The 55,957-nt window shown below is 60.4% G+C and carries 53 protein-coding genes and 1 pseudogene (1 of these 54 cut by a window edge); 27 read left to right on the top strand and 27 right to left on the bottom strand.

The features are described from left to right. Nucleotides 1-34: 34 nt before the first annotated feature. Nucleotides 35-307: a DUF3493 domain-containing protein gene (locus SYNCC9605_RS14060; RefSeq protein WP_071813048.1), complete on the top strand. Its 273-nt coding sequence runs from the start codon at nt 35-37 to the stop codon at nt 305-307. Nucleotides 308-1,015: 708 nt separating this feature from the next. On the opposite strand, the pseudogene SYNCC9605_RS15605 reads toward SYNCC9605_RS14060, so the two are convergent. The 10 genes and pseudogenes from SYNCC9605_RS15605 to grrP all read right to left on the bottom strand — a co-directional run. Next, nucleotides 1,016-1,576, bottom strand: a pseudogene (locus SYNCC9605_RS15605) (low-complexity tail membrane protein); the annotation flags it as partial. A 14-nt stretch (nt 1,577-1,590) separates the two neighbouring features. After that, nucleotides 1,591-4,905 (bottom strand): translation initiation factor IF-2, encoded by a 3,315-nt coding sequence (gene infB, locus SYNCC9605_RS10390; protein WP_011365030.1) that lies wholly within the window; start codon nt 4,903-4,905, stop codon nt 1,591-1,593. 69 nt (nt 4,906-4,974) lie between these two features. Further along, complete coding sequence (locus SYNCC9605_RS10385) at nt 4,975-5,253, bottom strand: YlxR family protein (RefSeq protein WP_011365029.1); 279 nt, start codon at nt 5,251-5,253, stop codon at nt 4,975-4,977. Beyond that, nucleotides 5,250-6,695: a transcription termination factor NusA gene (gene nusA, locus SYNCC9605_RS10380; protein WP_011365028.1), complete on the bottom strand. Its 1,446-nt coding sequence runs from the start codon at nt 6,693-6,695 to the stop codon at nt 5,250-5,252. The genes SYNCC9605_RS10385 and nusA overlap by 4 nt, the downstream gene beginning before the upstream one ends. Before the next feature lie 55 nt (nt 6,696-6,750). After that, the gene (rimP, locus tag SYNCC9605_RS10375; RefSeq protein WP_011365027.1) at nt 6,751-7,218 is read right to left on the bottom strand and encodes a ribosome maturation factor RimP; all 468 of its coding nucleotides are present in this window, start codon (nt 7,216-7,218) and stop codon (nt 6,751-6,753) included. A 110-nt stretch (nt 7,219-7,328) separates the two neighbouring features. Continuing rightward, entirely contained in the window at nt 7,329-7,586 is a 258-nt protein-coding gene (locus SYNCC9605_RS10370) for a hypothetical protein (protein ID WP_257929148.1), read from the bottom strand. 57 nt (nt 7,587-7,643) lie between these two features. After that, nucleotides 7,644-8,063, bottom strand: coding sequence for a hypothetical protein (locus SYNCC9605_RS10365; protein WP_011365025.1), 420 nt, complete (start codon nt 8,061-8,063; stop codon nt 7,644-7,646). 41 nt (nt 8,064-8,104) lie between these two features. Further along, nucleotides 8,105-9,304: a cyclophane-forming radical SAM/SPASM peptide maturase GrrM/OscB gene (gene grrM, locus SYNCC9605_RS10360; RefSeq protein ID WP_011365024.1), complete on the bottom strand. Its 1,200-nt coding sequence runs from the start codon at nt 9,302-9,304 to the stop codon at nt 8,105-8,107. Further along, nucleotides 9,301-9,702: a GrrA/OscA1 family cyclophane-containing rSAM-modified RiPP gene (grrA, locus tag SYNCC9605_RS10355; protein WP_011365023.1), complete on the bottom strand. Its 402-nt coding sequence runs from the start codon at nt 9,700-9,702 to the stop codon at nt 9,301-9,303. The genes grrM and grrA overlap by 4 nt, the downstream gene beginning before the upstream one ends. A 40-nt stretch (nt 9,703-9,742) precedes the next feature. Then, nucleotides 9,743-10,603 (bottom strand): extracellular substrate binding-like orphan protein GrrP, encoded by an 861-nt coding sequence (gene grrP / locus SYNCC9605_RS10350; RefSeq protein WP_011365022.1) that lies wholly within the window; start codon nt 10,601-10,603, stop codon nt 9,743-9,745. A 184-nt stretch (nt 10,604-10,787) separates the two neighbouring features. Between grrP and SYNCC9605_RS10345 the strand changes: the two genes are divergently transcribed. After that, nucleotides 10,788-11,852, top strand: a complete 1,065-nt coding sequence (locus tag SYNCC9605_RS10345; RefSeq protein WP_049749530.1) for a trypsin-like peptidase domain-containing protein — start codon at nt 10,788-10,790, stop codon at nt 11,850-11,852. Nucleotides 11,853-11,890: 38 nt separating this feature from the next. Next, nucleotides 11,891-12,610 carry a ribose-5-phosphate isomerase RpiA gene (rpiA, locus tag SYNCC9605_RS10340; protein ID WP_011365020.1) on the top strand — a complete coding sequence of 240 codons (720 nt, stop codon included), beginning with the start codon at nt 11,891-11,893 and terminating at the stop codon, nt 12,608-12,610. Here rpiA and hisD read toward each other — a convergent pair. After that, a complete protein-coding gene (hisD, locus tag SYNCC9605_RS10335; protein ID WP_011365019.1) occupies nt 12,603-13,910 on the bottom strand; it encodes a histidinol dehydrogenase in 1,308 nt (435 codons plus the stop codon). The two genes, rpiA and hisD, sit on opposite strands and share 8 nt — an antisense overlap. Nucleotides 13,911-14,018: 108 nt before the next feature. Here hisD and rpsT point away from each other — a divergent pair, with 108 nt between their 5' ends. The 14 genes from rpsT to SYNCC9605_RS10270 all read left to right on the top strand — a co-directional run bounded on the left by rpsT (nt 14,019) and on the right by SYNCC9605_RS10270 (nt 31,086). After that, nucleotides 14,019-14,315: a 30S ribosomal protein S20 gene (rpsT, locus tag SYNCC9605_RS10330; RefSeq protein WP_011365018.1), complete on the top strand. Its 297-nt coding sequence runs from the start codon at nt 14,019-14,021 to the stop codon at nt 14,313-14,315. A 48-nt stretch (nt 14,316-14,363) separates the two neighbouring features. Next, complete coding sequence (locus tag SYNCC9605_RS10325; protein ID WP_011365017.1) at nt 14,364-15,152, top strand: TatD family hydrolase; 789 nt, start codon at nt 14,364-14,366, stop codon at nt 15,150-15,152. A 281-nt stretch (nt 15,153-15,433) separates the two neighbouring features. Beyond that, complete coding sequence (rpoB, locus tag SYNCC9605_RS10320) at nt 15,434-18,727, top strand: DNA-directed RNA polymerase subunit beta (RefSeq protein WP_011365016.1); 3,294 nt, start codon at nt 15,434-15,436, stop codon at nt 18,725-18,727. 48 nt (nt 18,728-18,775) lie between these two features. Continuing rightward, nucleotides 18,776-20,680: a DNA-directed RNA polymerase subunit gamma gene (locus SYNCC9605_RS10315; protein ID WP_011365015.1), complete on the top strand. Its 1,905-nt coding sequence runs from the start codon at nt 18,776-18,778 to the stop codon at nt 20,678-20,680. Between the two features lie 47 nt (nt 20,681-20,727). After that, the gene (locus tag SYNCC9605_RS10310; RefSeq protein ID WP_011365014.1) at nt 20,728-24,816 is read left to right on the top strand and encodes a DNA-directed RNA polymerase subunit beta'; all 4,089 of its coding nucleotides are present in this window, start codon (nt 20,728-20,730) and stop codon (nt 24,814-24,816) included. Between the two features lie 35 nt (nt 24,817-24,851). Next, the gene (locus SYNCC9605_RS10305; RefSeq protein WP_006850847.1) at nt 24,852-25,004 is read left to right on the top strand and encodes a hypothetical protein; all 153 of its coding nucleotides are present in this window, start codon (nt 24,852-24,854) and stop codon (nt 25,002-25,004) included. After that, a complete protein-coding gene (gene rlmN, locus SYNCC9605_RS10300; protein ID WP_011365012.1) occupies nt 25,001-26,056 on the top strand; it encodes a 23S rRNA (adenine(2503)-C(2))-methyltransferase RlmN in 1,056 nt (351 codons plus the stop codon). The genes SYNCC9605_RS10305 and rlmN overlap by 4 nt, the downstream gene beginning before the upstream one ends. A gap of 54 nt (nt 26,057-26,110) precedes the next feature. Then, on the top strand, nt 26,111-27,865 hold the full coding sequence (locus SYNCC9605_RS10295) for a sodium:solute symporter family protein (RefSeq protein ID WP_011365011.1): 1,755 nt from the start codon (nt 26,111-26,113) through the stop codon (nt 27,863-27,865). A 30-nt stretch (nt 27,866-27,895) separates the two neighbouring features. Next, the gene (locus SYNCC9605_RS15600; RefSeq protein ID WP_011365010.1) at nt 27,896-28,021 is read left to right on the top strand and encodes a hypothetical protein; all 126 of its coding nucleotides are present in this window, start codon (nt 27,896-27,898) and stop codon (nt 28,019-28,021) included. A gap of 30 nt (nt 28,022-28,051) precedes the next feature. Next, the gene (locus SYNCC9605_RS10290) at nt 28,052-28,864 is read left to right on the top strand and encodes a HEAT repeat domain-containing protein (protein WP_011365009.1); all 813 of its coding nucleotides are present in this window, start codon (nt 28,052-28,054) and stop codon (nt 28,862-28,864) included. 73 nt (nt 28,865-28,937) lie between these two features. Then, on the top strand, nt 28,938-29,141 hold the full coding sequence (locus tag SYNCC9605_RS10285) for a DUF2997 domain-containing protein (protein WP_025362472.1): 204 nt from the start codon (nt 28,938-28,940) through the stop codon (nt 29,139-29,141). Next, complete coding sequence (locus SYNCC9605_RS10280) at nt 29,141-29,533, top strand: DUF1257 domain-containing protein (protein ID WP_011365007.1); 393 nt, start codon at nt 29,141-29,143, stop codon at nt 29,531-29,533. Before SYNCC9605_RS10285 ends, SYNCC9605_RS10280 begins: the two co-directional genes overlap by 1 nt. A gap of 3 nt (nt 29,534-29,536) precedes the next feature. Beyond that, nucleotides 29,537-29,887 (top strand): ferredoxin, encoded by a 351-nt coding sequence (locus tag SYNCC9605_RS10275; protein WP_257930025.1) that lies wholly within the window; start codon nt 29,537-29,539, stop codon nt 29,885-29,887. Then, the gene (locus SYNCC9605_RS10270; RefSeq protein ID WP_011365005.1) at nt 29,887-31,086 is read left to right on the top strand and encodes an aldo/keto reductase; all 1,200 of its coding nucleotides are present in this window, start codon (nt 29,887-29,889) and stop codon (nt 31,084-31,086) included. The genes SYNCC9605_RS10275 and SYNCC9605_RS10270 overlap by 1 nt, the downstream gene beginning before the upstream one ends. A gap of 9 nt (nt 31,087-31,095) precedes the next feature. On the opposite strand, the gene rsmG is transcribed toward SYNCC9605_RS10270, so the two are convergent. Further along, nucleotides 31,096-31,827, bottom strand: a complete 732-nt coding sequence (gene rsmG, locus SYNCC9605_RS10265; RefSeq protein ID WP_011365004.1) for a 16S rRNA (guanine(527)-N(7))-methyltransferase RsmG — start codon at nt 31,825-31,827, stop codon at nt 31,096-31,098. A 25-nt stretch (nt 31,828-31,852) separates the two neighbouring features. On the opposite strand from rsmG, the gene SYNCC9605_RS10260 reads away from it, so the two are divergent. Together SYNCC9605_RS10260 and SYNCC9605_RS10255 are read left to right on the top strand one after the other, a co-directional pair. Continuing rightward, nucleotides 31,853-32,392 carry a J domain-containing protein gene (locus SYNCC9605_RS10260; RefSeq protein ID WP_011365003.1) on the top strand — a complete coding sequence of 180 codons (540 nt, stop codon included), beginning with the start codon at nt 31,853-31,855 and terminating at the stop codon, nt 32,390-32,392. Continuing rightward, nucleotides 32,334-32,606 (top strand): DUF3143 domain-containing protein, encoded by a 273-nt coding sequence (locus SYNCC9605_RS10255; RefSeq protein WP_255441765.1) that lies wholly within the window; start codon nt 32,334-32,336, stop codon nt 32,604-32,606. The genes SYNCC9605_RS10260 and SYNCC9605_RS10255 overlap by 59 nt, the downstream gene beginning before the upstream one ends. Nucleotides 32,607-32,617: 11 nt before the next feature. Here the strand turns inward: SYNCC9605_RS10255 and bioA are convergent, their stop codons facing one another. Beyond that, nucleotides 32,618-33,916 carry an adenosylmethionine--8-amino-7-oxononanoate transaminase gene (gene bioA, locus SYNCC9605_RS10250; RefSeq protein ID WP_011365001.1) on the bottom strand — a complete coding sequence of 433 codons (1,299 nt, stop codon included), beginning with the start codon at nt 33,914-33,916 and terminating at the stop codon, nt 32,618-32,620. A gap of 31 nt (nt 33,917-33,947) precedes the next feature. On the opposite strand from bioA, the gene SYNCC9605_RS10245 reads away from it, so the two are divergent. Further along, entirely contained in the window at nt 33,948-34,208 is a 261-nt protein-coding gene (locus SYNCC9605_RS10245; protein WP_257929146.1) for a hypothetical protein, read from the top strand. 4 nt (nt 34,209-34,212) lie between these two features. On the opposite strand, the gene SYNCC9605_RS15245 is transcribed toward SYNCC9605_RS10245, so the two are convergent. Genes SYNCC9605_RS15245 through SYNCC9605_RS10225 form a run of 5 tightly spaced genes read right to left on the bottom strand, consistent with a single transcriptional unit; the run spans nt 34,213 to nt 37,592 of the window. Beyond that, nucleotides 34,213-34,368 (bottom strand): hypothetical protein, encoded by a 156-nt coding sequence (locus SYNCC9605_RS15245; RefSeq protein WP_198002447.1) that lies wholly within the window; start codon nt 34,366-34,368, stop codon nt 34,213-34,215. Then, on the bottom strand, nt 34,365-35,024 hold the full coding sequence (bioD, locus tag SYNCC9605_RS10240; RefSeq protein WP_011365000.1) for a dethiobiotin synthase: 660 nt from the start codon (nt 35,022-35,024) through the stop codon (nt 34,365-34,367). The genes SYNCC9605_RS15245 and bioD overlap by 4 nt, the downstream gene beginning before the upstream one ends. After that, nucleotides 35,021-35,833, bottom strand: a complete 813-nt coding sequence (locus tag SYNCC9605_RS10235) for a methyltransferase (RefSeq protein ID WP_257929145.1) — start codon at nt 35,831-35,833, stop codon at nt 35,021-35,023. Before SYNCC9605_RS10235 ends, bioD begins: the two co-directional genes overlap by 4 nt. Continuing rightward, the gene (locus SYNCC9605_RS10230) at nt 35,767-36,456 is read right to left on the bottom strand and encodes a serine aminopeptidase domain-containing protein (RefSeq protein WP_041435106.1); all 690 of its coding nucleotides are present in this window, start codon (nt 36,454-36,456) and stop codon (nt 35,767-35,769) included. The genes SYNCC9605_RS10235 and SYNCC9605_RS10230 overlap by 67 nt, the downstream gene beginning before the upstream one ends. Continuing rightward, nucleotides 36,453-37,592 (bottom strand): aminotransferase class I/II-fold pyridoxal phosphate-dependent enzyme, encoded by a 1,140-nt coding sequence (locus tag SYNCC9605_RS10225; RefSeq protein ID WP_011364997.1) that lies wholly within the window; start codon nt 37,590-37,592, stop codon nt 36,453-36,455. The genes SYNCC9605_RS10230 and SYNCC9605_RS10225 overlap by 4 nt, the downstream gene beginning before the upstream one ends. 54 nt (nt 37,593-37,646) lie before the next feature. On the opposite strand from SYNCC9605_RS10225, the gene SYNCC9605_RS10220 reads away from it, so the two are divergent. Together SYNCC9605_RS10220 and SYNCC9605_RS15235 are read left to right on the top strand one after the other, a co-directional pair. Continuing rightward, nucleotides 37,647-38,579, top strand: a complete 933-nt coding sequence (locus SYNCC9605_RS10220; RefSeq protein ID WP_011364996.1) for a bile acid:sodium symporter family protein — start codon at nt 37,647-37,649, stop codon at nt 38,577-38,579. Between the two features lie 618 nt (nt 38,580-39,197). Next, nucleotides 39,198-39,362 (top strand): hypothetical protein, encoded by a 165-nt coding sequence (locus tag SYNCC9605_RS15235; RefSeq protein WP_011364994.1) that lies wholly within the window; start codon nt 39,198-39,200, stop codon nt 39,360-39,362. Between the two features lie 49 nt (nt 39,363-39,411). On the opposite strand, the gene SYNCC9605_RS14875 is transcribed toward SYNCC9605_RS15235, so the two are convergent. The 3 genes from SYNCC9605_RS14875 to SYNCC9605_RS10205 form a co-directional block, all read right to left on the bottom strand. Beyond that, nucleotides 39,412-39,609: a hypothetical protein gene (locus tag SYNCC9605_RS14875; protein WP_041435104.1), complete on the bottom strand. Its 198-nt coding sequence runs from the start codon at nt 39,607-39,609 to the stop codon at nt 39,412-39,414. 961 nt (nt 39,610-40,570) lie between these two features. Further along, nucleotides 40,571-40,768 carry a hypothetical protein gene (locus tag SYNCC9605_RS14870; RefSeq protein ID WP_257929144.1) on the bottom strand — a complete coding sequence of 66 codons (198 nt, stop codon included), beginning with the start codon at nt 40,766-40,768 and terminating at the stop codon, nt 40,571-40,573. A 201-nt stretch (nt 40,769-40,969) separates the two neighbouring features. Continuing rightward, nucleotides 40,970-41,212, bottom strand: coding sequence for a hypothetical protein (locus SYNCC9605_RS10205; RefSeq protein ID WP_011364992.1), 243 nt, complete (start codon nt 41,210-41,212; stop codon nt 40,970-40,972). 244 nt (nt 41,213-41,456) lie between these two features. On the opposite strand from SYNCC9605_RS10205, the gene SYNCC9605_RS10200 reads away from it, so the two are divergent. After that, entirely contained in the window at nt 41,457-44,231 is a 2,775-nt protein-coding gene (locus SYNCC9605_RS10200) for a DEAD/DEAH box helicase (protein WP_011364991.1), read from the top strand. A 2-nt stretch (nt 44,232-44,233) separates the two neighbouring features. On the opposite strand, the gene SYNCC9605_RS10195 is transcribed toward SYNCC9605_RS10200, so the two are convergent. Continuing rightward, nucleotides 44,234-45,667 (bottom strand): class II fumarate hydratase, encoded by a 1,434-nt coding sequence (locus SYNCC9605_RS10195; RefSeq protein ID WP_011364990.1) that lies wholly within the window; start codon nt 45,665-45,667, stop codon nt 44,234-44,236. A 27-nt stretch (nt 45,668-45,694) separates the two neighbouring features. Between SYNCC9605_RS10195 and SYNCC9605_RS10190 the strand changes: the two genes are divergently transcribed. The 4 genes from SYNCC9605_RS10190 to SYNCC9605_RS14050 all read left to right on the top strand — a co-directional run bounded on the left by SYNCC9605_RS10190 (nt 45,695) and on the right by SYNCC9605_RS14050 (nt 49,186). Then, nucleotides 45,695-46,243, top strand: a complete 549-nt coding sequence (locus tag SYNCC9605_RS10190; RefSeq protein WP_011364989.1) for a DUF1997 domain-containing protein — start codon at nt 45,695-45,697, stop codon at nt 46,241-46,243. A gap of 237 nt (nt 46,244-46,480) precedes the next feature. Then, on the top strand, nt 46,481-47,086 hold the full coding sequence (locus tag SYNCC9605_RS10185; RefSeq protein ID WP_156783107.1) for a hypothetical protein: 606 nt from the start codon (nt 46,481-46,483) through the stop codon (nt 47,084-47,086). A 155-nt stretch (nt 47,087-47,241) separates the two neighbouring features. Next, complete coding sequence (locus SYNCC9605_RS10180) at nt 47,242-47,931, top strand: sugar ABC transporter (protein WP_257930024.1); 690 nt, start codon at nt 47,242-47,244, stop codon at nt 47,929-47,931. Nucleotides 47,932-47,977: 46 nt separating this feature from the next. Further along, the gene (locus SYNCC9605_RS14050; RefSeq protein ID WP_011364986.1) at nt 47,978-49,186 is read left to right on the top strand and encodes a sugar ABC transporter; all 1,209 of its coding nucleotides are present in this window, start codon (nt 47,978-47,980) and stop codon (nt 49,184-49,186) included. A gap of 236 nt (nt 49,187-49,422) precedes the next feature. Here SYNCC9605_RS14050 and SYNCC9605_RS10175 read toward each other — a convergent pair whose 3' ends face one another. The 5 genes in view from SYNCC9605_RS10175 to rfbA are tightly spaced (at most 58 nt apart) and all read right to left on the bottom strand, a layout consistent with a single transcriptional unit that may run on beyond the window. After that, nucleotides 49,423-52,911 (bottom strand): rhamnan synthesis F family protein, encoded by a 3,489-nt coding sequence (locus SYNCC9605_RS10175; protein WP_011364985.1) that lies wholly within the window; start codon nt 52,909-52,911, stop codon nt 49,423-49,425. 32 nt (nt 52,912-52,943) lie between these two features. After that, entirely contained in the window at nt 52,944-54,080 is a 1,137-nt protein-coding gene (rfbB, locus tag SYNCC9605_RS10170; RefSeq protein ID WP_011364984.1) for a dTDP-glucose 4,6-dehydratase, read from the bottom strand. 58 nt (nt 54,081-54,138) lie between these two features. Further along, nucleotides 54,139-55,023 (bottom strand): dTDP-4-dehydrorhamnose reductase, encoded by an 885-nt coding sequence (rfbD, locus tag SYNCC9605_RS10165; protein ID WP_011364983.1) that lies wholly within the window; start codon nt 55,021-55,023, stop codon nt 54,139-54,141. After that, nucleotides 55,020-55,601, bottom strand: a complete 582-nt coding sequence (gene rfbC, locus SYNCC9605_RS10160) for a dTDP-4-dehydrorhamnose 3,5-epimerase (RefSeq protein WP_011364982.1) — start codon at nt 55,599-55,601, stop codon at nt 55,020-55,022. The genes rfbD and rfbC overlap by 4 nt, the downstream gene beginning before the upstream one ends. After that, nucleotides 55,591-55,957, bottom strand: partial view of a glucose-1-phosphate thymidylyltransferase RfbA gene (gene rfbA, locus SYNCC9605_RS10155; RefSeq protein ID WP_011364981.1) — the final stretch only. The gene runs 572 nt beyond the window's last position; 367 of the gene's 939 nt are visible here — the last part of the coding sequence; its start codon lies beyond the right edge, outside the window; its stop codon occupies nt 55,591-55,593. The genes rfbC and rfbA overlap by 11 nt, the downstream gene beginning before the upstream one ends.

Below are 55,957 nucleotides of genomic sequence, written 5' to 3'. Positions count from 1 at the left end.
AATTTAACATTTGCTCTGAATCCGTCTTGGATGTTTGTCCGATAATCAGCGCTCCAAATCCAGCCTGGATCCTGCTTTGAGGGAGCGGTTGCTCAAAGAGTCACAGACCCCCTGGCGTGGGCTCAGACGGCTCGTCTGGTTCGCTCTCTTCGCTTCCGCTGGCCTTGGCCTGTTCACGATGGCCTTCCGTGCTTCCGCCGGCGACACTGTCGATCTGGCTGATTTCGGTATCCAGGGCGGTGCTCTCCTGCTCTTCTCCGCTCTGCTCTGGTTCGACCGGAACAGAGGTGGCAGCGGCGACGGTTGATTCATCGGCGACATTGGCACTGATGTCTTTTGCCCTCTCGACTTGAGCCTGAGGCTCGTCGGGTTCAAGAGAGGCTTCGGGCTCAGTCTTGTCAGACTCCTCAGCCGTCGTCAGGTTGAGGGCTGAAGTTTCGTCGTCTGGTTCTTCGTTGTCAGAGCTGATATCGGCGGCGCTGACGTCTTCAGTGCTTTCTTTCTCAGTGTTGTCGTCAGTCTCCGGCTCACTGTCTTCCACGCCAATGGCTTCATCGGCATCTTGATCACTTGTTGGAGCCTTCTCTTCAGTGTCCTCAGACTCCTCAGCCTTCGTCAGGTTGAGGGCTGAAGTTTCGTCGTCTGGCTCCTCCTTCTCAGAGCTGATGTCCGTGGCGTTGACGTCTCCAGTGCTGTCTTCCTCAGTGCTCTCGTCTGTCACTGGCTCGCTGTCTTCCATGCCGATGGCTTCATCGGCTTTCTGCTCGCTTGTTGGGACCCTCTCTTCAGCGTCATCAGACTCCTTATCCGTCTCTGGGTTGAGGCCTGAAGTTTCGTCGTCTGGTTCTTCGTTGTCAGAGCTGATATTCGTGGCGTTGTCGTCTTCAGTGCTGTCTTTCTCAGTGCTGTCGTCTGTCTCTGGCTCGCTGTCTTCCACAGACATGGCCCCATCGGCCCCCTGACTGCTTGGCTTCACAGCAGGCTCCGGCCACTCCAGGCTCGGGAGGTTGAGCAGTTGCAGGCCAAGGCTCGTGCGTTGCGTTGCCACAGCGTCAGCACGAAAGCTTGCATCGGTGCTGGCAACCGGTGCTGTTGATCCCAGCAGCAGTGCTGCTGCTTGAACCATCTGTTGCACATGCCAGACCATCAAAGCCAGCAATGGGCTGACCAGCAGCAGGGTGGCCAGTCGAGACTGACCCGATACCGGGGAAAACTCACTCGCGAGCACCGCTGTATCGTCCAGCCACCAGAGGACGGGCAGTAGGATGACAGCGGCCATCACCACGGCGACGCGGCTGCTCAGGGCGCCATGCGATGCACTGATGCGGAGTTGATCACTGCTGCGGCTGCCCAGCGGTTGACGCACCAGCAGCAGTGACCCCCAGTCGGCGGGCCGTCGCCACAAGGCGACGGCTGGCGCCAAGACCCCGACGCCCCAGATCAGAACTCGCTCCACACCGGGCACAGGGCCTGGATCCGCACCAGCCAGAACCAGGCGGATCAGCAGCAGCTCCAGGGGGATGGCTCCAAGAGCCAGGCACTGAAGCCAGAGCAGGGGCTCGCTGCGGGGCTGCACGGTCGCTTGCGGGGTCAGGTGGTGAGTTTGCGGCGTTGGGTGACCATCTTGAAGGCCTCAATGCGATCCCCCTCTTCCCAGTTGGCGAACCGATCGGTGCCGACACCACATTCGAAGCCAGTGGCCACTTCCTTGACGTCATCCTTGTTGCGACGCAGGGAGTCGAGGTCGCCCTCGTAAACCACCTGTTTGCCGCGGTGCACCCGCACCCGGCAGTTGCGATGCAGCTTGCCGGTGGTGACATAACAGCCGGCCACGGCGCTCTTGCCGATGGTGAAAACGGCGCGCACCTCGGCTTCGCCCAGGGCTTCCTCCACCAGTTCCGGCTCCAGCAGACCTTCCATCGCCATCTGGATGTCTTCCAGAAGCTTGTAGATCACGTCGTAGTCGCGAACGTCAACGCCGGTGGCATCCGCAGCTTTCTTGGCGCCGGAGGCCATGGAGGTGTTGAAGCCCACGATCACCGCGCCCGAGGCAGCTGCCAGGTCGACGTCGGTTTCGGTGATCTCGCCAGGGGCCGAGAGCAGCACCCTCACCTGCACCTCATCCTTGGGCAGCTGCTCGAGCGATCCGAGGATGGCTTCCACAGAGCCCTGAACGTCGGCTTTGAGAATCAGGTTGAGTTCCTTGAGTTCGCCGTCATTGGCCTGGCCGGACATGGCTGTGAGCGAGACGCGTCGTGACGCCATCTGCTGAGCCAGTCGGGTGGCACGGGCATCGGAGGCGCGATCGCCCACAACCGCACGGGCCGATTTCTCGTCGGGGTACACCTCGAACTCATCACCGGCGGTGGGCACCTCGCTGAAGCCCAGGGCCTCCACCGCAAAGGAAGGACCAGCTTGCTTGAGCCGTTGGCGGTTGTCGTCCACCATGGCGCGCACCTTGCCCAGCACCGGACCAGCGGCCAGAACGTCGCCGGTCTTGAGGGTGCCGTTTTGCACCAGCAGTGTGGCGACAGGGCCTTTGGCCTTGTCGAGGTGAGCTTCGATCACAGTGCCGCGGGCCAGACGATCCGGGTTGGCCTGCAGGTCTTCCACTTCGGTGACCAGCAGCAGCATCTCCAGCAGCTTGTCGATGTTTTCGCCCTTGATGGCGCTCACCGGCACCATCACCACATCGCCGCCCCAGTCTTCCGCCAGCAGGTTTTGCTCTGACAGCTCCTGTTTCACCCGTTCGGGCGATGAACCTTCCTTATCGATCTTGTTGATCGCCACCACGATCGGCACTTCGGCGGCCCGGGCGTGGCTGATGGCCTCCAGGGTCTGCGGCCTGACGCCGTCATCGGCGGCCACCACCAGCACAGCCACGTCGGTCACCTTGGTGCCGCGGGCTCGCATGGCCGTGAACGCTTCGTGGCCCGGAGTGTCCAGGAAGGTGAGCTTGCGCTGTTCGTTGTTGTGCTCGATCTCAACCTGATACGCACCGATGTGCTGCGTGATGCCTCCGGCCTCACCCGCAGCGACGCGGGCCTGACGGATGGCATCCAGAAGGCTGGTTTTGCCGTGGTCGACGTGGCCCATGACGGTGACCACGGGCGGACGCCGGATCAGGTGAGCCTTGTCGGCCTCTTCGATCATTTCGACGGTCTTCTTGGCCGCCTCCTCCACGTCGTCCTGCAGCACCGGCACACCAAATTCGTCGGCGACGGCTTCGATTGTTGGCATGTCTAGGGTCTGGGTGACCGTGGCGATGATCCCTTTGAAGAAAAGGGATTTGATGATTTCCGAGCTTTCGACGCTCAGCATGTCTGCCAGTTCCTGCACCGTGAGGTTGTCCTCCGGCACCACGATCATTTCGGGCCGCACCTGCTTGGCTTCCCGAGCTGCTCGCAACTCCATGGCACGCCGGCGCTGACGCTGACGGGCGGTTTCCTTCTTGCGCTTCCGCATTGCCGCCACCGGCTTGGGTGCCGTGCGCTGTTGCGACTTGGGCTTGGCGGGACGCGCAAGGCTCGCCGAGAGAACCATGTTCTCCTGCTCGCCGGCGAAACCGCCGGTCTGTGCCGCCAGGGAGTCGTCGTTCTCACCGATGATGTGCACCTTCTGGCGCTGTTTCTGCGGCGAGCGGCTGCGCAGAGCATCGAGCCGGGCGCTGTCATCCCAGTCGGGCCGACCAGGCCGCCGTTGGCCACCTGGGCCACCCGGACGGAAGCTGGGTCGACGCGGTGCCGAGGGGGAGTTCGGACGCGCCACGGGCGGGGTGGCCGTTCCTGCACCTGCACCGGCTTTGGTGGGTGCATCGGGACGACGGGGTGCCGGTGCTGCTGGCCTGCCAACAGGCTTCTGCAGCTGCATGAGCTCACCGGGAGCCACCGGTTTGCGCATTCCAGCGGGCATTCCGGGGCGTCCAGGTGCTCCTGGACGGGTGGGTGCTCCCGGACGACCGCTACCGGTGGTGCTGCCGTCGCGACGAATCGGCTTGCCGACCAGTTCCAGGGTGTTGCCGCTGCGGGGAGGCATCCCAGGGCGACCCTGTCGGGTGGGTGCTCCCGGACGGCTTGGCCCCCCCTGGCGTTGAGGCACGCCGGTGCCCGCAGGACGGCGGGGGACGGGTTTACCGACCAGTTCAGGCCGGGGAGTGGGGCGTGAGGGTGCGCCGGGTTTCGCGGGAGCGCCGGCACGGGTTGGAGCACCGGGCCGAGACGGGGCCCCAGAACGGATGATCTGTGGCTTGGGCTGACCCTGGCCGGGGGTGGGCCGTGCTGGACTTCCAGCCCCTGCAGGGCGAGGCGTCGGGCGAGCCGGTGTGGGCCGTGGCGTGGGTGCCGTGGGTTTGGCAGTAGCTTTGGGCTTGCTTACGAGTTTCGGTTTGCCTGCAGCAGGCTTGCTGACGACCTGAGGCTTGGCCGCGGCAGGCCGAGGCACGGGCTTTGCCGCCGTTGGTCGCGCCGGTGCTGCCGCCGCTTTCACTAGGGCCGGTGCGGGCTTGCTGATCACCGGTTTGGGCGTGGCTGCTGCGGGAGGCTTTGGGGCCGCCTGTGGTTTGACCGCCGCCGCGGGTTTGGTGACCACGGGCTTAGCGGCCACAGGCTTGGCAACCGGCTTGCTCACCGCCGGGGTGGGCTTGCTCGGGGTGGCGGGGGCCGCTTTCTTCACCGAGAGGATGGCCTTGCCCGGTGCGGGCTTGGCGGGGGCCGCGGCAGCGGGTTTCGCACCATTCCCGCCCTTGCCAAGCAGCGAACGGATCTTTCCGGCTTCAGCGTCACTGATCGAGCTGCTGTGGCTCTTCGCAGCGATCGACAGCTTTTCAGCCGCATCCAGCACGTCCTTGTTCTCAAGGCCGAGGTCCTTGGACAGCTCGTAAATTCTGACTTTGCCGCTGCTGGTCATTCAGTTCGGGTCTCCGATCGGTCCGGGCATGGAATGCCGCGGTGGCCACGCACAACGTGGGGCCAATGTTCAGTCTGCCTCAGCGGATTCACCAACGCTTTGGTTAAGCCGCTGTTTCAACACCGCAAGCACTGTTTCGGGCACCTGACAACGCAGGGCTTTCTGCAGGCGTTTGCGACGGGTCGCCTCCTGAAGGCAGTTCTCCTCGCGGCAGAGATAGGCCGAACGGCCCATCCCCTCATCGAGGCGAACTCCGTCCTGATGGTCGCGGATCACCCTCCAGAGTTGGCGGCGATCCAAGAGCTGGCGGCAGGCCACGCAGCGACGCAGGACGGGGCGGTCACTCACCGGACCTGCTCCTGATCGGGATCGGCATCCGCATCGGCTTCAACCGCTGCATCCGTGGCTTCGGTCTCGGACTCGGTGCCGGCTTCCACCTCAGCGGGCTCCTCCTCAGAGAACTCCTGCTCGGGCTGCTCCTCGCCGTACTCCTCTTCGTCTTCGGGCAGCGGATACAGCTCCCGCAGGCGTGCATCCTCTTCCGCCCGAGCGGCCTGTTCGGCGGCCAGCCGTTCCTCGGCTTGCTGCTGGAGCGCTTCCTCTTCCTCCCGCTGGGAGATCAGCTCCGCCACCACGGCATCCTCGGCCTCTTGGTCGTATTCGGTGGAGTTCTTGATGTCGATCTTCCAGCCGGTGAGTCGGGCGGCCAAACGCACGTTCTGGCCCTCGCGGCCGATGGCCAGGCTCAGCTGATCGGGGGGCACCAGCACATGGGCGTGCTGGCCCACGGGATCCACCAGACGCACCATTTCCACCCGAGCGGGGCTGAGGGAATTGGCGATGTATTGGCCCGGATCCTGGGACCAGCGGATCACGTCGATTTTTTCTCCACGCAGTTCGTTCACCACCTGTTGGATGCGGGAGCCGCGGGCGCCGATGCAGGCGCCGACCGGGTCCACCTCGCGTTCAATGCTGTCGACGGCCACCTTGGTGCGGGGGCCCACGGAACGGGAGGGGGGATTGGCTTCACGGGCCACGGCCACGATCCGAACGGATCCTTCCTGGATTTCGGGAACTTCGTTCTCGAACAGATACACCACCAGCCCAGCATTGGAGCGGCTGACGAACAGCTGCGGTCCCCGGCGGGGCACTTCGCTCACCTCTTTCAGGAAGACCTTGAAGGTGGCATTGGCGCGGTAGTTGTCGTTGGGCAGCTGATCGCGCCGGGGCAGCTCCGCCTCCACTTCCGGACGGCCCAGGCCTGAGCTGACCGCCATGATCACCGACTGCCGTTCGAAGCGGATCACCCGGGCCGTCAGCACCGGATCCTCCAGATCAGCGAACTCCTCCTGGATCATGCGGCGCTGCTGATCCCGCAGCTTCTGGGCCAGCACCTGCTTGGTGGTGGCGGCGGCCATGCGGCCGAAATCCTCTTTCTCAGGGGTGACATCCAGCACCACCGTGTCGCCCACCTGGGCGTCATCGGCCACCTGCATCACCTCGGCGATCGCGATCTGGTGGTCTTCGCTCTCCACCTCATCAACAATGATCTTGCTGGCGAGAACCCTGTAGCCCTCCTCCTCCAGGTCGAGGCCAACGTCAAAGTTGCTGAAGTACTCCTCATCAAAGGGGTCTTCGCTGATGCCGAGATACAGGGTGCGCCTGTAGCGCTCATAGCCCTTCAGCAGGGCCTCCCGCAGGGCCGCTTCCACCACCTGAGGCGGCAGCTTCTTCTCTTCACTGATGTCGTCGATCAGGTTGCTGAGACCGGGAAGCAGGACGAGAGCCATCGCGTTGGGTTAGGGGAAATGAAGGGAGCGGTTGCAGGGGCTGTGAACGCTTGGTTCAGCTGCCTGGACTCGTGAGGCGGACACCAATCACGCAATCCCGGGCAATTCGTTTGATTCGCCCGCGAATGTTGATCTGCAGCGTGTCGGCGTCGCGTTCGAGCAAGAGGCCCTCCAGACGTTGCTCGCTGTCGTCCTTGTCGCGGTGATGAACCTCCACGGGGAACCCGCGGAAGGTCTCAAAGTCGCGATCGCTGGACAGCTGGTCGCCGATACCGGGACTGCTGATCTCCAGAACATACGCGTCAGTGAGCAGGGTGGAGGCCTCAAGGGCATCCCCCAGCACGCCGCTGAAACCCGCGCAGTCGTCGAGGCTCACATCCGCTCCACTGCTGTGGCGGATCTGCACTTCCAGGGTCATCGGGCTCATGTGGGTGAGCAGTTGAATGCCGCAAAGGGCAAAACCTTTGCTGGCGGCCACCTTGGTGGCCAGCGTTTCGAGATCCGGAAGCAGAGGATGAGGCAATGCGAACTGAGGGCGGACGTCGGCCCGACGTGCATTTCAGTTGTGACCGATCTCCCGCAGGGAGATGCCCGTCGGACACATCTTCAATGTACGGGACCGTCCGACCGGCGTCAGGTGTTGCCCAGATCGATGGCTGGTGCATCGGGAAAGGCGTCGCCCGGCTGCTCGGCGCCGCGCCCATCGGAATCCTGATTGATGCAGAGGCGCCGACGCTCCGGATCGGTCACGTACTGACAGACGCGACTCCAGAGTTTGCTGCGGCTCCCCTGGGGGCCATTGCTGAACGTCACCACATCGACGAGGCCAGGTCGGTCTTCGACCACGACCTGGCAGAGCTCACAGCGTTGTGAAGCGGAGGATGCGCTCAAGGTGAAGCTCACAAGACCCAACGACCCTAAGCAGTGGATTCGAGAGCCGCTGTGCGATCAGTGGCAGCCCTGAACGGAGATCTGGTAACTGAATCCAGTGGCTTGTGGATCCTTGTTGGCGCCGATCCTGAAATTCACCTGGCTGATGCTCTTGCCAGGCACCTGCTGGAAGGGGCCGAACATCCGGCCCGTGCCCACGGGGGGCTGCAGTTGTTCATCAGCCACCTTGCTGTTGCCGCCATCGCTGAATTTGAGGAAGGCCTGGACCGGATAGCTGCTGGGGTCGCTGGAATCGGCGGTGAAAAACAGCTTGAAACTGCGGTAGGGCTGATCCACCACGAAATCGGTGTCCCAGTTGGTGCGGCCGATAGCTTTGCCGATCAGCCCCTTGGGACGCTCCACCTTCTTTTTCACAATCGGGTCACCGCCGCCCACCGGGGGCAGAAAGCTGCAGGCGGCATTGGCCTGCATCGGCATGAGCAGCAGGCCCAGGACGGGCAGAGCAGCGATGGATCGAATTAAGAATCTGATGGATTGGGTGTGAGGGGAGTCAGCGGCGGACCTTCTTCAAAGCGCTCCAACAGCACTTGCGTCGGGATCTGGGTCCCGAAGCGGCAGGCGTTGGTTTCGCTGGAGGCGAGGGTGCCGTGTTCCCAGAACTTGTTGCTGCCGTTGCCCCCGCCACAGAGGCCGAAGTACTCGCAGCCCTTGTGGCAGGTCTCCACGCCGCTGCTCATGTCGGCCATCAGCCAACGGAACTGCTCGGTGTGGGTGGACTCCACCAGCGACAGATCCTTGAGATTGCCGAGGTTGAAGCTGCCGTAGCGGTCACTGGCTACCGAAAGCAGCTCGGGGTCGAAGGTGGAGAAATTGCCCTCCCAATCGACGCTGAGGATCGAGAACGGGCGATTCAGCTCGTTCTGGGTCATCCGCGCATTGCCTTGGATCAGGCTGATCACCTGCTCGAATTCGCGCAGCACCACGGGATAGCCGTCTTGCTCGCTCAGCCGCCAGAAGGCCCGCAGGAAGTTGCGGTATTTCTCCTCCATTGCGGACCCCTGCATTGAGGAGCTCGTGTTGATCCCCTCCTGCTCCTCAACGTTGAAGCCCACATCGGTGATGCCGTTGTCGCGGAAGAAGCTATACATCCGCTCCGGTTGCTCCATGGCATCGGCGGTCACCACCGAGATGCAGTGGAAGGGCACATCGTTGCGATGCAGGGCTTCAATTCCCTTCATCGCCATGGCATGGGAACCGCGCCCGTTGCGGAAGCGCCGGTGGGCGTCGTGGATGTCCTCAGGGCCATCCACACTGATGCCCACCACGATGCGGTTGCGCCGGAAGCAGTCGCACCACGCGTCGTTGATCAACGTGGCGTTGGTTTGCACGTGCTGGGTGAAATCCAGCCCCTGCGCATTGAACTGATCAAGGCTGCGATACAGGATCGACGTCGCCTCGTCGTACCAACTGGTGGGCAGGGTGAGTGGTTCACCGGCATGCCAAACCAGGGAAAATTCAGGGCCGGCATAGGGGCTTTCCAGAATCCGCTGCATCAGCAGGGGCAGCAGATCCAGGTCAAAGACCCGCTTCTTCTGCCGGTCCGGCAGATAGCAATACGAACAATCGAGGTTGCACAGCGAAGTGGACTGCACCACCACGAGGCCGATGGGCCCGAACCGGTTGAGGTCGGGCCCGACGTTGGGAGAGGAAACGATCACCAGTTAACGAAGCCGCCGCCGCCGTTGCCCCAGCCACCACCACCGTTGCGCCAACCGCCGTAGTAGTTGCCGTTGCCCCAGGTGCGGCGGCTATTGCCCCACTTGTTGCCGCTCTTGCCGTTGCCCCACTTGCCTTTGCCGCGGCTGTTGCCGAATTTCTTGCCCTTGCCGTTCTTCCACTTGCTCTTGGCGACAAGCTCGTCTTCAATTTCGGGACCGTTAAGCAGGCTGCCCCAGTCGGTGTTCCGCACCGCTTCAATTCGGGCTTCAATGCTGTTGGCTTTGGCTGCTCCGTTCAGATACTCCGGAGCGGTGTAGGTGGAGCTAGCTTCAGCTGTCTGGCTGAGCACGGCGCTGGAGGCCAGCAGTGCATGAAAAGCAATCAGAGAACGCTTCATGGCTATTGATCAATAGAGGAAAAATGAAATTGATGAGGTGTCAGATTCCTGGTGTCGCAGGGGTATTGATCTCTGCTGTGATGCTGAGGATCAGGCCGTATAGGGAGCGGATCACGTCCTGGCTCAGGCCCACATCGCTGCCGGGGCCGATCCAACGGTTGATCATGCGGCGCGTTCCCGCATCACCATCCATGTAGGCCTGCATCATCTGGCCCAACGCGATGTTGGTGGAGGAGAGCAGCTTGCCGTTGTTTTGGTTGACGATGCAGCTGATGCCGGATCGGCCGTAGGGACGGAAGGGCAGCAGCGCCGTCTTGTCGATGCGGCTGTTGGCGGCCAGCCACAGCGTTCCGCCCCCAAGAATCGAAATTTCGCCCGCGTAGAAGGCGTCCAACGCTTCCTTGGGGGTGGTGAAATTCTTCAGCGTGGCGCCAGGGACCACGTTCCTCAGCACCTGGGCTGAGGCGGTGTCCTTCACCACACCAATCGTTTGGCCCTCCAGTGAGGCCGGGGTTCCATCGACGGTGGTGTCGCTGGCCATTAGCAGACGGGTGCCACCAACGCCGAAGGGAAGGCTGTAGGAGACTTTCGTGGAGCGGCCCCAGGTAAAGGCCACGCCGCAGGCGATGTCGGCCTTGCCGGTGATTACGGCGCCGATGCCTTCGTTCACCGACTTGGCCACCCGGTAGTCCACTTTGCGGCGCTTGGCCTGGATCCGGATCTGTTCAAGAACGTCAACCCCGAGGCCTTCGTAGGCGGAGTCTGTTTTTTGATATAGCGGCTTGACCTCCTCAAAGATCACCGCCTTGAGCGTTGTGCTCTCCGCGGAGGCTTGAGGGGTGAGGGCAACCGGGCCAGCCAGGGCAAGCAGAGCTGCCGCTGGAGCCAGAAGTGCACGCATGCAAAAACTGCGTTTGCTTAGTAGTTAGCTGGAATGTCCAAGCTCGACCGCGCATCGCAATAGAGGTCCTGAGATTGCGATCGATTTGGATCAGAGCCCGTTTTTCGGGCTGGATCCGATAAAAAAGAAGGCAATTAGAGGTCGTGTGTTGCGGTACGCCCTGCGTCAACTCCTGGCCGTTCTGATGGCTGTAGCGGTCCTGGTCGGTGAAGGTGCCTCAGCGCAGGCCCTGGAGCACAGCTTTGTGGCCGATGCCGTTCAGCGGGTTGCTCCGGCGGTGGTTCGGATCGACACCGAGCGCACCGTGGAACGTCAGCCGTTTGACCCCACGCTGCTTGATCCCCTGCTGCGGGACCTTCTGGGGGATCCTCCAGCTGGCCCGGAGCGGGAACGGGGCCAAGGCTCTGGTGTGGTGATCGATGCCAAGGGCCTTGTGCTCACCAATGCCCATGTGGTGGATCGGGTTGAGTCCGTCAGCGTCACCCTGGCCGACGGAGAACAGCGGGATGGACGGGTGGTGGGCACCGATGCGGTGACAGACCTGGCCCTGGTGCGTCTCGAGGGCGATCAACTGCCGCCACGGGCTCCCTTGGGTGATTCGGAAGCCATGCAGGTGGGCGATTGGGCGATCGCCCTCGGCACTCCATTCGGATTGGAACGCACGGTGACCCTGGGCATCGTCAGCAGCCTGCACCGCAACATCAACAGTCTTGGCTTCGCCGACAAACGGCTGGAACTGATTCAGACTGACGCTGCTATCAACCCCGGCAATTCCGGAGGGCCGTTGGTGAACGGCGATGGCCAGGTGATTGGCATCAACACATTGGTGCGGTCGGGACCTGGGGCCGGCCTCGGTTTTGCCATCCCGATCAACCTGGCCCGCCGAGTGGCGGATCAGCTCCAGCAGCAGGGTGAGGTGGTGCATCCTTACATCGGTCTGCAACTGGTGGCGCTCACACCGCGTATCGCGCGCGAGCACAACAAGGACCCCAATGCCCTGGTGCAGCTGCCGGAACGCAGCGGTGCCCTGGTGCAAGCCGTGCTTCCCGATGGCCCGGCCGAAAAAGCAGGACTGCGCCGCGGCGATCTGTTGATCACGGTGGATGAGCGCGAGATTGCTGACCCTCAGGCGCTGCTCGAGGTGGTGGATGCCGCCGCCATCGATGTTCCACTGCCTCTGAAGGTGCTGCGGGCGGGCCGCGAGCTGACCCTGTCCGTCAAACCTGAGCCCCTGCCTGGGATGGCCTGAAACCCCTTGCTACGGTCGCGCCCAAAGGACGTGACCTGATGGCTGATCTACAGACCCAGATGAAGCAGGCGGTGGCTGATGCCGCCGTGGAACAGATCAAGGACGGCATGGTTCTGGGCCTGGGGTCAGGCTCCACCGCCGCCCTGATGATTCAGGGCCTGGGGGCCAAGCTCGCCAGCGGAGAACTCAAAGACATCGTCGGTGTTACCACCTCTTTCCAGGGAGAGGTGCTGGCCGCTGAGCTCAACATCCCCCTGCTCAGCCTCAACGCCGTCAGCCGGATTGATCTGGCCATCGATGGTGCTGACGAAGTCGACCCTGGCTTCCAATTGATCAAGGGCGGTGGCGCTTGCCACGTGCAGGAAAAACTCGTGGCGGCACGGGCGGATCGTTTTGTAGTGGTGGTGGACTCCACCAAACTGGTGGACCGTCTCAACCTCGGTTTTCTGCTGCCGGTGGAAGTGCTACCCGGGGCCTGGCGCCAGGTGAAGCAGCAGCTGGAAGCTCTCGGGGGCAGTGCTGAGCTCCGAATGGCCCAGCGCAAGGCAGGCCCTGTGGTCACCGATCAGGGCAACCTGGTGCTGGACGCCAAGCTCGATGGCGGCATCAGCGATCCAGTGGCCCTGGAGCAGACGATCAACAACATTCCAGGTGTGCTGGAGAACGGCCTGTTCGTCAACATCACCGATGAGGTGTTGGTCGGTGAAATCACTGATGGCGTTGCGGGTGTCCGCAGTCTGCAGAAGCGCCTCAGCTGAGGCGCCGCCGCACCGACTCAGCGTGGCTGTGCAGGCCTTCACTGGTGGCCAGCTCCTGCACAGCTGAACCCGTTGCTTCTAGGGCAGCCCGGTTGAAACCGATCAGCGAGGTGTGGCGCATGAAGGTCTCAACACTCAGGGCTCCGCTGAAACGCGCGGCTCCACAGGTGGGCAGCGTGTGGTTCGGGCCTGCCAGGTAATCCCCCACGGCTTCTGGAGACCAGGGGCCTAGGAAAATGGCTCCGGCGTTCTGAATGCGATCCGCCAGGGGCTCGGGCCGCTCCACCAGCAGCTCTAAGTGTTCGGGAGCGAAGCTGTCGCTGAGGCGGGCACAGCTTTCAAGGTCGTCGCAGACCACCACCAGCCCCCAGTCCCGCAAAGCGGCTTCGCAGATCTCCTGGCGGGGGTGATCGGCCAGCTGTTCGGCCACTGCGGCGTTGATCCCGTCGGCCAGTGCAGGGTCGGTGGTGATCAGCACCGCAGCCGCCAGGGGGTCGTGCTCCGCCTGCGCCAACAGATCCGCTGCCACCTGATCGGGCTTGGCGGAGTGGTCTGCGATCACCAGCACTTCGCTTGGTCCCGCCAGGGAATCGATGGCCACCTGGCCGTACACCGCCTGTTTCGCCAGGGTGACGTAGAGGTTCCCGGGGCCACTGATCACGTCCACCTTGGGAACGCTCTCGCTGCCATAGGCCATGGCGGCGACAGCTTGGGCACCTCCGAGGCGGAACACCGTTTTCACGCCGGCCAGGTGGGCCGCTGCCAGTACCACGGGGTTCACCGCACCATCACGTCCAGCGGGGGAACAGATCACCACGTTTTTGACGCCGGCGACCCGGGCTGGAACAGCATTCATCAACACGGTGCTGGGGTAGGCCGCCCGTCCTCCGGGCACGTAGAGACCCGCCCGCTCCACCGGTCGCCAGCGCCGCCCAAGCTGTTCGCCATGGGGGCCCGTCACCGCCAGATCGGCGGGACGTTGGCGTTGGTGGAAGTCGGTGATGCGGCGATGGGCCAGCTCTAGGGCATCCCGCAGGTTGGTCGGCAGCGACGTCCAGGCCTGTTCGAGGGCCTCGGGCGACACCGCCATCGGTTCGGGCCGGAAGCCATCGAACCGTTCGGTGTAGTCGGCAATGGCGGCATCACCGCGGTCGCGCACCGCTGCGAGAATGGATTCAACCCGCTCACGGGCTTCACCCTGCTGGGTTTGCGTGGTGCGGCTCGACAACCGTTTCAGCTCCGTCTGGGCCCGGTCCAGATCCCGCACGATGCGAAGGGGAGCAACGGCCGGCTGGCTCACAGACAAAGAAACAGTGGGAGAGTTCGGCCAAGTTAGGACTCCACAATCCGAGGGAGGGGGTCCTGTCAAGGAGTAAGGTGATGGATTGTTCGCAACGTTGAAGCCTCAGTGGCCAATAACAAGTCAGCCAAGAAGCGGATTGAGATTGCTGAGCGCAACCGTCTGCGCAACCGCACCTACAAGTCGTCGATGCGCACCCTGATGAAGCGCTGCTTCGCCGCCTGTGATGCCTACAGCGCCACCCCTGGTGATGAAGCCAAGGCCAGCGTGCAGACCTCCATGCGTGCCGCTTTCAGCAAGATCGACAAGGCCGTGAAGGTGGGTGTGCTGCACCGCAACAACGGCGCCAATCAGAAGTCCCGCCTCAGTGCGGCCGTGCGCAAGGTGCTCGAGCCCGCCAGCTGATTCGGTTTCAACCGGCAGAATGGACCGAAAGCGCGTTTCGGTCCAGCTGTGTCCCCCACTCCGACGTTGATTGACAGCCACTGTCACATCGTCTTTCGCAACTTTGATGACGACCTCGATGAGGTGGCCTCGCGTTGGCGTGAGGCTGGGGTTGGCGCTCTGCTGCACGCCTGCGTCGAACCCTCCGAAATTCCGGCGATTCGCGCCCTGGCGGATCGATTCCCGGAGATGCGTTATTCCGTCGGCGTCCACCCATTGGACACCGAGCATTGGCGGGATGACACGATGGCGGTGCTGCGCCGGGCGGCTCTGGAGGACGATCGAGTGGTCGCCATCGGCGAACTCGGCCTAGATCTCTTCCGAGACAAGAATCTCGTGGAGCAGCTTGCTGTGCTGCGTCCTCAATTGGACTTAGCGGTGGAATTAAACCTGCCGGTGATCATCCACTGCCGAGATGCCGCTGAGCCGATGCTGGAGGAACTGCGGGCCCGCAAGTCGCAGAGCCGTTGCCCCGGAGGGGTGATGCATTGCTGGGGCGGCACCCCCGATGAAATGCACCAGTTCCTGGAGCTCGGCTTTTACATCAGCTTCAGCGGCACCGTCACCTTTCCCAAGGCGGAGCCCACCCACGACTGCGCCCGTCAGGTGCCGGAGGATCGTTTTTTGGTGGAAACCGATTGCCCTTTCCTGGCCCCTGTGCCCCGCCGCGGCAAGCGCAACGAGCCGGCTTTCGTGGCCTCCGTTGCCACGCGGGTGGCTGAGCTGCGCGGCGTGGATCTCGACAGTGTGGCCTGCAGCAGCACCGCCAACGCCCGCCGTTTGTTCGGACTCCCTTAACCGGAGTTCCAAGGAGGTCGAGTCCATATGTAAGATGTTGTATTGGCCTGGCCATGTGCAAGATTCCGTCTTGTGTGTGGTGCCTGAAGCGTCCATTTCCTTCCGGTGCACTTGTCGTCGTCAGCTGATCTGACCCGCGATTTCTGAACAGCAGCAGCGGCTCTGTAGGTTCCGTCCTGGAAACCGTCGGTGCCTCTGTTGTGTCGAATCGTCTTGTCAGGTGAGCTTCTGCCGCCAATCCAGTCCTTCCCAGTCCCTTCGTCCTCTCTGCCGGTCCCCGCATGAGCAGCAGCGCGATTCAGGTCGCCAAGACCGCCACCTACCTCCCTGATCTGGTGGAGGTGCAGCGGGCCAGCTTTAAGTGGTTTTTGGATCAAGGTCTGATCGAGGAGCTGGAAAGCTTCTCTCCGATCACGGATTACACCGGCAAGCTGGAGCTGCATTTCATTGGTAGTGAGTACCGCCTGAAGCGCCCCCGCCACGATGTGGAAGAGGCCAAGCGACGTGATGCGACCTTCGCGTCACAGATGTACGTGACCTGCCGCCTGGTCAACAAGGAGACCGGTGAGATCAAGGAGCAGGAGGTCTTCATCGGCGAACTGCCGCTGATGACCGAGCGCGGCACGTTCATCATCAACGGCGCTGAGCGCGTGATCGTGAACCAGATCGTGCGCAGCCCTGGTGTCTATTTCAAGGATGAAATGGACAAGAACGGTCGGCGCACTTACAACGCCAGCGTCATCCCCAACCGGGGTGCCTGGCTGAAGTTTGAGACCGATAAGAACGACTTGCTCCACGTTCGTGTGGACAAGACCCGCAAGATCAACGCGCACGTGCTCATGCGTGCCATGGGTCTCTCCGACAACGACGTGCTCGACAAGCTGCGTCACCCCGAGTTCTACAAGAAGTCGATTGATGCCGCAAACGATGAGGGCATCAGTTCGGAAGACCAGGCGCTGCTTGAGCTCTACAAGAAACTGCGCCCAGGTGAACCCCCCTCAGTGAGTGGTGGTCAGCAGCTGCTGCAGACCCGTTTCTTCGATCCCAAGCGCTACGACCTCGGTCGGGTCGGCCGCTACAAAATCAACAAGAAGCTGCGCCTCACCATCCCCGACACGGTGCGCACCCTCACCCATGAGGACGTGCTCTCGACCCTCGATTACCTGATCAACCTGGAACTGGATGTCGGTGGTGCCAGCCTCGACGACATCGACCACCTCGGTAACCGCCGCGTGCGTTCCGTGGGCGAACTCCTGCAGAACCAAGTTCGGGTGGGTTTGAACCGTCTTGAGCGGATCATCAAGGAACGGATGACCGTCGGCGAAACCGATTCGCTGACCCCGGCCCAGTTGGTGAACCCCAAGCCCCTGGTGGCGGCGATCAAGGAGTTCTTCGGCTCCAGTCAGCTGAGCCAGTTCATGGACCAGACCAACCCTCTGGCTGAGCTCACCCACAAACGCCGTATCTCGGCCCTTGGACCCGGCGGTCTCACCCGTGAGCGTGCCGGCTTCGCCGTCCGCGACATTCACCCCTCCCACTACGGCCGTCTCTGCCCGATTGAGACGCCAGAAGGTCCCAACGCCGGTCTGATCAACTCCCTGGCCACCCACGCCCGGGTCAACGAGTACGGCTTCATCGAAACGCCGTTCTGGAAGGTTGAGTACGGTGTCGTTCTCAAGGACGGCGATCCGATCTACCTGTCTGCCGACCGGGAAGACGAAGTGCGCGTCGCCCCTGGTGACGTGGCCACCGAGGACGACGGCCGGATCTCGGCGGATCTGATTCCTGTGCGTTATCGCCAGGACTTCGAGAAGGTCCCCCCTGAGCAGGTCGACTACGTCGCCCTGTCACCAGTACAGGTGATCTCCGTGGCAACGTCCCTGATTCCTTTCCTGGAGCACGACGACGCCAACCGCGCCCTGATGGGCTCCAACATGCAGCGTCAGGCTGTGCCGTTGCTTCGCCCTGAGCGTGCCCTGGTGGGCACCGGCCTGGAAACCCAGGTGGCCCGCGACTCCGGCATGGTGCCGATCTCCCGGGTGAATGGCACCGTCACCTATGTGGATGCCAACGCCATCGTTGTTCAGGACGAGGACGGCAACGACCACACCCACTTCCTGCAGAAGTATCAGCGCTCCAACCAGGACACCTGTCTGAACCAGCGCCCAATCGTCCGCTGTGGCGATCCGGTGATCGTAGGTCAGGTGATGGCGGATGGCTCGGCCTGTGAAGGCGGTGAGATCGCCCTGGGTCAGAACGTTCTGATCGCTTACATGCCCTGGGAGGGTTACAACTACGAGGACGCGCTGCTGGTGAGCGAGCGTCTGGTCACCGACGACCTCTACACCTCGGTTCACATCGAGAAGTACGAGATCGAAGCGCGTCAGACCAAGCTGGGACCTGAGGAGATCACCCGTGAGATCCCCAACGTCGCTGAGGAAAGCCTTGGCAACCTCGACGAGATGGGCATCATCCGCGTGGGCGCTTTCGTTGAAAGCGGCGACATCCTCGTCGGCAAGGTGACGCCCAAGGGTGAATCCGACCAGCCGCCGGAAGAGAAGCTGCTGCGCGCGATCTTCGGTGAGAAGGCCCGTGATGTGCGCGACAACTCCCTGCGGGTGCCCGGCACCGAGCGTGGCCGCGTTGTGGATGTGCGCATCTACACCCGTGAACAGGGTGATGAGCTGCCCCCCGGCGCCAACATGGTGGTGCGGGTTTATGTGGCCCAGCGCCGCAAGATCCAGGTCGGCGACAAGATGGCTGGCCGCCACGGCAACAAGGGCATCATCAGCCGCATCCTTCCCCGAGAGGACATGCCCTATCTGCCCGACGGCACCCCGGTCGACATCGTGCTCAACCCCCTGGGTGTGCCGAGCCGGATGAATGTGGGTCAGGTGTTCGAGCTGCTGATGGGTTGGGCAGCGTCCAACCTCGATTGCCGCGTGCGCATCGTTCCCTTCGATGAGATGCACGGTGCTGAGAAGTCCCAGCAAACCGTCGAGACCTTCCTCAAGGAAGCCGCCAAGCAGCCCGGTAAGGGTTGGGTTTACGACCCAGAGGATCCAGGCAAGCTGCAGCTGCGGGATGGCCGCACCGGCCTGCCCTTCGACCAGCCCGTGGCCGTGGGTTACTCCCACTTCCTCAAGCTGGTTCACCTGGTGGACGACAAGATTCACGCACGCTCCACCGGCCCCTACTCCCTGGTCACCCAGCAGCCCCTGGGCGGTAAGGCACAGCAAGGTGGTCAGCGTCTGGGTGAGATGGAGGTGTGGGCCCTCGAGGCCTATGGCGCCGCATACACCCTGCAGGAACTGCTTACGGTCAAGTCCGACGACATGCAGGGCCGCAACGAGGCCCTCAACGCCATCGTCAAGGGCAAGCCGATCCCCCGCCCAGGTACTCCGGAATCCTTCAAGGTGCTGATGCGCGAGCTTCAGTCCCTGGGGCTGGACATCGCCGTCTACACCGACGAAGGCAAGGAAGTGGATCTGATGCAGGACGTGAACCCACGTCGCAGCACCCCCAGCAGGCCCACCTACGAATCCCTCGGCGTCGCGGATTACGACGAGGACTGACGGATCAACGAACGAACCGATTCCCCGCTCCTTCTTCCTTAACCGTCAATGACCAACAGCAACCTCCGCACCGAGAACCACTTCGATTACGTCAAGATCACCCTCGCCTCACCCGATCGGGTGATGGAGTGGGGACAGCGCACCCTGCCCAACGGCCAGGTGGTCGGTGAGGTCACCAAGCCGGAGACCATCAACTACCGCACCCTCAAGCCTGAGATGGACGGGCTGTTCTGCGAAAAGATCTTTGGCCCGTCCAAAGATTGGGAATGCCACTGCGGCAAGTACAAGCGGGTGCGTCACCGGGGCATCGTTTGTGAACGCTGTGGTGTGGAGGTCACCGAGAGCCGCGTGCGTCGTCACCGCATGGGTTTCATCAAGCTGGCGGCCCCCGTCTCTCATGTCTGGTACCTGAAGGGGATTCCCAGCTACGTGGCCATCCTGCTGGACATGCCCCTGCGGGATGTGGAGCAGATCGTTTACTTCAACTGCTACGTGGTGCTGGATCCAGGCGACCACAAGGATCTGAAGTACAAGCAGCTGCTCACCGAAGACGAGTGGCTGGAAATTGAAGACGAGATCTACGCCGAAGATTCCGAGATCGAGAACGAGCCCGTGGTGGGCATCGGTGCCGAGGCCCTCAAGCAACTGCTGGAAGATCTCACCCTCGATGAAGTGGCTGAGCAGCTGCGGGAGGAGATCAACGGCAGCAAGGGTCAGAAGCGCGCAAAGTTGATCAAGCGTCTGCGCGTGATCGACAACTTCATCGCCACCAACGCCCGTCCCGAGTGGATGGTGCTGGATGTGATCCCGGTGATTCCGCCCGACCTGCGCCCGATGGTGCAGCTCGATGGTGGTCGCTTCGCTACCAGCGATCTCAACGATCTCTACCGGCGGGTGATTAACCGCAACAACCGTCTGGCGAGGCTCCAGGAAATCCTGGCCCCTGAAATCATCGTCCGCAACGAGAAGCGGATGCTGCAGGAGGCCGTCGATGCCCTGATCGACAATGGCCGTCGCGGTCGCACCGTGGTGGGTGCCAACAACCGTCCGCTCAAGTCACTGAGCGACATCATTGAAGGCAAGCAGGGCCGCTTCCGTCAGAACCTCCTTGGTAAGCGGGTCGACTACTCCGGTCGTTCCGTGATCGTGGTGGGTCCGAAGCTGAAGATGCACCAGTGCGGTCTGCCCAAGGAGATGGCGATCGAACTGTTCCAGCCTTTCGTGATCCACCGCCTGATCCGCCAGAACATCGTCAACAACATCAAGGCGGCCAAGAAGCTGATTCAGCGGGCCGATGATGAAGTGATGCAGGTGCTGCAGGAGGTGATCGAGGGTCACCCGATCCTGCTGAACCGTGCTCCAACCCTGCACCGTCTCGGCATTCAGGCCTTCGAACCCAAGCTGGTGGATGGCCGCGCCATTCAGCTGCACCCCCTGGTCTGCCCAGCCTTCAACGCTGACTTCGACGGTGACCAGATGGCCGTCCATGTGCCCCTGGCCATCGAGGCGCAGACCGAGGCCCGCATGCTGATGCTGGCCAGCAACAACATCCTGTCGCCTGCGACCGGCGAGCCGATCATCACCCCGTCCCAGGACATGGTGCTGGGCTCCTACTACCTGACGGCGCTTCAACCCGGTGCCTCCAAGCCCGACTTCGGCGATCGCAGCTGCACTTTTGCGGGTCTGGAGGATGTCATCCATGCCTTCGAAGACAACCGGATCGGTCTGCACGACTGGGTGTGGGTCCGCTTCAACGGTGAAGTTCAGGACGATGAAGAGCTGGATGCGCCCAGCAAGAGCGAATCCCTCAGCGATGGCACGCGCATCGAAGAGTGGAGCTACCGCCGCGACCGTTTCGATGAAGACGGTGCCCTGATCAGTCGCTACATCCTCACCACTGTGGGCCGCGTGGTGATGAATCACACGATCATCGACGCGGTGGCCGCCGCCTGAATCAAGCCAGACGTCCCTCTTCCCTAATTCCTGATCCGCGCGCAGCCATGACCTCGTCCTCGAAATCCCGCAAGTCCAAATCCAGCAAAGCCTCCAAGGCCGCTAAAGAGGCTCCCGTGAGCGCATCGCGTCCGCTCTCGAAGACCCCTCCGCCGTTCCGCAACCAGGTCATCGACAAGCGGGCCCTAAAGCAGCTTGTCGCCTGGTCCTACAAGAACCACGGCACGGCAGTGACGTCGTCCATGGCCGACAACCTCAAGGATCTCGGCTTCAAGTACGCCACCCAAGCGGCTGTCTCGATCTCCGTCGACGACCTCAAGGTGCCCGAGGCGAAAAAGGATCTGTTGGGCCAAGCCGAGGAACAGATCACGGCTACCGAAGAGCGCTATCGCTTGGGTGAAATCACCGAGGTGGAGCGTCACACCAAGGTGATCGACACCTGGACCGAGACCAACGAGCGTCTGGTGGATGCCGTCAAAAAGAACTTTGACGAGAACGCACCGCTGAACTCGGTGTGGATGATGGCCAACTCCGGCGCCCGGGGAAACATGTCCCAGGTGCGTCAGCTGGTGGGCATGCGCGGCCTGATGGCCAACCCGCAGGGTGAAATTATTGACCTTCCGATCCGCACCAACTTCCGTGAGGGTCTGACGGTCACCGAGTATGTCATCTCCTCCTACGGCGCCCGCAAGGGTCTGGTGGATACGGCGCTGCGCACCGCTGACTCCGGCTACCTCACCCGTCGTCTGGTGGACGTTGCCCAGGATGTGATCGTCCGCGAGGACGACTGCGGCACGACCCGCCACATCGTGGTGGACGCTGAGGACGGCAAATTCGGCAGCCGGCTCGTGGGTCGCTTGACCGCCGCCCAGGTGGTGAATGCCGATGGCGAGGTGCTGGCCGAGCGAGACACCGAAATCGATCCGCCGCTGTCCAAGTCCTTCGAGGCCGCTGGCGTGAAGGCCGTGAGTGTGCGTTCGCCACTCACCTGCGAAGCCAACCGTTCCGTCTGCCGCAAGTGCTACGGCTGGGCACTGGCCCACAACGAACTGGTCGACCTGGGTGAAGCCGTCGGCATCATCGCGGCCCAGTCGATCGGTGAGCCTGGAACCCAGCTCACCATGCGGACCTTCCACACCGGTGGTGTGTCCACCGCTGAAACCGGTGTGGTTCGCTCCAAGGTGGCGGGCACCGTCGAGTTCGGCAGCAAGGCGCGTGTGCGTCCTTACCGCACTCCCCACGGTGTGAACGCCCAACAGGCTGAGGTTGATTTCAACCTCACGATCAAGCCGTCCGGCAAGGGCAAGGCCCAGAAGATCGAGATCACCAACGGCTCCCTTTTGTTCGTTGACAACGGTGCTGAGATCGATGCCGACGTCACGGTGGCGCAGATCGCCGCCGGTGCGGTCAAGAAGAGTGTGGAGAAGGCCACCAAGGACGTGATCTGCGACCTGGCCGGCCAGGTGCGTTACGAGGAGGCGATTCAGCCCCGTGAGGTCACCGACCGTCAGGGCAACATCACCCTCAAGGCCCAGCGTCTCGGCCGGATGTGGGTGCTTTCCGGCGACGTCTACAACCTGCCGCCCAACGCTCAGCCCGTGGTCGGCAGTGAGACCCAGGTCACTGAGGGTCAGGTGCTGGCGGAAGCCAGCCAGCGCAGTGAGTACGGCGGTGAAGTACGCCTGCGCGACTCCATCGGTGATTCCCGTGAGGTGCAGATCGTCACCACGGCGATGACCCTCAAGGACTTCAAACTGCTGGAGGAGTCCACCCACTCCGGTGAGATCTGGAATCTTGAGGCCAAAGACGGCACCCGTTACCGCCTCAACACCATCCCCGGCAGCAAGATCGGTTCCGGCGAGGTCATCGCTGAACTGGCGGATGACCGCTTCCGCACTGGCACCGGTGGTCTGGTGAAGTTCGCCCCTGGTCTGGCGATCAAGAAGGCTCGTTCCGCCAAGAACGGCTACGAGGTCAACAAGGGCGGCACCTTGCTGTGGATCCCCCAGGAGACCCACGAAATCAACAAGGACATCTCCCTGTTGATGATCACCGACGGTCAGTGGATCGAGGCCGGCACCGAGGTTGTCAAAGACATCTTCAGCCAGACCGCGGGCATCGTCACCGTCACCCAGAAGAACGACATCCTGCGCGAAATCATCGTTCGCAGTGGTGAGTTCCACCTCTGCACCGATGCCAAGGCACTGGAGCGTTTCGAGGGTGATGGCCAGATGGTCAACCCCGGCGAGGACATCGCCAAGGGGCTCTCCGTTGACACGATGAAGTACGTGCAGACGGTGGAGACCCCCGAAGGCAAGGGTCTGCTGTTGCGTCCGGTTGAGGAGTACACCATTCCCAACGTGGCCCAGCTGCCTGAGCTGTCCCATGTCAAGCAGGCCAATGGCCCTCACCTCGGCATTAAGGCCACCCAGCGTCTGGCTTTCAAGGACAACGAACTGATCAAGTCCGTTGAAGGTGTGGAGCTGCTCAAGACCCAGCTGCTGCTCGAGACCTTCGACACCACCCCGCAGATGACGGTGGATGTGGAGAAGGCTCCCGACAAGCGGGCCAAAACCATTTCCCGTCTGCGCCTTGTGATCCTCGAGTCGATCCTGGTGCGTCGCGACACCATGTCCGACTCCAGCCACGGCTCAACCCACACCGAGCTGCAGGTCGAAGATGGCGTGTCAGTGAAGGCTGGCGATGTCGTCGCTACCACGCAGATCCTCTGCAAGCAGGCCGGTCTGGCGCAGTTGCCCGAAGCCACGGAAGCCGACCCGGTGCGTCGGATGATCGTGGAACGCCCCGAAGACACCACCACCCTGAGCACCTCCGGCAAGCCGGTGGTGAGCGTCGGTCAGCGGATTGTCGATGGAGACGCCCTTGCCGAGGGCGAAACCGCCAGCTGCTGCGGTGAGATCGAGGCCGTCAGTGGCAACAGCGTCACCCTGCGTCTGGGACGTCCCTACATGGTGTCGCCCGACTCCGTCCTGCACGTGCGTGATGGGAATCTGGTGCAGCGGGGTGATGGCCTGGCCCTGCTGGTGTTCGAACGCCAGAAGACTGGTGACATCGTTCAGGGTCTGCCCCGAATCGAAGAATTGCTGGAGGCCCGTCGCCCCCGTGAATCCACGATTCTCTGCAAGAAGCCCGGCACCGTTGAGATCAAGCAGGGCGAAGACGACGAGTCCCTCGCCGTCAACGTGATCGAATCCGATGACGCCATCGGTGAATATCCGATCCTGCTCGGCCGCAACATCATGGTGAGCGATGGCCAACAGGTCACCGCTGGTGAACTGCTGACCGATGGCCCAATCAACCCCCACGAGTTGCTCGAGTGCTACTTCGAGGATCTGCGCAGCCGTAAGCCGCTGATGGAGGCCGCTCAGGAGGCGATCGCCAACCTCCAGCACCGTTTGGTGACTGAGGTTCAGAACGTCTACAAGTCCCAGGGCGTCTCGATTGACGACAAGCACATCGAGGTGATCGTCCGTCAGATGACCAGCAAGGTGCGGGTCGAGGATGCCGGCGACACCACCCTGTTGCCGGGTGAGCTGATTGAACTGCGTCAGGTGGAAGACACCAACCAGGCCATGGCGATCACCGGTGGTGCACCCGCTGAGTTCACTCCGGTTCTGCTGGGCATCACCAAGGCGTCGCTTAACACCGACAGCTTCATCTCCGCCGCCTCCTTCCAGGAGACGACCCGGGTGCTCACCGAAGCTGCCATCGAGGGCAAGAGCGACTGGCTGCGCGGTCTCAAGGAGAACGTGATCATCGGTCGCCTGATTCCTGCGGGTACCGGCTTCAGCGGCTTTGAAGAAGAGCTGCAGAAGGAGGCTGGCCCCCATCCCGACATCCTTTCGGAGGATCCGGCCGGCTACCGCCGCATGCAGAACCTGCGCCCCGATTACACCGTCGACATGCCCCCTGCGGCCAGTGCCAGCGCGGTGCTGGATGACCCCAGTGACGCCGACCTCGAGGCCACCCGCACCCGCCACAACATCGACCCCTCGGCGAGCAATTTCGCCGCGTTCACCCGTCCGGACGCCGACAATGAGCTGAAGGAAGAGCAGGTGGTCGATGCTGAAGCCGTTGAGGGCCTTCAGGAAGAGGGCCTGCTCTCTGACGAATGAGCTCAGCTCAATCGTTCACCATTGCAGCCCCTTCCATGCTTGAGCCCACTGAGATCCCCAAGAGACGCCTGCCCAAATATGGGTTCCACACCCATACCGAGCGGCTGAATGGACGTCTGGCCATGCTTGGCTTCATCGCTTTGATGGCGGTGGAGATCAAGCTTGGCCATGGTCTGCTGATCTGGTGACCCAGGCTCTGCTGGGTCGCAGCGCGGCCGAGCTGCAGGACTGGGCCGTCGCCCAGGGGCAAAAGCCTTTCCGCGGTCGCCAGCTCCATGACTGGATCTATGCCAAGGGGGCTCGATCCCTGGCCGACATCACGGTCTTCCCCAAGACTTGGCGTGCCGCCTTGGTTGAGGCAGGCGTTGATGTGGGCCGGCTGAAGGAAGTGCATCATTCGGTGGCCACGGATGCCACTACGAAATTGCTGCTCTCCACCGAGGACGGCGAAACCATTGAAACGGTCGGGATTCCCACCGATCAACGTCTCACCGTCTGTGTGTCCAGCCAGGTGGGTTGTCCCATGGCCTGCCGCTTCTGCGCCACCGGCAAAGGGGGGCTGCAGCGTTCACTTCAGACCCACGAAATTGTGGATCAGGTGTTGAGTGTGCGTGAGGCGATGGACCGCCGTCCCTCCCACATCGTGTTCATGGGCATGGGCGAGCCCCTGCTCAACAGCAGCGCCGTGCTGGAGGCGATCCGCTGCCTCAATGATGACCTCGGCATCGGCCAACGCCGCATCACTGTCAGCACGGTGGGTGTTCCGAAAACCTTGCCGCAACTTGCGGAACTGGCCATGCAGCGGCTGGGCCGCGCCCAGTTCACCCTGGCGGTGAGCCTCCATGCCCCCAACCAGCGGCTGCGCGAGGAGCTGATTCCCACGGCCCATGCCTACCCCTATGACGCTCTGCTTGAGGATTGCCGTCACTATCTGGATGTGACCGGTCGGCGGGTGAGTTTTGAGTACATCCTGCTCGGTGGACTCAACGACCAGCCCGAGCACGCCGCTGAGCTGGCGGATCGCGTTGGCGGTTTCCAGAGCCACGTGAACCTGATCGCTTACAACCCGATTGAGGAGGAGGAGTTCAAACGACCAACGCCGCAGCGGATCGAGGCGTTTCGTCGCGTTTTGGAACGACGCGGTGTTGCCGTGAGCCTCAGGGCCAGCCGGGGACTCGATCAAAATGCGGCCTGCGGTCAGCTCAGGCGTCAGCAGATGGCTCCCAATACACCTAGCTGAAGGGTGGGCTGATGGCCTGTGCCTCAGCAAACTGCTGAGGCACAGGGTTTGCGAATGACAGCGATTGATTGGCTGCTTCTCGCTGCTTACCTCGTTCTCACCTTGGTGTTGGGGTTGTGGTTGGCCCGCCGCAACAGCGGCGAGGCGGATTATTTCGTGGCAGGCCGCCGTCTGAACGGTTGGTTGGCCGGCGCCTCGATGGCGGCCACCACCTTCTCCATCGATACACCGCTCTACGTCGCTGGCCTCGTGGGTGCTCGCGGCCTGGCGGGCAACTGGGAGTGGTGGAGCTTTGGTTTGGCCCACGTGGCCATGGCCGTTGTCTTCGCACCCCTCTGGCGCCGCAGCGGTGTGCTCACCGACGCCGCTTTCACCGAGCTGCGCTACGGCGGAGCGGCGGCGGCTTGGTTGCGCGGCATCAAGGCTTTCCTGCTGGCCGTGCCGGTGAACTGCATCGGCATCGGCTATGCCTTCCTCGCCCTCCGCAAGGTGGTGGAAGCGCTGGGGCTGGTGTCGGGTCAACCCGCAGCACTGGGCCTGACGGACACGGTTTGGCTCTTGATGGTCGTGGCCGTCCTTGTGATGAGTTACACCGTGGCCGGTGGGCTCTGGGCCGTCGTGGTAACCGATCTGGTCCAGCTCGTGCTGGCGTTGGCGGGTGCCCTGGCCGTGGCCGCGGCTGCCCTCCATGCCGCAGGCGGGATGACAGCGCTGATGGAGCAACTGCAGGCGCTGCAGCGGCCGGAGCTGCTGTCTCTGGTGCCCTGGACCTGGGATGACTCCGGCTTCCGCTGGTTGCAGGCCAGTGGCATCAGCATCCCGATGTTCACGGCCTACATCGCCGTGCAGTGGTGGAGTTTCCGCCGCAGTGATGGGGGTGGCGAGTTTATCCAGCGCATGCTGGCCACCCGCGATGAGCAGCAGGCGCGGCTGGCGGGTTGGGTGTTTCTGGTGGTGAATTACCTGGTGCGCAGCTGGCTCTGGATCGTGGTCGCGTTGGCGGCCCTGGTGCTGTTGCCGGCCGGCGCTGATCTTGAGCTTGGCTATCCCGCCCTGGCCGTGCAACTGCTGCCCCCGGTGGCGCTCGGCCTGGTGGTGATCTCTCTGGTGGCGGCGTTCATGAGCACCGTGAGCACCTCGGTGAACTGGGGAGCCAGCTACCTCACCCACGACCTCTATCAGCGCTTTGTTCGCCCCTCCGCCGGTCCGCGCGAGCTCTTGCTGGTGGGACAACTCACCACGGTTGTGCTGCTCGTTCTTGGGGTGATCACCGCTTTGATCAGCGACAGCATCGGCACGGTGTTTCGGCTGGTGATCGCGATCGGGTCCGGTCCCGGTGTGGTTCTGGTGCTGCGCTGGTTCTGGTGGCGCGTGAACGCCGCGGCGGAGCTGTCGGCGATGCTCTGCGGGTTCTTCATTGGGGTGTTCACCTCGGTGGTGCCCCTGGTGCGGATCGAGGATTACGGGGTTCGCATTGCGGTGATCACCGGCCTCTCTGCTGTGGTCTGGTTGGCGGTGATGCTGAGCACACCGCCGGAATCGGACGCTGTTTTGGAGCGGTTTGTGCGGACGGTGCGTCCTCCGGGCCCCGGATGGTCACGCCTGCGCCAGCGCTTCGGCGTCATGCCGATGGAGTCGTTGCCCGCCATGCTGCGGCGCTTTGTGCTGGCCTGTGGTGTGTTGTTTGGCGGCCTGCTTGGTACAGGGGGCTTCCTGTTGCATCAACAGTGGAGTGGCTGGATCGGTCTGTCGGTGCTGATCCTTTCGATCTGGCAGTTGCGGCGGCGTGTCGATGCCGTGCCCTCTTGAGCAGAATGACGTCTTGATTGGCGTGTTCCGGTGTCGTTTTTTCGTTCCACCCTTCTGCCGGCTCTGATTGTTCTTCTGTTTGCCCTGGCGTTGTTCGCTGTGAGTGCCCGCATCTGGCTTCCCGGTGACATGCTGGCTCCAGCTCCCATGGGTTGAGCCCTGGAATGGCTCCCGTAGCATCCCTGCATGACTGACGATCGCAGCCAACAGAAGGACCAGGGGCTGTCCAGCCTTTCCGTGGATCCTGATCTGCTGGCGCGTGAGCTGGCGGCGGAAGATGACGTTGATCCGCTTGATGCGATTCAGCTCGATGACGCCGAGCAAGATTCCTCTCTGAAGATTGCCCGGGCCTGTGACCAGGGCCTGGTCTGGTTGCGTGGCAACCATGGAGAACGGCTGCAGGGCCTGCAGGTGTTCTGTGAACACCGTGATCCCCGGTCGATTGCCCTGCTGCTGCCCTTGCTCCAGAACTCCTGTCCGGTGGAGCGGATGAGTGCCGTTTACGCCTTGGGCCGCAATCCATCGCCGCCGGCTGTTGAGCCGCTGTTGCGGCTGCTGCAGCTCGATGCCAATGCCTACGTCCGCAAGGCTGCGGCCTGGAGCCTGGGCAATTTCCCCGATGCTCCGGTGCTCAATCCGTTGATCCGGGCGCTGCAGACGGATGTCGCAGCGGTGCGCCTCTGGTGTCCAGGTTCCCTGGCGGAAGCCGGCAGCCGTTCCCCGGTCAAGGCCGACCCCGCGGCGGGGCAATTGCTGGTGAGTCTGCGCATCGACAGTGAAGCGGTGGTGCGCAGCAACTGCATCTGGGCTTTGGGCCGTTTGATGGATCAGCTGGTGCAGCCGCGGCAAGCCGAGATCGTTGAAGCCCTGGTGAGTGCCTTACTCCATGACGGGGAGATCTCCGTGCGCGATGAGGCCAGAACGGCCCTCGAGCAGCTGGAGGATCCGCTGGTGCTGGAACGCCTGCAGGCGTTGATCAACGACGGTTTTATCCTGTAACTGGGCTGTGTAACGAGAAAGGCAACATTCGGGGGAGACGCCCACTAGATTGCTGCGCAAATCACGTTTCTCGATGCCCCAAAAGACCATTCGCTTCACCATTCGGCCTGATGGACGTGTGGAGGAGCAGGTCGAGGGTGTTGCAGGAGAAGCGTGCCAGCAGCTCACTGAAGAAGTGGAAGCTGCTCTTGGAACGGTTGAACGTCAGGAGTCCACATCCGAAGCGTTTCTGCAGCCTGAGGTCCAGTCCCAGTCTCTTCCCGCTCATTTGAACTGATGTCGCATTTCAGCACCGTCAAAACCGAACTGCGTCAGCTGGAGCCTTTGGTGAAAGCACTGGAAGACATGGGCTATGCCCCTGATCAAGGAGAGCGTCCCGTGCGCGGCTACCGCGGCCAGACCGTCACAGCTGATCTGGCCATTGCGGTGCAGGACGGTGGTGATATCGGTTTCCGCTGGAATAGCGCATCGGAGTCCTACGAGCTGGTCACCGACCTCGATCTGTGGAAGCAACAGATTCCCGTGGAACGTTTTCTCTCCAAGCTCACGCAGCGCTACGCCCTGAACACGGTTCTGGCTGCCACCACCAAGGAAGGATTTCAGGTTGCCGAGCAGACCCAGACCGAGGATGGTTCAATCGAACTCGTGGTGACCCGCTGGGACGCCTGAATCCTGGCTGATCCCTCGTCTCACGCCTTTTCCGCCCCCGCTCGCCCGCAGGAGCAGACCACCGGTAGGGAGCCTCTCCTCGGGGGCGACATGCGCGATCAGGCTGTCTGGGTGGATGAAGCCGTTTGCATCGGCTGTCGCTACTGCGCCCACGTGGCTGCGAACACCTTTGTTGTTGAGCCGCATCTGGGACGCTCCAGGGCCATCCGACAGGACGGTGACTCCACCGAATGCATTCAGGAGGCCATCGACACCTGTCCCGTGGATTGCATTCACTGGGTTCCCTTTGAGTCTTTGGAAACGCTGCGGCAAAACCTGGTTCGCCAGAATCTGCAACCACGTCCCCAAGGTTGATGGCGCTTCCCACCCGCCGATTCGGCCGAACGGAGCTTGAGATCCCCCTGTTGTCTCTTGGGGGAATGCGCTTTCAGCAGAGCTGGACCGACCTTCCTGCTGATGAGATCACGTCTGCGTCGCAGACCCAGCTTGAGGCGACCCTGAAGCGCGCGGTGGATCTGGGCTTTCACCACGTGGAAACGGCGCGGCACTACGGCAGCTCCGAGCGTCAGCTGGGTTGGGCCCTGCCGCGCACACCCGACCCCTCCCGTCTGCTGCAGAGCAAGGTGCCTCCTCGGCCCGATCCCGACGCCTTCGAGGCGGAACTGGAGCTCAGTTTTGAGCGGTTGGGCTGTGATCGCCTGGATTTACTGGCCATCCATGGCATCAACCTGCCGGAGCATCTCGAGCAGACCCTGCAACCGGGGGGCTGCATGGAGGTGGTGCGCCGCTGGCAGGCGGAGGGTCGCATTGGTCACGTGGGCTTCTCCACCCATGGCCCCACAGCCTTGATCGCAGAGGCCTGCGACTCCGGTGCCTTCGATTATGTGAATCTGCACTGGTATTACATCCGCCAGGACAACGGCCCTGCCTTGGATGCAGCCCTTCGTCAGGACATGGGTGTGTTCATCATCAGTCCCACCGACAAAGGCGGTCATCTGCACACGCCATCCCAACGACTCTTGGAGCTGTGTGCACCGCTGCATCCCATCGTCTTCAATGACCTGTTCTGTCTTCAGGATCCGCGGGTGCACACCATCAGCGTGGGAGCGGCCCGGCCGGAGGATCTCGAGCTTCACCTGGAGGCTTTGCGCCTGCTGCAGGATGCAGCGTCCTTGATTGCTCCTGTGGATCAGCGGCTTCGGCAAGCGGCCGATGAAGCGCTGGGTCGCGACTGGATGGCCACCTGGTCCGTCGGGCTGCCGCCTTGGCATGCGACGCCCGGTGAGATCAACCTCCCCGTCTTGCTTTGGTTGTACAACCTCCTGGAGGCCTGGGATCTCGAGAGTTATGCCAAGGCCCGCTATGGGTTGTTGGGCTCCGGCGGGCACTGGTTTGCCGGGGCCAATGCCGATGGCTTTGAGGATGAGGTCAGCGTGGAGGATTTGCAGAGCGTCTTGCAGGAGAGTCCATGGCGTGAGCGCATCCCGGAGATCCTGCGCAGCCTCAAGCAGCGGCTCAAGGGCGAATCCCAGCTGCGTTTGTCGAGTGTCTGAGCGTTCTTCTTAGCTCCCAAGAGGATCCCGGCTGGGCGTGCCCACTGCCCTTGGGTAGCTGCGGGGGCAGGGGCCGTTCGGTTTCACCCGCAGCAAGTGACGCGTGCCGCGATCACTGGGCAGTTGCCGGTGCTGCACCTCCACCAGACGGGCCGCTAGCAGGCGCAGGGCCCTGTTGAATGGCACGGCATCGCTGTCAGCCCACTGGCCCCGATACAGCAGCGCCTCGCCGTCGGTTTTCAGCAAGGGCACGAGGTATTCGGCCACCACAGGAGCGGCCGCCACAGCCCGTGCCACGGCGCGATCGAAGCTGCCACGAAAGTGGCGATCGCGCCCGGTGGTTTCGATCCGCTCGGTGCGGACCCCCACCCGATCAGCAAGCCCCAGGCTGCTGGCCATGGCCTCCACAGCGGCGGTCTTGCGCCCGACGGAATCCAGCAGAGTCACCTGTGCCTGGGGAAGGGCAATGGCGATGGCGAGGCCGGGGAAGCCTCCCCCGGTTCCCACATCAATCCAGTGCTGCGGCTCGTTCGCTGACTGGAGTTCCCCCGCCAGCGGCCAGAGGCTGTCGAAGACCTGACCAATCCAGAAATCGTCGCCGTTCACCAGGCGCGTCAGATTGACCCGTTCATTCCAGCTCTGCAGCAGGCCCTGAAGCTCCTCCAGCTGGTCGCGCTGCGCCTGCGATGGCTGCCATCCCAGGGCGTCCCAGAACGCCGGTTCAGGCGCGGTGGCGGCCATGGCTGCAGCAACAACTCTTCTTAGGATGAAGGACCGGTCGTCCCCTGTGTCCGAAGCCCGCCCCAGCCATCACGAACGGCTTGGCGTGCGTCCCGGGGTTGACGCTGAAACCTTGCGCCAGGCCTTTCGACGCCAGTCCAAGGCCCTGCATCCCGACACCACGCAACTGCCGCCCGAGCAGGCCAGCATTGCTTTTCAGGAGCTCAAGGAGTCCTACGACGTTCTGCTGCGCCAGAGCCAAGCAACCCTCAGTCTTGGCGCCAAAGCGCCTTCATCGCCTCCGCCCCTGCAGCATCAGTCCCGCCCGGATGCCTGGCAGGGCATCGGTCAACGGAGGCCCCTCTCCGGTGGGGAATGGTTCTCGCTGGTGCTGTTGAGCATCGCGCTGTTGCTCAGCCTGGTGCTGGGGTTGGGGGTGGCCCTTGCTCAGGGCCGCGACTGGCAGGTGTCGCCGAGTTGGCTGGCGGATGAGCAGACTCAGAGCACATCCGTGCGTTTGCAACCTGATGGCCGCCCTGCCCCCGGAGAGCACCCCGCTGAATCAGCACTCTCTCCCGGCGCTTGAGGCCTGGCTTCAGCAGCTGGGTGCCGTCCGCATGGACGACAACCCTTGCCAGTGGATGCTCGAGCGTTCTGAATGGAGAGCACTGTTGCTGCTGGAACGGGAGGACCTCAAAGTGATCTGGCACCCGGGTTCCCTGGAGGCGATGGTGCAGTGTTCGCTGCCCTATGGCCTTTCCAGGGCCGATGTTGAGGCGGCGATTCAGGCGGGGCCCTGAGGCCACAAGCTTCAGAGCTGATCGAGGGCCCTTTCCAGCACCGAATAGCAGCGTTCCAGCTGGGCATCGCTGATGCAGAGCGGTGGCAGTAGATAGACCACCTGGCCCAGGGGGCGGAGGAAAACGCCGTTCTCCATCGCCAGCCGTTTCAGCTTTGGCCCCGCTGGGTTGAGGTAGCCCGAGCTCCCCTCCACAACGAGGTCGAAGCCGGCCACCGTCCCCGTCAGCCGGGGATGTTGCACCTTCCGATGGCGCGCCAACCGTTCGAGGTGCGGACGGTGCCGTTGTTCGAACTGTTGAAAGGCAGCGGGGTTGCGCTCCAGCAGGTCGAGGCTGGCGTTGGCCGCGGCGCAGCCCAGCGGATTGGCCGTAAAGCTGTGGCCGTGCCAGAGGGTCAGGCAGGGGTCGTCACCGACGAAGGCTTCGAACACCGCTTCGCTGGCCATGGTCACGCCCATCGGTAGACATCCACCCGTCAAGCCTTTGGACAGCGCCATCAGATCCGGCCGGATGTCCGCCCGCCGGCTGGCGAACCAGTCGCCGCAGCGTCCGAAGCCGGTGAGCACTTCATCGGCGATCAGCAGTGCTCCCTCCTGGCGGGTGCGTGCCTCCACCTGTCGCAGAAATTCGGGCCGCACCATGGCCATGCCGCCGGCCCCCTGGAGCAATGGCTCGAGGATCACCGCCGCTGTCGGTGTCTCCAGCACCCGCTCGAGCACCTCGAGTGCCGCGGATTCCTTGGCCTCCACGGCATCGTCGTCCCACCAGGTGGCCGGCCAGGGAACCCGGGCGACGGGAAAGAGTTTGTCTTCGAAGGGGGCGCTGAACAGGTTGCGTTCGCCAACGGCCATCGCTCCGAAGGTGTCGCCGTGGTATGCCCCGTCGAAGGCGACGATCTGGTAGCGCGGTTGCCCCCGGTTGGCCCACCACTGGCAGGCGATCTTGAGCGCCACTTCCACCGCAGTGGAGCCGTTGTCGGAGAAGAACAGCCTTTGCAGGCCGCAGAGGCCGCTCAGGCGTACGGCCAGCTGTTCCGCAGGCTCATGGGTGAAGTCGGCAAAAATCACCTGTTCGAGGCGGGCGGCCTGATCGGCGATGGCCTTGGCCAACACCGGATGGGCATGGCCGTGCAGGGTGACCCACCAGCTGCTGATCGCATCGATCAGCGGCTCCCCCTGTTCACGGATCAGCAGGGCACCCTCCCCAGACACCACCCGTTGGGAGTTGGCTGCGCTGGCCATCTGGGTGAAGGGGGGCCAGAGATTCGGATGGCGGATCGACCCCATGGCAGCAGCGGCAGCTTTTGCCATATTGAATCTGGAGCTGTTGGAGATGCCCCGGATGGCTGCCCCACGCACCCGTCGTCAATCCAAGCGTTTTGTTCCCACCACGCGGCCTGAGCCGTCGGCCAAGCGTCGTCTCGTTGTCCCTGAGGGCGACTGGCAATCGATTCGATGTGCTCTCGAGCTGCAGGGTTGGTCGTCGTCCCAGCTGGAGGTGATCCAGGCTGAACTCAGTCACGGATGGCCACTGCGGGTTGCCGTGCGCCATGCCGCAATGCGTCTGGGCGCCTGCCCCACCGGTTCAAAGGCCCTGGGCTGAGTCTTCAGCTGCATACGTCACTGTTCCTTTCCGCCTCTGTGGAAATGGCGCTGCAGTTCACCCAGCGCACCAGCTGCCCCTCGATATCGGTGAACAGCACCAGAATCCCAACGCAGAGTGCTGAAACAGCCAGAGTCGCCAGGGTTTGACGTGAATTCACGGGGACGATCGCTTCAACACTTGTCGGAATGTAGTGGTGAGATCCTTCTCGCGCCAAAGCCGCTCCAGAACCGTTGCTGATAGCGAGGCCTGGGGGGGAAGCTGCGCCAGAACGGGGACGTCACCGAACTGTTCGAGGGTCCCCGGGTTGTCGGCATGGAGGGGGCCGTTGAGGATTAGTCCCAACACCGTGAGATTCCGCCGTCTCAACGCTTCCAGGCTGAGCAGGGTGTGGTTGAGGGTGCCCAGTCCACTGCGGGCCACCAAAACGATGGGCAACTGCCACTCCACCAGTTGATCGATCTGGAGCCAGTTGCGGGTTAGGGGCACCATCAACCCTCCAGCCGTCTCCACCACCAGGGATCCCTGGTGGTGGGGAATGGCGAGTTGGGCTGGCTCGAGCGGCGTGTCGTCCAGTTCGGCGGCCCAGTGGGGGGAGACGGGCTCGTTGAAGGCATAGGCCTCGGGCAGCATCCGTTCCTGCGGAAGGTTTAAAAGCTGCCGCACTCGTTCGCGGTCACCGCCGCCCTCCAGTCCGCTCTGCACCGGTTTCCAGTAGCTGGCCTGAAGCCCCTGCACCAGCCATGCGCTCACCACGGTTTTGCCCACATCCGTGTCGGTTCCGCACACCACCAGGCGACTGACGCTGCCGTTCATCGCTTCACCATCAGGACCCACATCCTCCAGGTCAGGGCGAACCCGGCTGATGCATCGGCTTGGGGCCAAGCCCGGAAGATGGCCTTCCACTGGCCTGTCGAGAGCTGGCCCCCATTGGTAACGGAGGCGCCGATGCTGCTCATCGGTCGCAGCAGCCGCAGTGGATTGGCGGCGTGTTGGGTGAAGCTCAGGCATTCGTCCCTTTGCACCACGCCATGCGGCAGGGCTGCCATCAGTTGCTCCCGCACCGGCATGGACAAGGCCGTGCAGGTTTGATTGGCTGCATAGGCGGCATGCTGCCATTGCGGAAAACTCCCGGCCACCGGCACCGCCAGGGCCAGCCAGCCCCCCTTTGGCAGGGCATCCACCCAACGCCGAAGCTGCTGGGCTGGATCCGGCAACCAATGCAAAACAAAGCTGGAGGCCAGCAGTTGCGGTGGCTCACTCCAGTCCGGTAACCCGCGGCTCAGGTCATACCGCAGGGTGTGTGTTCCATGGGGGTGGCTGTTCAACATCGCGGCACTCCCATCAAGGCGGATCACCTGCTGTCCCGGATGAGCGACTTCCAGGGCTGCGGCCAGATGACCGGTGCCGCTGCCCAGGTCAGCCCATAGGCCGCGCCGGATGGAGCAGCGACGGCTCAGTTGGGCCAGGCGCCAGGCCATGGCCCGTTGCAGTAACGCCTCGCCTGCGTAGGTCGGTGCTGCGCGACTGAAGCGCTCCAGCACCTGGTCGGGGCGAATCACAGGGCCCCCAGCCATTGCTGCACCGCCGAGAGCACCGTTGGTGTGATCAGTGCGTGGCCCCATTTCGGATCCCGATGCAGGGTCAGCGGCAGCGCTCCGAGGTCATCGATCAGCTTCTGCGCCGATGCGGCGTGCACCACAGCGTCCCGTTCGCCCTGCACCACGAGCACAGGCACGGCTTCGGGCCAGCCCGTTGGCAGGTTCTGGCAGCGCGCCAGAAGCTTCAGATCCTGCTGCAGCCGCTGGCGCCCCAGGCTCGTCAAACCCTTCAGCAGGGGGGCTGGGGGCAGGGCGCTGCGGGCATGGGGTGAAGCGGCTTTGTCGAGGAAGCGTTCCAGCATTGTCAGTTCCTGGTCGGTGCCTAAAGCCGCCTGCATCCCCTTCAGAGCCGCCGCCACTGCACGCCCTGCCCGCCCTTGGGGCACAAAGGCGCTGAAGCTGGCCAGCAGAACCACCGCATCGGCCTGCGCCAGAACAGTTGCCGGTAGCAGGTGCAGCCCCAGGGAGTGGGCGATCAACAGGTTGCGTCCTGGGCCAGGGGGCCATCCCGGAGCAACGGCTTCACCGCCGCCGTAGCCCCGGTCTGCGCTGGACCATTTCGCTCCCTCGTCTTCAAAGCGTTGACGCCAGTGGGACCAGGTGCCGGCCTGGCCAGCCCAACCATGCATCGCCAGGACCTGCATCATCGAGAGCCGAGGGCTGCGAGCAGTTGCTCCAATGTGCCCTCCGGCAGGTCCCGCCGCAGCACCAGGCGCAGGCGGGCGGTTCCCTCCGGCACGGTGGGCGGCCGGATCGCAACCGACAGCAGCCCCGCCTGCTCCAGCTTTTGCTGGAGGTCGAGCGCGTCCTGGTCGTCACCGACCAACAGGGGGAGAACGGGGCCATGCCCTGCTGGTTTCGCCCAGCCCTCTTTCGCCAGCGCCGTCCTCCAATGTTCCGAGCGCTGGCGCAGCTCGCTTCCCCAGTTGGGGTGGGCTTGGATCAAGCGCAGGGCCGCCTGGGCTCCTGCCACCAGCGGTGGGGCCAGGGCCGTGGTGTAGCGGAAGGCCCCACTGGTTTGCAGCAGCCGCTCCATCGTGGTGTGGTCCCCAGCCAGAAACGCACCTCCGCTGCCGAAGGCCTTGCCGAAGGTGCCGCACACCAAGGCCACAGGCTCTTGGAGCCCATGGCAAAGCCCGCGGCCGCCAGGCCCCAGCACCCCCAGCCCATGGGCTTCGTCCACCAGCAGTTGTGCACCGTGGCGGGCACAAAGGTCGGCCATGCCCTGCAGATCAGGGCTGGTGCCCTCCATGCTGAACAGGCTTTCGGTCACCACCAGAGGAGGGGTCCTGGCGTAGTTGAGCCGCTGGAGCCGCTGGCCGAGATCGTCAAGATCGTTGTGGGCAAAGCGTTGCAGTCGCGCTCCACTGGTGCGAATGCCCGCCAGCAGCGAGTGGTGGATCAGCCGGTCTACCAACACCGTGGTGTGCCTGTCACTCAGGGCCATTAAGGCAGCGATGTTGGCTTGAAATCCGCTGGGGAACAGCAGCACCCGGTCTCGGTTCAACCAGGTGGCGAGAGCTGCCTCCAACTCCAGATGGCGTGGTCGGGTTCCGGTGATCAGGCGAGATCCACCGGCACCGACGCCATCGGAGGCCATGGCCTGCGTCGCCGCTGCGATCACGTCGGGATGGCGGCTGAGCCCGAGGTAGTCGTTGCTCGCCACATCAACGAGCTGGCCAGCCCCGGCTGGATCCTGCAGCTGCCAGGGCTCCTGGCCGGAATTCAAGCTCCGCAGGCGGCGGCGGCGGGCTGGAGGGATGGGAGAAGCGTGGTCCAGCATCACAACAGTCTGGAATCCCCCCTGATCGAGGATGGCCTCAATCCTCTTATCGTCATGACCTGGGAGCGTTTCACGCTGCTGTTTCCGCTTTGGACGTTGCTGGGAGCTTTGCTGGCCTTGCTCCATCCTCCGCTATTCATCTGGTTCAAGGGGCTACTGATCTCCCTTGGACTCGGCGTGATCATGCTGGGCATGGGCGTCGGGCTGACACCCGCTGATTTCGTGCGGGTGGGTCGTCGCCCCCGCGCCGTGCTGCTGGGGGTGCTGCTGCAGTTCCTGGTGATGCCGGCCCTTGCCGCTGGGATCGCGGCGGCTCTGCACCTGCCTGCCCCGCTTGCAGTGGGCTTAATCCTGGTCGGCTGCTGCCCGGGGGGGACCGCCAGCAATGTGGTGGCTCTGATCGGCCGTGGCGATGTGGCGCTCTCGGTGGTCATGACCACGATCAGCACCCTGACGGCGGTGGTGTTGACCCCCCATCTCACCCAGGTGTTGGCCAGCCAGTACGTGCCGGTGGACGGTTGGGCCCTGTTCCTGGCCGTGCTTCAGGTGGTGTTGCTGCCCGTCACCATTGGGGTGCTGCTCAAGCGTGGCCTGCCCGGTGTGGCCCAGCGGATTGAGCCGGTGATGCCTCCCATGGCGGTGATGGCCATCGTGATGATCGTCTCCAGCATCGTGGGCAGTCAGAGGGGTGTGCTGCTTCAGCAGGGGGCCGTGCTGATCCTGGCTTGCCTGCTGCTGCATGGCGGCGGCTTCCTGCTCGGCTGGCTGATTCCCCGGCTGGTGGGGCAGAGCGTGCAGGCCCAGCGCACCATCAGCATCGAGGTGGGAATGCAGAACTCAGGACTGGCCGTGGTGCTCGCCCGCAGTGGCGGGTTCGCCAGTTCCCTCACGGCGTTGCCGGGTGCCATCTCTGCGGTGATTCACTGCCTGATCGGCAGCGCCCTTGCCGCCGTCTGGAGGCGACAACCTCGCGGTAATCGCAGGTGATCTGATGGGTGAGTGGTTTTTCGCTACCGGCGGTGATTGCAACCAGATTGTGATTGGGTGTCAGTCAATTGCCTGATACGACTTCGTTAAATCCCCGCAAGGACGACGGCGATTCATACAAACTCTTTATTTCCAAAGACATGATGGCCAGGTGAAACTCGCTGGCTCAACACGCTTCATCTGCCCACCTTGCCTGCTTCTGCCAGGTAGATGCCCAAGGCTTACAGCTCCTGAGGATCTGGCAAATGATCAGACAGGTTCGTCATGGAAGGTGTGCTCAACCAAGGCTCGAAAAAGCTCTTGTTTTTTGTATTCGAGAAATTCTTGCTCCTCTGCAGGTCCGCCAGGCCAATTTCTCAACGCATCGCAGGTCGTTTTATACTCAAGTTTAAGAGACCGCAAATCAAGGTGAAGGCTCGCAACTATTTCCTCGCGCACTGAAAAAAAGCAGCTCCATGAATTATTACAGATCCTCAAAATTGCTTGACGTAGGGTCTGATACAGCTTCTGCGCAGTCATCTCGATCTCTTTCTGCGAGCAATCCGCTGTGCGGATACCTCCGTCACGGCACAAGGAGCAATTTCGCGATGGTTTGCGGGTTGAAATTTTCTGTAGTCAATGACCTCCGAAACGAAGAACTGGGCAGTGGTTGCAGCTGCCATGGAAGCTCAAGGGGCTACCAACAGCCAGATGTACCGCCGCGCCAAAGCGATGGCCGAAGGAAAGGCAGATCCAATGCCGACGAGCTACCCCGCTGCGCCTCACATCATCTCTGTTGCATGAGTTAACGCTCCAAGGCCCCCGCGCGAGCGGGGTTTCCCTTCGTTGCTGCTCAGCGGCCTTCTAGGGCCAAAACTTGATCCATTCTTTTCTCTTCGGCCGTGAGGAAGTCGGCCCACATTCCTATTAGGAAGCTCAGAGTGGCTAAGGCCTGTAACTGCTCTTTCGAGCCAGGGCGGGTGTATTTGAAGTCCATGAACATGCGATCAGCGGCTGATTGCTCTTCCTGGCATCGGGCATCAATAGACATCGTCAGGCCTCGACTTCAGTTTTCGTCAGCTTTCTGGTGAGTCTCTATGGAGGTTGCTTCAGCTGACTTGCTGCGTGGGCAGTCACCAGCGTTGGAGTCGCTAAGAAAGACAGCCGAAGTGATGACAGCAGCGATCACGCTGCCACCCAAGGATGCGAGGTTCGCTGAAGGCTTTCCGAAATGACCCATGCGGCCACACTGCAAGCATTCGTTACATTTCGTATTGTGCTCGTTCTCGAGCCTCTATGCCTACCTCCAGCCAAGACCTGATCGCCTTCTTTTGCAGCTTCTGCTTGGCTCTCGTAGACCCATGAACCTCTACGAGCTGGCGTAGCCGGCAAAAGGCCGAGGTCAACGTTGAACCCGGGGATCATCTGAGTCACTGGATCAGTGGTCACCCAATTGGTGACGCCGGTATCGACAACTGGCTTTTTTGAACGTCGTAGGGCTACCACTTACAACAGGGCTAAAGGCATCCCTGCTTGGTCAAAAAACTCCCTTGCCGCGTTTGCGGGAAGACAATCGAACTATCTGAAGTTGCTGCGAAGTACACGGCTGGCTCAGCTGTACACGCAATGTGCGTTCCCAAGGCCAAGATCACTCGGAAAGGTTGCTCTTTCAAGAATCTGACTCGCTGGCTGGATCGTGTCTTGAGAGCATCCGACTAAGAAGGGAGTAGCCATTTCATCCCGCCACCGTTTCGCCCTACCAGTGTGGTGCACTGCTTTCCAGTTGAGGCAACGGCTGCCTCCTCTCCTCACGATTAATGAGTCTTCTGACGGGTAGGCCCCCATGCGATCCCGGACTATCACGGGTCAAGTCGCCACAACACCATGGACATGATGTTCTTCATCGGTGTGAACATTGCTCTTCTCGGCTTGCTCGTCTATGGCCTCATTACGGCCAAAGAGAAAATCAAGGCTGGCCGTAAAGAGATCGTCTGACGTATTGACTAACAAACTCAGACCTCGGCCTGGGGTTTATGGCCTGCTGTATCGACGCCAGGCGCATTCCCGTAAAGGTGGCGTTTGGCGTTCCCGCTCCATACATCCAGTCTGATTCCCTGGCCTCCTGGTCGATGGTGGGGACCCGTGAAGTGGTTGCCGGTGGAGCGGCGCCATACCGGAAAGGATTCATCCAACTTTTCGGCCAGCACCACGTCGAAGCAGGCCTAGCAAGGCGGTCGGCATGGATGGGTGGGCGCACCTCCTTATTTTTTAATGCTTCTGGTTAGACATAGCGGTTGGAGCTGATCGACCGAGTTTTGGTTGTTGAAGCACTCCCAGGTGTGCAGTACCGACCTGGTCACATCCAAGGTGCTCATCTCGGCCCGTGCCGCCGTCTGGAGGCGTCGCTGGCCTTAGTCGGTCGCTCTAATCGAGCCCCCGTCGTGAAGTTCGAACAGCAGGCGGGCGGCGAGGCCACGGGAGATGCGTCGTGCCACGAGCAGATCGCAGATCCAGGTGAACAGCGGTGGCGCATCGGTGGTGGATGCCAGGCGTTGTTCGAGGGCCTTCAGCTCCTTCACGTCGCGGCAGCCCCTCAGAGCATCGATCAGGGTGTCTTCAGCCGGCCGCGGCTTGGTGAGCTGAGTGCTGATCACAGTTAGTAGCGCTAAACCCCTCTGTCATGGCACTGGCGCAGTGCCCCTGTCACCCTTCTCAGCAGTAGAGGCAGGCACAAAAAAAGCCCCGGTGGGCTCACCAAGGCTCGAAGCATTCCCGTTGCCACTTTTCATGATTTGCCTCGGTTCCGTCAAAGGAGGTCGGCACATCTGATTGATTGCATTGGCGTGTCTTATCGCTTGTTTGAAAAGAGTGCTCAGCCAGGCTCCTTAAGATCATTTGATGAACCAATCGACACCGGCCACGCCCCGATCCGAGCCCGATGTCGATCGCAGTGCCCCACTGAATCCCTCGGAAATCTTTCCCTTCCCGCTGGATGATTTCCAGCTGGAGGCCATGGATGCCCTCAACCAGGGACATTCGGTCGTGGTGAGTGCGCCCACAGGATCCGGCAAAACCCTGATCGGTGAATACGCCATTCATCGTGCTCTGGCCCACGACCAGAAGGTCTTTTACACCACGCCGCTGAAGGCTCTGTCCAACCAGAAGCTGCGTGATTTCCGCGATCAGTTCGGTGCCGAGAACGTGGGGTTGATGACCGGTGACCTCAGCGTGAATCGCGAGGCCTCCATCGTTGTGATGACCACGGAGATCTTCCGAAACATGCTCTACGCCGAGGCGGATGAGCACGACGATCCCCTGACTGATGTGGAAGCGGTGGTGCTCGATGAGTGTCACTACATGAACGATTCCCAACGCGGCACGGTCTGGGAGGAGTCGATCATTCACTCCCCACCCACGGTGCAGCTGGTCGCGCTCTCCGCCACCGTGGCCAATGCAGGTCAGCTGACCGACTGGATCGATAAGGTCCATGGTCCGACCACCTTGGTGATGAGTGACCACCGGCCGGTGCCACTGCAGTTCAGCTTCTGCAGCGCCAAGGGGCTGCACCCACTGCTCAACGATGCCGGCACGGGATTGCATCCCAACTGCAAGGTCTGGCGCGCTCCCAAAGGGCACAAGCGCAAAGGGCGTTCCCAGAGACCGACGCAGCCGGAACCACCACCAATCACCTTTGTTGTGGCCCAGATGGCCGAGCGGCAGATGCTCCCTGGCATCTATTTCATCTTCAGTCGCCGTGGCTGCGACAAGGCGGTTCGGGATCTGGGGGTGCAGTGTCTGGTCAGCAAGCAGGAGCAGGCGCGGATCAAGGCGCGCTTGACGGCCTACAGCAACGACAACCCCGAGGCTGTGCGGGATGGAATCCACGCCGACGCTCTGCTGCGGGGCATCGCTGCCCACCACGCTGGTGTTCTTCCGGCCTGGAAGGAGTTGATCGAGGAGCTGTTCCAGCAGGGACTGGTGAAAGTGGTCTTTGCGACCGAGACCCTTGCGGCCGGCATCAACATGCCGGCCCGCAGCACTGTGATCGCGGCCATGTCCAAGCGCACCGAGCGGGGGCATCGCCCGCTCATGGGCAGTGAGTTCCTGCAGATGGCCGGCCGGGCCGGGCGGCGTGGTCTCGACTCTCAGGGCTACGTCGTGACGGTGCAGAGCCGGTTCGAAGGTGTGCGTGAAGCCGGTCAGCTGGCGACGAGTCCCTCCGACCCACTGGTGAGCCAGTTCACCCCCAGCTACGGCATGGTTCTCAACCTGCTGCAGCGCCACGATCTGGCCAAGGCCAGGGAGTTGGTGGAGCGCAGTTTTGGCCGATATCTGGCGGGGCTGGACCTCGTGGAGGACGAAGACAACCTCTCCCAGCTGCGGTTGCAACTCAGCCAGCTAGAGGGCGTTGCCGGCGACATCCCCTGGGAAGACTTTGAGGATTACGAAAAAATGCGTGGGCGGCTCCGCGAAGAGCGGCGCTTGCTCCGCATCCTTCAGCAGCAGGCCGAGGAGACGCTGGCCAACGAGCTGACGATGGCCCTGCAGTTCGCCAGCACCGGCACCCTGGTCAGCCTCAAATCCCCGCAGCTGCGGGGGCGCGTCGCGCCCGCGGTTATCGTCGAGAAGGTGAAGGGGCCTGGTCAGTTCCCGCTGCTGCTCTGCCTGACCGATGAAAACGTCTGGATCCTGGTGCCCTGTCAGGCGGTGGTGAGCATCCATGCGGAGCTCAGTTGCCTGCAGGTGGATGGGCTCGAGGTCCCGGAGCTGTCCCGCTCCGGTGAGTTGCGCCATGGCGATCAGGCCAGTGGTGGTTTGGCGTTAGCCGTGGCCCACATGGCCCGGCGCCATGACATGACCACCCCGCAATACGACCTGGCTGGGGAGGTGTTGACCCAGGCCCGGCTGGTGCGGGATCTCGAACAGGAGCAGGAGCAGCATCCGGCCCATCGCTGGGGAGATCGCAAACAGCTGAAGAAGCACCGCCGTCGCATGGAAGATCTGGAGCTGGAGATCGCTGAACGGCAGCAGCAGCTGCATCAGCGGGCCAACCGCCACTGGGAAACCTTCCTGGCCTTGATGGATATCCTGCAGCACTTCGGATGTCTCGATGAGCTGGATCCCACGGAGATCGGCCGCACCGTTGCTGCCTTGCGGGGCGACAACGAACTCTGGCTCGGGCTGGCGCTGATGAGTGGCCATCTCGATGACCTCTCCCCCCCCGACCTGGCGGCGGTGTTCGAGGCGATCAGCACCGAGGTGAACCGCCCCGACCTGTGGAGTGGCTTCCCGCCACCTGCTGCAGCGGAGGAAGCCCTGCAGGATCTTTCGGGTCTGCGTCGCGAGCTGCTGCGGGCCCAGGAACGCGCCGGTGTGGTGGTGCCGGCCTGGTGGGAACCTGAGCTTATGGGCCTTGTGGATGCCTGGGCGCGGGGAACGTCCTGGAGCGATCTGATCGCCAACACCTCCCTGGACGAGGGCGATGTGGTTCGGATCATGCGCCGCACCGTGGACCTCCTTGCCCAGGTGCCCTACTGCGAAGCAATTAGCGAGCAACTGCGCAGCCATGCCCGTCAGGCGCTGAAAGCGATCAACCGCTTCCCCGTGGCTGAAGCCGAGGATCTGGTGCCGGCCTCCGCTGCGCTGAACCCGGCAACGGAGCGGGCGGCATGAGTTCAGGCCTCTGGAGCGGCCATGGCGCCGGGATTCACCTGCTGATCAAAGTCGGCTTCGCTGATGTGGCCAAGCTCCAGGGCCGCCTGCTTCAGCGTCAGCCCCTGATGGTGGGCATGCTGAGCGATGGCACTGGCCTTCTCGTAACCGATGCTCGGGGTTAAGGCGGTGACCAGCATCAGGGAGCGATCGACGAACCGCTGAATTTGCTCGCGATCTGGCTCCAAGCCCTCCACCAGGTTCTGGCGGTAGCTGGTCATGGCGTCCTTGAGCATGCGGATCGACTGCAGCAGGTTGAAGCCGATCAAGGGCTTGTAGACATTCATCTGCAGATGGCCGCCTGCTCCGGCGGCTGCCACGGCGCCATCGAGCCCGATCACCTGGGTGCAGACCATGGCCATGGACTCGCACTGGGTGGGATTGATTTTCCCCGGCATAATCGAGCTGCCGGGTTCATTTGCGGGCAGCTGCAACTCGCCTAGCCCAGCTCGAGGGCCGCATGCCAGCAGACGCACGTCGTTAGCGATGCGGAGCAGGGCCACCGCCAGCAGGCGCAGTTGGCCCATCGCATGGACGAGGGCGTCATGGCCGGCCATCACCGCGAAGAGGTTCTCAGCGGGACGAACCTCGACGCCAGCGACCCGGCTCAGCTCTTCCGCTACGGCATGACGGAAGCCCGGTGGCGTGTTCAACCCTGTGCCGACTGCGGTGCCCCCAAGCGGGAGGTCGCCGAGGCTCACCAGACAGCCTTCCAGCCATGCCTGGGCTTGTTTGAGTTGATCCCGCCAGGCGCCCACTTCATCACCAAGACGCAGGGGCACAGCATCCTGCAGATGGGTGCGGCCAATCTTGATTATCGGCATCCAGGCCTGGGCATTGGTATCCAAGGACTGCACCAGGGCATCGAGCGCCGGCAGCAGTCCCTCCTTCAGGTGCTTGGCCGCGGCAACGTGGATGGCCGCGGGAAACACATCATTGGTGGACTGCGATCGATTGACGTGGTCATTCGGGTGCACTGGGCTGTGGCTGCCGAGGGCGGTGCCTGAAGCCTGAGACGCCAGATTGCTGATCACCTCGTTGACGTTCATGTTGGTCTGGGTCCCGCTTCCGGTCTGCCAGACCCGCAGCGGGAACTGATTGTTGTGCTGGCCAGCGGCAATCGCATCGGCCGCCGTGCAGATCAGTTCAACCTGTTGAGAGCTCAGGAGCCCATGCTGGCCGTTCACCGTGGCGCAGGAGCGCTTGATCCAGGCCAGAGCCTGGATGATCTCGAGCGGGATTCGTTCGTCGCTGATGGCGAAGTTCTGAAGCGAGCGCTGGGTCTGGGCTCCCCAGAGAGCTTCGGACGCCACCTCAATGCCACCCAGGCTGTCGGTTTCAATCCTGAATGGCTGCGTCATCTGATCTTCGGCGCGATCGAGTGATGCTTCGATCATCCGTGATCACTGTCCGTTGGTCGTGCCATGGTTCCGCAGCAACTGTTTCGGTGGTTTTCGGTGCAGGTTCACCGCTCCCATGGCATCGATGTACTGGTGCCTGATGCATCCTTGCCTCAGTTGCAGGGCTACCTGGCGCAGCCTGGGCGCCCACTGAAGGCTCTGTTGAACCGCAAAAAGGTGGAGCGGCTCGCGGATGGCCGCTTCCTTTATGCATCCCGGCCGTATCAGTTGTTGAATTTTCAGCTGCAGCCTGAGGTGGTGTTCCGCTCTAGCTGGGATGGCGACCAACTCACCATTCTTTTTGAGCACTGCACGATTCATGGCCTTGGGCGCTTTCAGGATCTTGTGCAGTTCCAGTGCCAGGCCTGGATTCGTCCCGAGCAGGAACGGCTGATGGCTAAGGCTGATCTCAGCCTTGAACTGTCTCCGAGGGGAGCAGGGGCACTCGTACCGGAGCGGCTGATGCAACGCACCGGAGATGTCGCACTGCGTTTGGTGACGGATCGCTTGGAAAAGCGGTGCCGCACTGGATTAAGGAAAGGTGCACTTAATTGGATTGCACGTCACCCATAAAGCTGCTTTGTTTGATGGTGGTATGTTCACAAACAAAATCTCTCCCCACCTGGTTTAGTGGTAGTAGTGACAGCTTCAATTAACCCAGTGTTGAGGTTCCAAGATTTCTCACTCCGCTGCGATAAGTCGAACCCCCAGATTTCGTTTGAAACTCCTTGGAACTGGGTTTGTGATAGTAGAAAGAGGATTGCAATTATTACGAACAATTCTTTTCTTCGTTATCAGTTGATTGCATCTATGTCTGGCCTTGTTTCACCAGTGACAGGTCAAATTGTTGGTAACAGTGTGATTGGCTGGCCTGTTGGAGGAGATGGAGGATTGGATAGAAAGCTGCGGGTTTCCCATGCTTTCAGCTTTCTATCGACCGTCTACAACGATTGTCTTGACCAATCTCTCGTCAGCATTGATAAATTTTGGAACATCTTGTCAGATACTGGTATTGAGCCAGGCCTTGTAATTAAGGAGCTTTCAAGAGACCAGAAGGATTTCTTCAGTTTAGCCTTGTCTGTAATTTTTTCATTCGACTGCTATTTAATCCCTAAGACAAGATTTTTAATGTCCAAGCCTGCCAAGCCGCTTAAAGAGTTGTTGTTGAGGCAGATCGAGGGAAAAATGCTTTTTTCTACTTCGGCGAATGTTCAGTTCCAGCGCGAATTCTGTACAGATGGCCTGGTTCTGGGTCCTCTAGGTCAAATTCTCTTTTTGGGCCCTCTTGCAGATGCCATCCAGTGGGCAGATCAAAACCTAGAGGGTTCCAGTGTATTAGAATCTGAAGATGATAGCTTTGAGGTTGACTTAAATTTGAGCAATTCAGACTCCACTGATGATGCAATGGATATTTAAGCATGGATAATATTATGATCTTTCTTAGAAGATTTTTGGCTGCAATGGCGAGACAGATTTCGACAATCCTTGCTCTCGCGGCCTATGAGAACGATCGGAAATCAACCAGTAGCTCAGTTGGCTCTTGGGAGAGTCTGATTAATCCGTTGCAGATCATGCTGTTCTTTATCGGGATCCGTATTGGATTTCGATATCTGATGTCTGGTGGGTCGTTAGGTGGTAGTGCTACAAGCCTATATTTCAACATTGTTATTTTTATGGCTGCTGGGTTTACAATTTATTTTCCTTTTAGACAGCTGGCTATACAAGCACTATCCGGCTTGAAATTGAGATCTCCGTTATATTACAAGCGTATTGAGCCGCTGGACATACTTTTAGCTTTGTCACTCAACAATGTTAGGGCTTTGTTGACCCTCACTCTTGGCCTTATGGCACTGATATGGGGTCTTACATGGGATTTTCGAATGGACAGTCCTGGGTTGGCTCTGTGCATTTATCTGCTAACTGTTGTGATGGCAATAGGATTTGGTATCTGTCTTGTCTTTCTTGGTAGTTACAACAAATTTATTACTCGGTTGATTAAACGTCTTATTAATCGTATTCTTATTTTTACATCCGGTCTGTTTTTCGCCACTTTTGAGCTCCCCTTGTATTCAAGGCCATTTGTTACATGGAATCCTGTTCTTCATGCAGTTGAGCTTTTCCGGTATTCTCTAAATAATGAATACCCAATTCCTGATATTTCATTGTCATACCTCATTTGGTGTTCACTGATACTTTTAGGATTTTCCCTGATTCTTTATAGGACGAATGAGTCCTTGCTCCTTGAGTCAGTTGATGACTAACCACCTGATTTTCTCCCTGTTCCATTGCCTAAATTGAATTTGAGTCATGCCTGAGTCAAACCAGCGTTCCAATACTTTCTCTAACACCTCTAAGAAATTGTCTTCATCATTTAAATTTGCTGAGTCTTTCGAGTCAAATCAACTCATTACTTTATGGCGTGAGCGGCTTGCCAGTTTCGCAAAGCCCCGGATTGTGATCTCGGCTTTTTTGGCAACATCAGCCTTTTACTGCTTTGTCATTGGTCGAGACCGTTATACGTCTGTCTCTGAGTTTGTGATTCAACAGGCAGCTCCATTGGACGGTTCATCTGCTTCTGTTTTGGCTGGTGCTGCTTCTTCTCCGCAAGTTCTAACTTCCCTCGTTGATGGACAATACTTACAGGTCTACCTTGAATCTTCAGACATAAAAAATCGTCTGTTCCCCGACGGCAAGAAGCTTGAGCAGGCTTACCGCCCCCGACTCCCTGATCTGTGGACTGGTTTGTATGCCCATAGTTCGGCGCCAGCTCAGCTTGATTTTTACAGAAAACAGTTGTCTGTAGCCCCTCAGCCGATGAGTGGTTCAGTCATTCTCACGACTTCCGGCTTTAACCCAAAGCAGGCTTTCGATCTTAACGCTGCGCTGCTGAAACAGTCGCGTCGATTTGTGAATGAAGTGAACCAGTCAATCAATGCTGATCAAAATAAATTTGCTAGAAAAGAAGTTCAGTTGGCGGAACTTAAACTCAAGACAGCCTCAAGGAAGCTTGAGCTTTTCCGCAAAAAACATGGGAACTTAAGCGTTGAGTCTGAGCAAGCTGCAACATCATCATTTATTTCTGGTCTGGAATCCCAGCTTGTTGAACTGAAGGTTGAAGAAGCAGCCTTGCGTCGTCAATATCGCGATCCAAATGCACCTGAAGTTTCATTTGTTGCAGACCAAGTTAAAGAGCTTCAAGTGCAGATTCGTCAAGAAAGGGATAAATCCGTCAGTAATGACGGCCGAGACCTAAATACTCTTGTTCTGGAGGAAGCAGGGTTGATTTCAGACGTCGAATTTGCTACTGAAACGCTTCAATCGGCGCGACTTGCATCTGATAACAGCCGCCGAGAAAGCCAGCGTCAATTGAAGTTCGTTGTGGTTCTGAGTCAACCTGGATTGCCAGTTGCGCCAGATCAAAACTGGCGTTGGCAAGCATTCTTGGCATCTGTCGGAATCATTGTTGTGGGTTGGGGCGTTGGTGGATTTATTTTGAATGCAATGCGTAAAAGCTGATTGTTAAATAATCTGTTAGGTTGAAAGATCATGAGTGATGCTCTGTTTTTCGCCTTTCTCTAAGCAATGCTTAAATCTGTGAGTATAAGATTAAGGCATGTGTTTTTAAATTCGCTTTTTAATTAATTTCGATAATATAAAAGCCGTAGTTGATTAATAACAGAGCTGTTTTGTTTTGCTGTATTACCTAAATATGAGATTTATCATATATAGTAGGATCAAGGTTTGTTTGCTTTTTAGGGTCGAAGTTCCCCATGTCCTTTCGCGGCCAGGTAGTAGCCACAAGCACGAGCAAAATGAATCCGACGCCGATGGATTAAATCGTCGTCGCTGACGTCTGGGTACAGTTTCTGAGCCTCTCGGTCGTTGGTACAAGCTTGTTCAACCATTTGTAAAACTTGATCTTTGGTGGAAGGCAGACTTTCTCCAAGAAGCTGATTGTAAAAGTGCCATTCAGTGTTGGCGCGCATAACTGTTTCCCGAAAATCGTATTCGTGGGAATGGCGAACAACAGCTGTTGATGCATAGGCCTTTTTGTAGCCTTTTCTGAGTATTTCACGTGCCCATAATTGATCTTCACCATAAACAACATCGGGAAGTGGGAGTGTCTCCCAGACAGATTTTCTCAGGCATGAATTGTTATCTGAGTAGAAACGTTCATGGTTGGAGACAACGCTATTGGAGTTCTGTCGATCAACATCCAGTTCGATTGGTTGTCGATGACTTCTGAAAATCCAACGATTGAAGTGCCGGTCAAGGTCATGGGCGGTGAGTTGTCCATGCCCGCAATGGGCGATATGGCAGCCGAAAACACCGGCCACATTTGGATCCTTTTGGAGTGGAGCGATGAGATTCATCAGCCACATGCGATTTGCAGGAATCGCGTCCTGCGTGATGAAAGCGACGTATTCCCCTCGCGCTAGCTCTACTCCCAAGTTGCGGGTGCGTCCATGACCAAAATCCTCTTGCTTAATTCTGTGTAGATGGAGTCGTTCGTCTTGTGGCAGTGCATCGAGGCATCCATCACTGGAGGCACTGTCGATCAGTAACACTTCAAATTCCTGATCAAGATCTTGCGACAGACAAGACTCAATGACGGTTTTGAGCATCGTACCTCCGTTGTAAACGGGGATCACAATCGTCACCAAGGGAGTCGATGACTGAAGTTGTCGCGGGAGCGATTGTGCCGATGACAGTGACTCCTGAATGAAGGCTTCGATCAGTTTGTTGGAGCCATCCCAGGTAAGCTGTTCAGTGGCGGCAAGGCCAGCCTTAGCGGTGCTTTGCCTGAACGATGCATCATTCAACAATCGGCTTAATGCTGAGGCCAGCTCTATCGGTGTTGGTTTGGCCAACACCGCCGTTTCTGGTTGATAGGAGATCCGCGTGTGCTCGGCATCAATATCAACAACCGGCAGCCCGCAGGCCATCATTTCGTTTGGCACCAGTGAGTAGTTGGTTCCCGAAAGCACCAAACCAACTGCGCATTGGCGATAGAGATTGGCCAAGGCGTCGGCGTCCAGAATTCCTGCATGCCTCACTTTCACTGGAATTCCAAGATCGGGAAGGTCTTTTTCGCCGAAGGTGATGATCTCGAAGTGGTCGCCAAGATCAAATAAAGCTCTTAAGGCAAGCAGTCCCAGTTCATAAAGTCGCCTTGGCGTACTGCGTCTTACATAGAAGGCAATGGCATCACGTTTGCGTTTCTCTTCGTTCTTGGGGTAGTAAACACTGTGGTCGACGGCCAGTGGGAAAGAGATGGCTAAGTTGCCAAAGCTTTCCATCTTCTGTTTCAGCCAAGGGCTGGCACAAATGCAGAAAAAATTGTTATCAGATGCATAGGATTGTTCGGTAAGGATGCTGGAGCTACCTCGAGCGAAAAAATAGGGCTCATAATCTTGAACAAAATAAAATCTTTTCTGAAATTTTTTCATTCCAAGCACTGGATAAGTGCTCATCCGGTCTGTGGCAATGACAACGTCGCCGGATACAAGATCAAGGTCGTCTTGGTTGTTGCCCAGCATGTAGACCTGGTCTGTATCCAGGGAAATGAAGGACTGGTTGATTACACGTTTGTGCAACGAGCTAAGGCGGCTTGGCTTGTCGTTCCCCTTGAGCTCGGAATGGACCCAGATTGTGCATTGGTGGCCACAACGTTCCAAATATTCGATTGTTCTGAAAATGGTCATGTGGCCGCCAAGGCCAGGTGTGAAATTGGGGATGACCCAATGAATGTGAAGAGATTTGGTGTTGATGTTTTTTTTCAGTGACCAGTTCGTATCGAGTCTCTGGGGGGTGAATTGAATGACTTTTTCGAAGCCATCAATGCACAGCTTATTGCGGTCTTCGATAATTGATTTGTCATGTATGTGTTGCTTGGAGAGTAGATATCCAGCATAGGTTGTCAGAATTTTTTGCTTGTATATTTCGGTTGTTGAAATTCCAATGAGGCGTTCAATGCTGTGGGCAATCGTCCCGTCGATTTGTCCACCTTCCTCGTCAAAGTTGTTCCAATTAAGACCCCAGTCTAGGATTGATTGCAGGACCGCTGGCTTGCACCAAAACATCGTCCCGGTTGGGAACTGGAACTGGCTTTCTCGTTTGATCTGGCGAAGGTTGTAGCGATTGAGGAAGGGTCTGGCTTTGGCGTAGTTGCCATCCTCGTGGCCCCAGCAGGAGTCGTGTTGGATTCCGAGGCTCAGAGCATAGTTCTCAATCGGATACACAATGCCTACTTCTGGCGATTGAAGGGCTTTAAGGTTGGTCGCTGTGATGGCTTCGCTGCCAATCAGATTGTCCAGGCAGTGAAGGAACCAGCCGCTAAGTGCATTGCTGTGAGGACTCTTTTTGGAATGCAGCTTGAGGATGTAGTCGTAATTGAGAATTTGATCCCTAAAGCCAACAATGAATGGAGCGACGTCGCGTCCGATATTGCTGAAGTGTCTGACTTCGATCTTTTGTGTATTTTCAACTCGCGCAAAAATTTTCTCTAGGGCTGCGACCGAGTCTTCCCTTGTGGAAATAAAGACATCGATGCTGCAGGGTATATTTTTGAGGTAAGCTGCAATTGTTTCGCCAAGTTCTGGATAGAAGATATGCAGAAAAATTCCAACTTTTTTATTGATTAGACCTTCTTTGATTGCGTTAAAGTCATCTGTTACGGTTTTTTTTATGTCAGCCATCTTCCGCATGAAATGGATGTTGTCCATAGAGTAACGGTGTTCGTTCATTCCGAATTTGAAACAGTGAACCATTGGGTTGAGTCCACTTTCTCTGACATCCGGGTATTTGCTTAAATAATTGTCTGTATCAAAGAGTATGCTGGGATCAATCCCTTTTTTGCTGCCTGATGTGCAGTAATGAAGGATTACGTCTCCAATGCATTTAAGACCCTCTGCCTCTTCCCTCTCTAATTGGGCCCTATACTGCTCAATGTCGAACACGTAGGCGTAATGGGCTAATTCTCGAAAGTCACGAATAATTTTCTTGTTTATATCTTTGCTTTGAAGGTTCTTAATGTAATCCTGCAGCTCGGGTGTTGTTTTTTTGCGTCTGTTGTTTGGTGGCGCTGAATGTTTGGCTTGGCCCAGTCGATTGAACTGCTTCCGCAGTGCCTTGGGCAATATTTTCTGCCGGCCCATCGCAGAGGCTGAGCGCTTCAGCACCTGCTTCGTCGTGTGCGAAAGAGCGGAGAGCGGATGACGATTTTTTGGCATGCCGCTCATTTGGCAGGTCTAAAAAAGAATGTGGAAACCTATCACTCGTTTGAGTTGGTTTTTGGTGTCCTCATGCCCAATCTGCTGCCGTCATATCCCGCACGCTGACGCACCTTGTTGCACCAGTCCTGATTGGCCAAATACCAGTTCACTGTCTCGGCGAGTCCTTGCTCAACATCGTGACGAGGGCTCCAGCCCAGCTCTGCACTGATGCGGCTTGGGTCGATTGCGTAGCGGCGGTCATGGCCTGGTCGATCGGTCACCGGCGTAATCAAATCTGCGTGGGGAGCTGATGTGGGACGGCTTTGATCCATCTGTTGGCAGATGGCGTTAACGACCTCTTTATTGGTGCGTTCACCGTGGCCGCCGACGCAATAACTGTGTCCCGACTCTCCCTTGCAGGCGGCCAAAAGCAGCGCGTCGACATGATCTTCCACGTACAACCAATCCCGCACATTCAGCCCATCGCCATAAAGAGGAATTGACTCACATCCAGCGGCCTTCAAGGTGACAACGGGAATGAGTTTTTCCGGGAACTGCCAGGGGCCATAGTTGTTTGAGCAGTTGGTGAGCACCACGGGAAGCCCAAAGGTGTGGTGCCAGGCCTGAACCAGGTGATCGCTTGCCGCCTTGCTGGCGGAGTAGGGGCTGCGGGGGTCGTAGGGCGTTGTTTCTGAGAAGCGCCCCTCGGCGCCCAGGGATCCAAAGACTTCGTCGGTGCTGATGTGGTGCATCCGGAAGGAATCACGGCGTTCACCGCTCAAGCCCTCGTAGTGGCTTCGCACCGCCTGTAGGAGGTTGTAGGTCCCGTTGACGTTGCTCTCGATAAAGACACCAGGGCCGGAGATGGATCGATCCACGTGGCTTTCCGCTGCCAGGTGCATCACAAGATCGGGGTCGGCCTCCTGCACCGCAGCCTCCACGGCTGTTGCATCGGTGAGATCGACTTGCTGAAGCCTGTGCCGATCGTTGGCCGCTTCGCCCAGTTCGCTCAGCACCTTCTCAATCGAGGACAGGTCGCTGGCATAGCCCATCTTGTCGAGATTGAAGACGGTGACTGTGGTCTCCCGCAGCAGCCTGCGCACGACGGCCCCGCCAATGAAGCCGGCACCTCCGGTGACCAGAACTCTGCGGCGATTTCCCAGCAGGTCGGAGGCGGAAGGCATCGATGAAACCATTGGTCAGAGCGTGGGTTGGAGCGTTGTGTGGGATTGGGGTGTTGATCTCAGTCGCCCTTCATGGCGTTTTAGCTTGCTGCAACACGGTTTTGATGGCTTGCTGCCAGTGCTCACCGTTGAGGTCCAAGGCGGCGCGGGTGGAGGTGCAGTCAAGAAGGGAGTAGGCCGGTCGTTCAGCAGGTGTCGGGTAGTCGGCTGTGGTGATCGGTTGAACGGCTGCGGGCGTGTCGATGAGCCCCAAATCAGCACCGATCTGGCCTACGGCCACCGCCACGTCGTACCAGCTGGCAGCGCCTGCATCACTCCAGTGCATCACAGCTGGCAATTCGCGGTCACCAGCGATCTGAAGGGTCTGCCAACAGGCTTGAGCGAGGTTGAGGGTGCTGGTAGGACAGCCCACCTGGTCGGCGACAACACCCAGTTGATCCCGTTCGCGATGAAGGCGGAGCATGGTGAGGGCGAAGTTCTTGCCCACGGGCCCGATCACCCAGCTGGTGCGCAGGATCAGGCCCTGGCCTCTTGCTCCAAAAATGCTTTGGACTGCTGCTTCTCCTGCAGCTTTGCTTGCCCCATACACACCGAGAGGGTCGCGGGCCTGCTCAGGTTGATACGGCTTGCCCTGGGTTCCGTTGAAAACGAAGTCGGTGCTGATCTGGAGCAGGCGTCCCCCCTGTTGATCAAGGGCGCGGGCAAAGGCCTCCGGTGCCCCGGCATTCACGGCATGGGCCAGCTCGGGCTCCGACTCGGCCTTGTCCACCGCTGTGTAAGCACCGGCGTTGAGCACCCAGTCGGGCTTGTGCTGTTTCACAGCGCCGCCGCAGGCTTCAGGGTCCGCCAGGTCAAGCTCCTGGCGGCTCGTGACCACCAGCTCGATTCCATCAGGGGCACATGCGATCAGAGCTTGGCCCAGCTGACCGCCAGCTCCGGTGAGCAGCACCTTCATGGGAAAACGTCTCCAGCGGCTTTGAAGCTTGCTGCTTCGGCATCCTTGCCTGAGAGGCTCACTTCGGCACCCTGCAGCCGATCGATCGGCCAGGCAATGGCCAGATCAGAGTCATTCCAGATGATGCCCCGTTCGCAGGATTTGTTCCAGAACCCCCGCGCCTTGTATTGCACCTCAGCAACATCGCTGAGGGTGAGGAAGCCGTGGGCGAAGCCCTCGGGGATCCAAAGCTGGCATTTGTTCTCAGCACTGAGTTCAGCGCCGACCCAGGCGCCAAAAGTGGGTGAGTTGCGTCGGATGTCAACGGCAACATCGTAGATCGCCCCGACCGTGGCACGCACCAGCTTGGCCTGAGGTTCCGGAGCGAGCTGGTAGTGCAGCCCCCTCAACACCCCCTGGATCGAGCGCGAGTGGTTGTCTTGCGAGAACAGCACTGATTCGCCGACGGCATCATCGAACTTGCGCTGATTCCAGCTTTCGTAGAACCAGCCACGGTCATCGCCAAAGGCTTGGGGCGTGATCAGCAGGGGGCCCTGCATCAATACGCCGGAGGAGGTTGTGAGTTGTTCAAACTGCATGGCTCACCTCCAGGCTGGTTTGCAGGGCTGCGTGATCGCTCACGTTCTCCTCAAGCATCTGGAGGAGATAAGAGCCATAGCCACTCTTCTTGAGGGGTTGCGCCAGTTGGTCGAGTTGTTCGGCCGTGATCCAGCCCTGGCGCCAGGCCACCTCCTCCGGACAGCCCACCTTCAGGCCCTGGCGATGTTCCAGTGTGCGGATGTAGCTGCCTGCATCGTTGAGCGAGTCGCAGGTGCCGGTGTCTAGCCAGGCCATGCCACGGCCCATCAGTTCCACCCGCAGCAGTCCTTCATCGAGGTACACTTGATTTAGATCGGTGATCTCCAGTTCGCCACGCGCTGAGGGCTTCACCTCG

Origin of the sequence: Synechococcus sp. CC9605, from assembly GCF_000012625.1 — a bacterium.
Classification (GTDB): Bacteria; Cyanobacteriota; Cyanobacteriia; order PCC-6307; family Cyanobiaceae; genus Parasynechococcus.
This window is presented reverse-complemented; position numbering and strand designations above follow the sequence as displayed.

Excerpts from the sequence above, each read along its gene's own strand:
- SYNCC9605_RS10255 (WP_255441765.1), top strand. The coding sequence starts at position 32,334 with ATGGCCGCCCTGCCCCCGGAGAGCACCCCGCTGAATCAGCACTCTCTC.
- rpoB (WP_011365016.1), top strand. The coding sequence starts at position 15,434 with ATGAGCAGCAGCGCGATTCAGGTCGCCAAGACCGCCACCTACCTCCCT.
- SYNCC9605_RS10365 (WP_011365025.1), bottom strand. The coding sequence starts at position 8,063 with ATGCCGATGCAGGCCAATGCCGCCTGCAGCTTTCTGCCCCCGGTGGGC.
- infB (WP_011365030.1), bottom strand. The coding sequence starts at position 4,905 with ATGACCAGCAGCGGCAAAGTCAGAATTTACGAGCTGTCCAAGGACCTC.
- SYNCC9605_RS10260 (WP_011365003.1), top strand. The coding sequence starts at position 31,853 with ATGAAGGACCGGTCGTCCCCTGTGTCCGAAGCCCGCCCCAGCCATCAC.
- bioA (WP_011365001.1), bottom strand. The coding sequence starts at position 33,916 with ATGGCAAAAGCTGCCGCTGCTGCCATGGGGTCGATCCGCCATCCGAAT.
- nusA (WP_011365028.1), bottom strand. The coding sequence starts at position 6,695 with ATGGCTCTCGTCCTGCTTCCCGGTCTCAGCAACCTGATCGACGACATC.
- SYNCC9605_RS10285 (WP_025362472.1), top strand. The coding sequence starts at position 28,938 with ATGCCCCAAAAGACCATTCGCTTCACCATTCGGCCTGATGGACGTGTG.
- rfbC (WP_011364982.1), bottom strand. The coding sequence starts at position 55,601 with ATGCAGTTTGAACAACTCACAACCTCCTCCGGCGTATTGATGCAGGGC.
- SYNCC9605_RS10315 (WP_011365015.1), top strand. The coding sequence starts at position 18,776 with ATGACCAACAGCAACCTCCGCACCGAGAACCACTTCGATTACGTCAAG.
- SYNCC9605_RS10225 (WP_011364997.1), bottom strand. The coding sequence starts at position 37,592 with ATGCTGGACCACGCTTCTCCCATCCCTCCAGCCCGCCGCCGCCGCCTG.
- SYNCC9605_RS10230 (WP_041435106.1), bottom strand. The coding sequence starts at position 36,456 with ATGATGCAGGTCCTGGCGATGCATGGTTGGGCTGGCCAGGCCGGCACC.
- SYNCC9605_RS10235 (WP_257929145.1), bottom strand. The coding sequence starts at position 35,833 with ATGGGGCCACGCACTGATCACACCAACGGTGCTCTCGGCGGTGCAGCA.
- SYNCC9605_RS10190 (WP_011364989.1), top strand. The coding sequence starts at position 45,695 with ATGGTTCCGCAGCAACTGTTTCGGTGGTTTTCGGTGCAGGTTCACCGC.
- SYNCC9605_RS10290 (WP_011365009.1), top strand. The coding sequence starts at position 28,052 with ATGACTGACGATCGCAGCCAACAGAAGGACCAGGGGCTGTCCAGCCTT.
- rfbB (WP_011364984.1), bottom strand. The coding sequence starts at position 54,080 with ATGGTTTCATCGATGCCTTCCGCCTCCGACCTGCTGGGAAATCGCCGC.
- SYNCC9605_RS10245 (WP_257929146.1), top strand. The coding sequence starts at position 33,948 with ATGGCTGCCCCACGCACCCGTCGTCAATCCAAGCGTTTTGTTCCCACC.
- grrP (WP_011365022.1), bottom strand. The coding sequence starts at position 10,603 with ATGCGTGCACTTCTGGCTCCAGCGGCAGCTCTGCTTGCCCTGGCTGGC.
- bioD (WP_011365000.1), bottom strand. The coding sequence starts at position 35,024 with ATGAACGGCAGCGTCAGTCGCCTGGTGGTGTGCGGAACCGACACGGAT.
- grrA (WP_011365023.1), bottom strand. The coding sequence starts at position 9,702 with ATGAAGCGTTCTCTGATTGCTTTTCATGCACTGCTGGCCTCCAGCGCC.
- SYNCC9605_RS10280 (WP_011365007.1), top strand. The coding sequence starts at position 29,141 with ATGTCGCATTTCAGCACCGTCAAAACCGAACTGCGTCAGCTGGAGCCT.
- rpiA (WP_011365020.1), top strand. The coding sequence starts at position 11,891 with ATGGCTGATCTACAGACCCAGATGAAGCAGGCGGTGGCTGATGCCGCC.
- SYNCC9605_RS14050 (WP_011364986.1), top strand. The coding sequence starts at position 47,978 with ATGCCTGAGTCAAACCAGCGTTCCAATACTTTCTCTAACACCTCTAAG.
- SYNCC9605_RS10295 (WP_011365011.1), top strand. The coding sequence starts at position 26,111 with ATGACAGCGATTGATTGGCTGCTTCTCGCTGCTTACCTCGTTCTCACC.
- SYNCC9605_RS10345 (WP_049749530.1), top strand. The coding sequence starts at position 10,788 with ATGGCTGTAGCGGTCCTGGTCGGTGAAGGTGCCTCAGCGCAGGCCCTG.
- SYNCC9605_RS10200 (WP_011364991.1), top strand. The coding sequence starts at position 41,457 with ATGAACCAATCGACACCGGCCACGCCCCGATCCGAGCCCGATGTCGAT.
- SYNCC9605_RS10305 (WP_006850847.1), top strand. The coding sequence starts at position 24,852 with ATGCTTGAGCCCACTGAGATCCCCAAGAGACGCCTGCCCAAATATGGG.
- SYNCC9605_RS10195 (WP_011364990.1), bottom strand. The coding sequence starts at position 45,667 with ATGATCGAAGCATCACTCGATCGCGCCGAAGATCAGATGACGCAGCCA.
- SYNCC9605_RS14875 (WP_041435104.1), bottom strand. The coding sequence starts at position 39,609 with ATGTCTATTGATGCCCGATGCCAGGAAGAGCAATCAGCCGCTGATCGC.
- SYNCC9605_RS10175 (WP_011364985.1), bottom strand. The coding sequence starts at position 52,911 with ATGAGCGGCATGCCAAAAAATCGTCATCCGCTCTCCGCTCTTTCGCAC.
- SYNCC9605_RS10185 (WP_156783107.1), top strand. The coding sequence starts at position 46,481 with ATGTCTGGCCTTGTTTCACCAGTGACAGGTCAAATTGTTGGTAACAGT.
- rsmG (WP_011365004.1), bottom strand. The coding sequence starts at position 31,827 with ATGGCCGCCACCGCGCCTGAACCGGCGTTCTGGGACGCCCTGGGATGG.
- SYNCC9605_RS10270 (WP_011365005.1), top strand. The coding sequence starts at position 29,887 with ATGGCGCTTCCCACCCGCCGATTCGGCCGAACGGAGCTTGAGATCCCC.
- SYNCC9605_RS10220 (WP_011364996.1), top strand. The coding sequence starts at position 37,647 with ATGACCTGGGAGCGTTTCACGCTGCTGTTTCCGCTTTGGACGTTGCTG.
- SYNCC9605_RS10310 (WP_011365014.1), top strand. The coding sequence starts at position 20,728 with ATGACCTCGTCCTCGAAATCCCGCAAGTCCAAATCCAGCAAAGCCTCC.
- SYNCC9605_RS15235 (WP_011364994.1), top strand. The coding sequence starts at position 39,198 with ATGACCTCCGAAACGAAGAACTGGGCAGTGGTTGCAGCTGCCATGGAA.
- SYNCC9605_RS10180 (WP_257930024.1), top strand. The coding sequence starts at position 47,242 with ATGCTGTTCTTTATCGGGATCCGTATTGGATTTCGATATCTGATGTCT.
- rfbD (WP_011364983.1), bottom strand. The coding sequence starts at position 55,023 with ATGAAGGTGCTGCTCACCGGAGCTGGCGGTCAGCTGGGCCAAGCTCTG.